This window comes from Oceanobacillus sp. B139/18 (assembly GCF_055524595.1).
Map to the genome: position 1 here is coordinate 173,014 of NZ_JBVFXI010000004.1, position 57,671 is coordinate 230,684.

Genomic DNA, 57,671 nt, shown 5'->3' on the forward strand with positions numbered 1-57,671 from the left:
GAAAGATATAAAAAAATATAATAAAAATTGGAATACATTATCAAAGTATTTTAGATGTTGCAATGAAAAGAGACGGGTGATATAAACTGTCTCTTTTTTTGGCATTTCACCAAGCAAGATAACTTAAAAATTCCGGCTTTTTTAAACAAATTTTAAACAAAGCACATACTTTATTTTAACCTTCCATCTTTAACCTTGAAAGTAGAGGTGATAATCATGGAATATATCGTAGAAACAAAGAACTTAACAAAATCATTTGGAAAAGAAAAAGCAGTGTCAAATTTGGAAATGAAGATACCAAAGGGAGAAATCTATGGCTTCCTTGGTCCTAACGGGGCTGGTAAAACGACAACAATTCGTATGCTGTTAGGGTTGATGCGGCCAACTTCCGGCTCTGTTCAATTATTTGGCAAAGATATGAAAAACAACCGGATAGACATTTTGAAAAATGTGGGTTCGCTGGTAGAAAACCCTTCGTATTATCCGCATTTAACTGCCAAAGAAAATTTAGAAGCAAGCAGAAAAATTCTTCATGCACCAAAGGAAAGAATAGATGAAGTACTTAGACTTGTTCGACTGCACGGCGTTGGGAATAAAAAAGTAAAAGGTTTTTCACTTGGAATGAAGCAGCGCCTCGGGATTGCTGCTGCCATGCTTCATCAGCCGGAGCTGCTCATTTTGGATGAGCCTACAAATGGACTGGATCCATCCGGTATTATTGAAATGCGTGAATTGATTCAAAGTTTGCCGAAAGAATATGGGATGACGGTATTAATATCCAGCCATTTATTATCCGAGATTGACCAAATGGCTACAAGAGTAGGTGTTGTATCGAAAGGGAAAATGATTTTTCAGGATTCTATCGAAAACATGCGTAAAATTGCACAAGCTTCGATTCAAATAAAGGTAAATGATAATGAAGCAGCTTGGCGTTCAATGCTTGCCAATGGACAAAAAGCCGATTTAGGAGAAGAACATATCAATCTGCAAGTGGAGGACGATGAACAGGTGGCTGCTTCCATTGACTACCTCGTCCAGCAAGGCTTCTCTATCTATCGGGTGCAAGAAGAAACACGGTCTTTGGAGAATATCTTCTTGGAGATGACAAAGGAGGAACATGCAGAATGATTTTTCCACTGATACAATCGGATTTTTTAAAGATAAAGCGTAAAGGTATGTGGCTGTTGTGTCTGATTGGCCCTTTGGGCGTGGTGGCATTGCAGATGGTCAATTATGGAGTGCGAAAAGATTATCTGTTTGAGCAGATGGATGATCGCTGGCTTTACTATCTTTTGAATATCAATACATTTACCCCGCTTGCGATTGTTTTGGGGATTGTGATTTTAACATCTTTTATGTCGAGTATTGAAGATGAAACCAATGCATGGAAGCAGTTAGTTGCTTTGCCTGTATCCAAACAGTCAGTATATCTATCTAAGTTTACGGTAATCAGCTGTATCTTATTTTTGTCTTCCGTCCTTTTATTCCTGTTTGTATTTGGTTACGGTCTGACATTGGGATTAGGAGAAGATATTCCGTATTTACGGTTAATGGAGTACAGTTTTTTACCTTTCTTTGCTGCGCTGCCGGTGTTAGGACTGCAGCTCTGGGTGGCTACGATAAGTAAAAATCAGGCTATCCCGGTAACTCTAGGCGTGATTGGTGTTATTTTTGCATATTCTGCTCCGCTTCTACCTGATTGGATGATGTGGAAATGGCCGGCTCTATCTAATGATTGGGGTCATACGTATATCAATGCCTTGTTAGGAATCGGCTTTGGAGTGTTGCTGTATTTGCTGGGAATGATTGATTTTAAAAGAAGGGACGTTAAATAAATGTTTTCCGTAATAAGTTCTGAATGGTATAAGCTGCGAAAGTCAAAAGTACTACTACTTCTATTAGTGGCACCGCTGATTGGATTATTTATTGGAATGTCCAGTCCGCTAGGCGATATAGGGGCACCCAATCCATGGTATGAAAAATTGATAATGATGAATTTTACCTACGCTGTTTTATTCCTGCCGTTAATTTCAGGGGTCTTAGCTAGTGTGATTTGCCGGTACGAGCATCAGGAAGGAGGTTGGAAGCAGCTGCTGGCGCTGCCAGTGACAAGGAGAAAAGTCTTTCTATCTAAATATCTATTGCTGCTGCTTCTGGTGTTTGCGATGCAATTATTGTATCTGGTCTCTATTTATCTGGTTGGAATGATAGAGGGGATCACTGATCCTTTTCCGATGGATATTGTCTGGAAAACGATTGTAGGAGGCTGGCTGGCCACTTTTCCATTAATTGCTTTACAGTTATGGGTTTCGATCGCATTTAAAAGTTTTGCCGCCCCATTCGCGATAAATGTTATTTTTACATTACCAACGATTTTAGTTATTAATTCGGAGCGTTTTGGCCCATATTATCCGTGGGGACAGCCATTTCTAATGATGAATATTGGCGGAAGTACAGGAGATGTCTTTTTTGTTCCCTGGAATCAAATATTAATGGTGATTGGCGGCAGTTTTCTATTGTTTTTCATTGGAGGCTATCTGTATTTCCAGAGAAAAGCGATTTAATAAGAAGAAACACAAAAGGAATGGCAGTCGTCTGCTGTTCCTTTTTCCATTATAATAGGGAGAAGGCAACGTTTTAAAAGAGAGGATATCTTTAAAGTGCGAAACAGATATATTTATTGTGATTCATTTGGTAATCCTAATGAAGTATTAAAAATAACAGACAAAGAAATCACTCCCCCTGAAGCAGGAGAAGTACTTGTACGCATGTTAGCCAGACCAATTAACCCATCAGACTTAATCCCGGTAAGAGGAAGCTATTCACACAGAATTCCTCTGCCCTATATTCCGGGCTACGAAGGCGTCGGAGTTGTAGCGGATGTTGGTGCTAATGTCAGCAAAGAGCTAATAGGCAAGCGTGTTTTACCATTACGGGGAGAGGGGACATGGCAGGATTTTGTCCGGGTGCCTGCTGCATTTGCTGTACCTGTACCGGAATCCATTGATAAGATACAGGCTGCACAACTATATATTAATCCTTTGACGGCGTGGGTTACGCTGACAGAGATATTGAAATTACAGTCAGGTAGTGTGCTGTTAGTTAACGCTTGTGGGTCGGCAATTGGACATTTATATGCGCAGCTTGCAAGAGTTTTAAATTTACGTTTGATTGCAGTTGTGAGAAATGATAAACATACACAGAAGCTTTTAGAACTTGGCGCTTCTGAAGTGGTAGATATCTCAAGCCAATCCCTTTTTGAAATGGTGATGGACAAAACAAATGGAAAAGGAGCCGATGCGGCGATTGACTCATTGGGAGGCAGTGCTGGTTCTGATTTAGCTGGCTGTTTGCGCAATCAGGGACGTTTTTTGAGTATCGGCTTGTTGTCTGGACAGCAGATGGATTGGGGAGGCTTTGCAGATAAAGTGAAAATGAATATTTTTCATTTAAGACATTGGAATAAGGGGGTAAGCCAGGGGAAATGGCAGGGGGCCTTCCAGCAAATTTTGAGGCTTGTGGAGAAGGAAGAGCTGCTGCTGGGTATTGAGAAAGCAAATTATGATTTGGCAGATATAAAGCAGGCATTGGATACACTTACCGATGGCAGAAAGGGTAAAGTAATCTTATCCGGCAGCTGACGATGTTTTTCCGATAAAACCCGTTTCTTTTTTGTCGAGTGATTTACCGAAGAAGTCTCTATACTTGAATCAATGGAAGGAGGGAAAGGAAATGCAAAGCAGCATGAACGAAGCATTACAATATATTGAAGAGAACTTGGATACAGAAATCGATGAGAAAGAAATTGAAAAAATTACTGGTACGTCGATTTATCATTTCCGGCGAATGTTTTCTTTCTTGGCCGGGATGACTCTCACAGCCTATATTCGCAATCGGAGGCTTTCCAATGCAATGTTTGATCTGCTGCGGGAGGATGTTAATGTGACAGATATGGCTTTTAAGTATGGTTATCATTCTGTTGATGGTTTCTCCCGCGCATTCCGGGAATGGGCAAGATGTAAACCTTCTGAAGTGAAGCATCAGCAAAAGCACAAACTTAAAGCTTTTCCGAAACTAACCTTCCAACTAACGATTCAAGGAGGAGCAGATATGAATTATCGAATTGTGGAAAAAGAAGCATTTAAAATAATTGGTGTCAGTAAAAAAGTGCCAATGCAGTTTGAAGGAGTTAATCCGGAAATTGAAAAGCTGGCGCAAAGTATTACGGAATCTCAAAAAGGCAAAATGCATGAACATGCTAATCTAGAGCCTAGACAAGTAATTAATGCTTCGTATCATTTTGATGAAGGCAGGATGAAAGAAGAAGGATATTTAGAGCATATGATTGGTGTATTGACAGACGAAGAAGGACCGTTTGGCGGGCTGGATGTGCTGGAGGTACCTGCCCATACTTGGGCTATTTTCTCTTCACAAGGACCGTTCCCTCAAACGATGCAGGAAATATGGGCAAAAATTGCTGCTGAATGGCTTCCTTCCTCCAGTTATGAATTAGTGGAAGCACCTGAAATCTCTTTTGTAGAAGATTATAGCAATCTGGATAATGTATATAGTGAGATTTGGATGGCTGTAAAGAGAAAGGATTAGAAGGGACACAAATGTGAAAAACGAGGTGCTGCTTTAGAGCGCCTCGTTTTTCATAATGATGATATTTGTTTTGGAGATTCATAAAGGATGCTTCCCTTACGATATGTTAACCCTCCAAATTATAATCAACCCACATCCCGTAATCCGGAAATGTAAGCAGGGATGGATTTGGAAAAAGCAGCTGAACATCCTCGACATCATCACTGACTATTTCATAATAGACGGTTCCTTCCAGCGTTTCACCTGGACCAATTTTTCCCTCAGGTCCTTCATATAAATCTTCGACAGGTTGTCCATCGATTACAAGGTGATTAGAACTGTTTGCTCCTTGACCATCTACCAGGCCTTCTACATGCGGCTGTGGAAATTTATGATATAAAGTTACATCTTCATCAAGTTGATTTTCAAATGTCATATCAACAGCAAGCACAGATTCCGTTTCATCTCTTAAATCAAGATTTTCATTCCCTTCATTGATTTCCACATTGCTGATATTCACCTTGAAAAATGTATCTTCTCCATAATCGTTTAAATACATGTCTTCTCCAATATCATAAGTGCCAATCTGATCTCTGCGCTCATCCTGAGGAGTGTGGAAAACAATTTCAGGTATATCCTGCATGAAATTCCACATGAGTGCACCGGCATAGAGTGATTTTTCATCTGCCGCAACAGCTCCGACCAAATCCATGGATTCGCCTTCGTCTAAACTTTCCTGGAAAGACGCCAGCTGGTCAGTGAATGTATCGTTTTCAGGGTAACTTAAATCAAGATCGAAACTTCCATTAAGAGCTGCATATTCCGGTATAACGTCCCCCATATTAATGGAACGATCCCCGATATTTTCTACGGTATAATCAACAAACGCAACAGCGTCATCCTCTGATGGGGAAGCGATACTTTCTTCAATAAATGCTTGATGATCATCTCCGTCCTCTATCCATATCTCATTAACGGTAATTTCTGCAGGGACACCAGAACTGTATCCCTCGATTTCAAATGTTTCTCCCATTTCATGATAGAGCTCAGAACCTTCTGATTCATCATTTGTATCTTCTTCCTCCGTACCGTTAGCCGCTGTATCTTCCGTCTCTTCATTTTGATCTGCTGCGGCGCTCGAGTCTTCATTGTTTTCATCGGAATTAGAGCTGCATCCAATCATCAAGACTGCGAAAGCAATGAATAAAAGGAGCGTTCGTAAAAAACCTGCTGTTCTTGCTGTTTTGTACATTGCCGTACTTCCTTTCTTAATAATTTTTAGAAATTTGAGCAAATAATCCTTTGTTCTTACCTTATCATTTAAAGACAATGGCATCAAATAATTCTAAAATATGTGAATAATATAATTATGTTATGGATATCCCAAAAGGGCAGTATGTGATAAAATTTTAGTATATAAAATGAACAGGAGCTGTTAGGCATGATTAAACATATCGTACAATGGAATCACCGTGAAAATTTTAGTGAAGCAGAGAAGAAGACCAATGCAGAGAAAATTAAGAACGAGTTAGAGAGTTTAAAAGAGAAGATAGATGGTGTTGTTTCTATCAAAGTCATTATTGATCCGCTGGCGACAAGTGACCGTGATATTATTCTGGATAGTGAATTTGAAACGGAAGAGGCGTTACAGCAATATCAAATACACCCGGAGCATGTCCGTGTATCCGAATTTGTAAAGGAATGCGTGCAGGATCGAGTTTGTGTCGATTATCAACTATAATCACGAATAGAAGCAGTGTAGAAAGGTTTTCTATGCTGTTTTTTCTGTGTGCAGCAAGGGTTACATAAAATGAATCTGAGAAAGGATGCAGTTGGATGAGTGACAAATGGCTAGAGTGGGCAAAGCAAATCCAGTCGTTAGCACAGGCAGGATTAACTTTCACAAATGATATGTATGATAAAGAGCGGTATGAACAGCTGCGTACCTTAAGCATCGAGATAATGAACGAATATACGGACCACAATTTTGAATCTATCCGTGATTTATTTGCTAATGAAACAGGATATCAGACTCCAAAAGTAGATGTGCGGGGCGTAGTTTTCAAGAATGACCGTATTTTAATGGTACGTGAAAAACATGATGATGCTTGGGCGTTACCAGGCGGTTTTTGCGATGTCGGTGAATCGCCAAAAGAAAATGTTACCAAAGAAATTCTGGAAGAAGCGGGGTTTCATGTTGAAGCCAAGAAGCTGCTCGCTGTTTTTGATACGAATAAGCATGCGCATCCGCCACAGCCTTACCAATATTATAAATTATGTATTCAGTGCGAGATTATCAGCGGGGAAGCCAGCTTAGGTATGGAGACTAAGGGGATTGATTTTTTTGCAGAGGATAACCTGCCTAATCTTTCATTAAACCGGAATACGGAAATACAAATCAAACGTTTATTTGAATTTTTAAGAGACCCGGAGAAACCGGCATTATTTGATTAATACCATACGGATGAAGCATTGCTTCTTGGGAAGAAGAGAATATTTCTGCTGTTCTAAATTTCTTGTAAAACACGTCCATGTCCTTTAGAATAGGGATGTTTTCTTATATGATGAGGCATGCACAGGAAGAAGAGAATTCCTGGCAATCCGAAAGTAAATGGAATAATCAAAAGTGGAAACATATTGATATAGAAGCAAAAAGGAGAGTAGACATGGACCGGACGAAATTAAGCTCGGAAAGTAATCGATTTATCGAAAAACTGCGGCTGTATTTATTTTCTCAAGGGATTGAGCAGTCGGATATTGAAGATGTTGCAGATAATCTGGCACAGCAGCTTTATGAGATGGAACAGAATAATGAGCCGATTGAACAAATTACCAATCAATCCCCACAGGAATATGTAGACAAGCTGAAAAAAGAAGTGGATGAAAAAAAGAATCCGTCGGTATCCTGGCTGATACCTTATATTCTGATCGGCGCGATTGTTTTTATGCTGTTTGGGGACGCCTTACGCGGGGTATTGTATGGAGAAATTGTAGCGTACAGTCTTTTTAGAATCCTGAGTACCGTTGTTATTGGGCTATTATTTATCATTGGTTCTGTATTTGCAGTGCGGTATACTTCTGGAAATCAGTTATCTGAATCTAAAAAATATGCCATGCTCGCTATTCCAGCAGTGATAGGCATGCTTTTATTTATAGCGGCTTATTTTATAGATGGTTATGTGGAAACGTCGCTTGTTACGATTCCATTCGCAGGTAGTATGATTTTATTAGGAGTTGTAACAGCAACGGCGATACTGCTCTCTGTTTGGGCGAAAACATGGATATTGCCCGTTATTTTAATAGCTTGGAATTTTCCGCCCTTGATTTTGGAAAATACACCGCTTGGAGTAGATATGCAAGCGTTTCTGGGTATTATTTTAACGGTGTTGATTGTAGGGGCTTATATTTATTTAGAGTTTCAAGAAGAAAAATAGCTGTAACCAGACATATTTTGTTAGAATGTAAGCAATGAAAGATAAGCAGGAATCAAAATAGATAAGAGGTGCTTGAAGTGAAGGGTTACTTGGCAAATGGGTTATTTTCAATGGGCGATCGTTATGTGAATGAACAGCTGGCAAAGGCGATTCGTGAAGCTGTTCCAGAGATAGATTTATATCTCCCGCAGGAAAATGCTGCAATTAATGATAAAACGGCTTATGCCAATAGTGAGATTATTGCAGAAGCGGATTTATCCAAATTGGAAAAGAGTGATATTTTAATCGCAGTACTGGACGGTGTAGAGATAGATTCTGGTGTAGCTGCTGAGATTGGTGCTTTTTCGATGTTGAAACGTCCGATTGTTGGTGTATTTACGGATACCCGCCAGCAGGGGAGAGATAATCAGAAAAAGATAGATGCGCTTGTGGAAGATGCTTTAGAAAATCAATTTGTTTATCGCAATTTATTTTTAGTAGGCTTAGTTAAGCGGAATGGTGTGATTACCTCTACGATAGAAGAGGCTGTGGAAGCTGTATTAGAGGTAAAGAATAGACAGCTATAATGCTTTTAGAGAAAATCAAAATTGTCCTTCATGCTGCTATGATGGGCGGGTTTGGTTTTCTCTTTTTTATTGATGTCCTCCATCCTATTTAATGAATAAACAGATAATGTTGAAGGAGAAGGGTTATGTCAAAAACGGAAAGAATCACCTTAAAGCTTTTATCCGAAGAATACATGGATCAGCTGTATCAATTTGAGCTTCCGGAAGAGCAGCATCAATTTACTGCGCTGCCGAAAGAGGTCGTTGATCTGGCTGAAGGTCAGTATGGCGTTATGATTATGAATCACGGGGAGCCGGTGGGTTTTTTCCTGCTGCATCAGACAGACCGTGTAAAAGAATACACCGATAACCCTCACGCTATCCTTTTGACTGCGCTATCTATTGATCAAGCTCATCAACGCAAGGGGTATGCCAGAAAAGGGATGCGGTTACTGGAGGATTTTGTGAAGGATACATTTCCTGAATGTGATGAGATCATTTTAGCAGTTAATCATAAAAACACAGCCGCACAAAAGCTTTATCAACAAGTTGCATTTGCAGATACGGGTATACGAAAAGAAGGTCCTAAAGGAGAGCAATATATTCTAGCTTTAAAGCTTAGGTAAATCGAGTAAAAAATATTCCTGTTTCTAGGTATTGTAAAAACACAGGACAATTGTATTGTTATTGAAAGAAAGTAAAAGAATAGAATGAAAAATCAGTTCTTTTTCCCTGTTGATTTCCAATCTCGCTATGCTATTTTTAAAAGGAAAAGACGGGAGGAAGAAAATGAAAAAAATACTTGGTTTGATGACAGCGGGAATAATGGCTTTATTTGTACTGGCTGCGTGTGGAAATGATGAAGGTAATGAGAATAATGCTTCTGACAATGAACAGGCAGAGGAAAGTGAGCAGGCTGAAAGTGGCGAATCTGCCGGTGATGGAGAAGAGAGTACAGAAGAAGAGCAAGAGCAGGAAGAAATCCAGCCGGGCGATGTAGAATCAGATATATTTTCTGTGCTTGTGGCAGGTTCGGAGACGTATTCTGTTCAGGAAAACGGCGTTGATATTTTAGAAGATGGTTCTGTACATAGCCGCTTAAAGGTAAATCTGGAGATTGATGATGATGACATTGATTTTGATTATATGAAACAAACCGCAGAGGATGATACGGAGATAATTGGAGAATTATTAGGGGAAGTGGAAGCCGTTGAAACAGCTGAACTGACGTGGTTATTTAATTACCATGGTCCGTTTTACACCTTTCAATTAGAGCGGGATGGCGATAAATTAATGGTTACGGAGGAAGATTTTAACGGAGGCCAATTAAATGATCATATAGAATCGTATGTCCCTGCGTCAGAAGTAGAATAAGATTTCGATTATCTGCAAATATAGAATTCATTGCTCCGACAGGCGGGAAGACACCTTTTTCAAGCGTGTGAAAGGTATAGACTAAGTGAGGGGGAAACGAATATGAGTAACGTATTTACTGCATACGAAAGTACGATAGCCGCTGTTTCCGAACTGAAAAAAGTAGAGGAACAGACATTGAACACTCCTATAAAAGAAGATGCCTGGTCGATAAGAGAAATTATTGGTCATATGTATTATTGGGATGACTACAATCTCCATAATATGGTTTCCCAAATGCAGCAGGGAGCGAACCTGCCGGCATTTCCAGACCACGATACGCAGAATGAAAAGGCGATTCAATCACTTGATGGAAAAACCGTTTATGAAATAATAGAGTTATTTATGGAACGGAGGAAGCAGCTGTTAGAGAAGATTAGAACGGTTGATAAAAATGATAGATTTACCATCGGCAGCGGAAAGCGGAAATTTTCAGCAGAGAGCTTTCTTAAAATTTTTACAAAACATGATGAGCATCATTTAAAACAGATAAAAGATTTTCTGGCTGCGGCTTAAGCGGCAAAAAGCGATCCGGCGGGCAGGTTGATTCATTGCTTGTTGGATCGCTTATTTTTAAACAGCCTATTATGGCAAAGGACGCTTATTGTATGAAGGGATTTATTTAAAGTTAGCATATACTTTCAGCTTCCCGATGGTTTCAAAGCCGAGCTTTCGATAAATACCCTCCGCTTCCGGAGAGGCTTGTAAGGTGCAATATTCAGCTCCTGCAGCGATAGCAGTCTCTATCAGATGATACATCAGCTTTGTACCCAATCCGCGTCCTCTTTCCCTTTCTAACACAGCAATATCATAAATTCCTGCTGCGTTTTCCGTAAACAATAATGAACCAATAGCAACCGGTTTGCCCTGGTAATAGCCAAGAAAATGCTGTGACTGTTTATGATCTGTAAAGCTATGCTGTGCAGCACGATGAAAATAATGATTGATTTGTATTTCTTCCTCGGTCTCTCCATATAGACTGGCCAGAATTTCACCGAACGTAATCAGTTGTTCTGGAGCGGTAACTTTTTTAAATTGAATCGTTGTGTTCTTATTAGAATCCCCGGAATTGAAAGTTGTCAAATCAGCAATCATTCCTAAATAATCCGTTTCGTATTCAACTAACCCCGCTTTTTTAAACATACTGATTATCTCTGGTTGGTCTTCCCATCCCCATACATTCATGGGGTATCCTTTATTTTCATACATAGCTATGATTTTTTGAACATGTTCCTCTTGCGGGAGCGGGGTATCTTCGGATAAGGTAACGACATTGAAATTATAGGATGGAAGCTGGGCATCGATATATGTAAAGCCATGTTCTTCGTAAAGCACTGCTTCCTTTGTTTTTCTTGCTGCTGCTTTTGATTTCTCGGTTAAGTTATGCATCATGATTTGCTTCTGCTTTTTCTTATCCATCACGCCACTCCCTTTCCTGATAAAGCTCGCTTTTATTCTATCAATGATAAGTTTGCGGTGTCCATTAATCGTGAAAAGAAATCCAATCATCTCTCTTGACAATACCTATAAGGGGTATGTTATGATAGATATAGAATGTAAGGGAGGTTAGAAAAATGGCTAACGAAACAATTCAAGTTCAAGGTATGTCTTGTCAGCACTGCGTGAGTTCTGTTGAAGGAGCGGCAGGCGGTCTGGATGGCGTAGATACAGTGAACGTTCATCTTCAGGAAGGTAAAGTGGATGTTGCCTTTGATGAAGGGAAAGTTAAGCTGGACGATATTACAGAAGCAATTGAAGATCAAGGTTATGATGTTGTTTAAATAGGAACACATCTTGTCTAGATATTTTAATAAAGGTCGTGCGAGAGATTCCGCACGATCTCCTTTTTAAAGGATTACATACCCTGTATAGGTATGGGAGGTGGTTTGGATGGAAGCTAAAAAAGAAGTCACATTGCCTATTGAAGGAATGACCTGTGCGGCTTGTGCTACCCGAATTGAAAAAGGCTTGAAGCGGGTAGATGGTGTAGAAGATGCTAATGTTAATTTTGCAATCGAAAAATCGACGATTCACTATAATCCAGAGCAGACATCGGTAGCGGATTTTGAGAAGAAAATCGAGCAGCTGGGCTATCATGTCCAGCATGAAAAGCAGACCTTTGATGTTGAGGGAATGACGTGTGCAGCATGTGCGAATCGGATTGAGAAACGTTTAAACAAAATGGATGGCGTGACAGAAGCCAATGTCAATTTCGCATTGGAAAATGTGGCGGTTGAATATAATGAAAATCAAGTAACATCCCAGGATATGATGGAGGTAGTGAAGAAACTAGGGTATGCTCTTAAACCCCAGGTATCTAAGGAAGAGACGTCAAACCGGAAAGAAGAGGAAATTCGTCATCAGACCGGAAAATTTATCTTCTCCGCTATTTTAACGCTCCCGTTATTATGGACGATGGTGACGCATTTTTCCTTTACCTCGTTTATTTATTCACCGGATATGCTGATGAATCCATGGGTACAATTAGCGCTGGCAACGCCCGTGCAGTTTATTGCAGGGAAGCAGTTTTATATAGGGGCTTATAAAGCACTAAGAAATAAAAGCGCGAATATGGATGTACTCGTTGCTCTAGGAACATCGGTAGCCTATCTCTATAGTATTTTTCTCGGAATAGAGTGGCAGATACAAGGCGCAGCCGGCATGCCTGAACTTTATTTCGAAGCTGCTGCGGTGATTATTACGTTAGTTCTGCTTGGGAAATTATTCGAGGTACGTGCGAAGGGACGCACTGGTCAGGCGATTAAAAAGCTGTTAGATATGCAGGCGAAAACAGCCCGTGTTATCCGTGACGGGGAAGAGTTGGAAATTGCCATAGAAGAAGTAGCTGTCGGCGATCAGGTTATCGTCCGTCCAGGAGAGAAAATACCGGTTGATGGCGCGATTGTCAAAGGCAAATCAGCTGTAGATGAGTCAATGATTACCGGTGAAAGTATTCCGATTGATAAAAATATCGGGGATACGGCGATTGGTTCCACCATCAATAAAAATGGCATGCTGACAATTGAAGCAACGAAAATTGGAAAGGATACCGCACTTGCGCAAATTGTAAAAGTTGTCGAGGAAGCGCAGGGAAGCAAGGCAGATATTCAGCGGGTAGCAGACCGTGTATCTGGAATCTTTGTTCCTGTGGTTGTCAGTATTGCGATTGTGACATTCCTTGTCTGGTACTTCTTGGTTGCTCCAGGAGATTTACGTGCAGCTTTAGTTCCTGCAATTACTGTCCTGGTTATTGCTTGTCCCTGTGCACTTGGGCTTGCAACGCCGACATCGGTTATGGCCGGCTCAGGCAGAGCTGCGGAATTAGGTGTTCTGTTTAAAGGCGGAGAGTATCTAGAAAATACACGTTTGATTGAAACAATTGTGCTGGATAAAACGGGAACCGTCACCAAAGGAGAGCCTGCTTTGACAGATGTTGTTCCTCAAGGAGATATTATCAAGGAAGAGCTGTTAAAAATGGCTGCTTCTGCTGAGAAGCATTCAGAGCATCCGCTCGCAGAAGCCATTGTTAAAGGCGCCGATGAACAGGATATTGATTTAATCGAAACGACCGACTTTGAATCGGTACCCGGAGCAGGTATTCAAGTAACCTGGGAGGGAGAACCTCTCCATATTGGTACAAGAAAATTGATGAAGCAGCAAAATATCGAAATTGATTCCATCGAAGAAAAAATGATAGAGCTTGAAGCTGCAGGAAAAACGGCAATGCTTATCGGTTATAGAGGTGCACTGGCAGGAATGGTTGCTGTTGCTGATACGGTGAAAGAAACATCAAAAGAAGCGATTGAACGTTTGCATGAACAAAACTTGGAAGTTATTCTGCTTACAGGAGATAACGAAAGAACAGCGCAGGCCATTGCCAAAGAGGTTGGTGTCGACCGTGTCATTGCAGAGGTCTTGCCAGATCAAAAAGCAGATGAAATTAAACGTCTGCAGCAGGAAGGCAAAAAAGTAGCGATGGTAGGCGACGGCATTAACGATGCCCCCGCTCTGGCAATTGCCGATATTGGAATGGCAATTGGTACAGGAACCGATGTCGCCATAGAAGCAGCAGATGTGACACTGATGCGCGGTGATTTACACAGTGTGGCTGACAGTATTGAGCTAAGCGCCAAAACAATGCGGAATATCAAGCAAAATCTATTTTTCGCCTTTGCCTATAATTCTGCATCTATTCCAGTTGCTGCGATTGGACTGTTAGCCCCATGGGTTGCTGGCGCAGCGATGGCGTGCAGCTCCGTATCCGTCGTGCTCAATGCACTCAGACTTCAGCGCTTGAAGCTGAAAAGGGAGGCGTAATCGATGTCGATTAAAAAATGGGTAAGTATCGGGATTATTTATGTATGTGCTGTAGTTATTGCATATGGTGTGATCACAGGGGATAATCCATTTGAAAGCAATGATTTAGAGCCTCATGATCATGCAGCAGCACAAGTTGTAGAAGTAAATTCAACTGATTTTATATAGAAATAGATAACAGCCTGTATTCTTTTATCGAGAATACAGGCTGTTTTTTTATTAGGAAGATGTCCAGCTTCCTCCGTTAATATGAATAGCTTGTCCAGTCATATAAGAAGCTTCCTTGGAGGCAAGCATCACATAAGGCCAAGCATGCTCTGATGGCTGACCGGGCCGTCCCATTAAAGAATCTTGTCCAAATTGTTCCACTTTCTTTTCGTCAAATGAAGATGGAATCAACGGTGTCCATACAGGTCCAGGAGCGACGGTATTCGCTCGAATTCCTTTTTTAGCAAGACTTTGTGCAATACTTCTAGTGAAAGCAGTAATCGCCCCTTTGGTTGCCGAATAGTCCATTAATGTAGCATTTCCTTTATAGGCATTGATGGAAGAGGTATTAATGATTGAATCTCCTTGTCCCATATGCGGAACAGCTGCTTTCGTCAGATAAAATTGCGAGAAGAAATTCACGCGGAATACTTCTTCAAACTGTTCAGAAGGAATATCTTCTACATTTTCCTGGTCAAATTGGATGGCAGCATTATTGACTAAAATATTGATGCCGCCAAATGCTTCTACTGTTTTTTGGACTAAATCAATACAATGAGCTTCTTCTTTGATATCTCCAGGAAGAAGGAGACATTGGACGCCCTCTGCTTCGACTAGCTTTTTCGTTTCCTCTGCATCTCCGTGCTCATCTAAATAAGAGATGGCAACATTTGCTCCCTCTTTCGCGTATAAAATAGCAACAGCACGGCCAATTCCGCTGTCACCGCCGGTGATCAGCGCATGTTTTCCTCTTAGTTTATCTGTACCTGTATAATCTGTTGGCTGATGCGGGAGCGGGTTCATTTTCGATTCAATTCCCGGCTGCTTATCTTGTGTTTGTCTTGGTGTACTGCCTTTTTGCATTTCTGTCGGTTTCATCATACGTTCCTCCCTTTTTTCAGTTTCCAAGTATGTATCAACATTTTTCCACTTACGAGCGTTTTATAAACCTTTTAATTTGAAAGGCATATCAAAGAGATGAATAGAAGCTGCAAGTTTTTAAAATTTTAATTGTATCAAATTAGAAGAGAGCTGATTCTAGAGAGCGCGGAGCAGGAGTATTCTTTTCTCTTTAACTCATATCATCTTTTATACAATCAAAGCTCTTCGTGATAGCACTATATGATGATGTAATACATTTCATAAATATAAAATATTAAATTCTATATTTATAGAATATGTGTTAAACTAAAATAAATAACATACGAGGAGTGATCAAGTGGATGTTCTGCAAACAACAAGCAGAGAAAGAGAAACGTATCAAGTCAAGCTCCATTATTCTATTTTGTGGGAATGTGCGTTAGGAATTGCGGCAATAACAAATACCCGGCTGCTGGATACATTAGATAAGCCTAAAGAATATTGGATGCAGATAAGAGAATCTATTTCCGCAGCGTTATCGGAGGAATTGGAATTTGTTGAAAAAAATAATACGTGGAAAGCATTGCTCCAAATACTTCATCAGCAGGAATTTTCAAGTCTAGAAACGTTCGAGCAATATGTACAAGGTTTAACAGATACAGAGCTGAAGTTTATCTGCCTGCCTTTTGTCGGAGGTCATTATCAGACCGACCGGGAGCAGGCTGCGCAAGGAGAGACAAAGGCAGTCAAAGAGCTGATGCGTGTTACAGAACATAACCCGTTCTTTCCAGCATATATCGAATTTATCAGTACCTGTGAAGCGGAATCTTTAAAAAAGCATCTGACAAAGGTAATGAACAGCTGGTATCAAGAAGTAGGGAAGGAGAAACAGCAGGAAACCGAAGCAATTTTAGAAAAGGATTATCAATCAAAAAAAGAGAGGCAGCAGAAAGTGTCTTCGGAGGAACTAGTGCAATGGGCGACCGGCGGGGTGACTTATATACCTGAACCCAGTGTCCACACCGTCTTATTGATTCCTCAATATATTTATCGTCCGTGGAATATTGAAGCAGATATCGAAGGAACCAAAGTATTTTATTATCCGGTTGCGAATGAAAGTGTGTCTCCAAGCGATCGGTATATGCCTGATTATTTTCTCGTTCAGAAATATAAAGCATTAGGTGACGAGGTACGCTTGAAAATGGTTAAATTATTATCTGAACATCCAAGGACGCTGCAGGATATGACAGAAAGACTGGATATCGGGAAATCGACGATTCACCATCATTTAAAAATATTAAGAGCAGCAAAAATCGTAGAAATACGCGATTCCAAATATTGCTTGAAAAAGAATGTATTTTCCCTTTTAGCGAAAGAATTTGACTGGTATCTGGAAAAATGAAGGGGATAAAGCAGAAGGAAATGTCCATTTTTAAGAATAGATCTTTTCTGTCCATATGGATTGGCAATGGAATTTCAGAGCTGGGCGGTGCTTTTGGAACCTTTTGTAACTCCATTTTGATTTATCAATTAACCGGCTCGACCCTCGCCCTTGGGAGTATGTGGCTGTTATATTTTATCCCTTCTTTGGTGCTCCAATTATTTATCGGTCCGTTTATTGACCGCTGGAGCCGCAAGTGGATATTGATATTCTCCCAGATGGCAAGAGGCTTTGTCTTTCTTGTGCCGCTGTTTGCTTTATGGACAGATTCGCTTTTGCCATGGCATGTCTATTTCGTGCAGATTATCATTGGCTTAATTACACCGCTGTATGTTCCGGCAAATCAGGCAATCACGCCTTCCATCGTGGCAAAGGGGCAATTGGAAACAGCGAACGCCTATCTGGAAGGAACAGCACGGCTCATGACCTTTACCGCTCCTTTTTTAGGGGGAGTCGTGATTGAATATCTGGGTGTCTTGCCTACGATGGTTCTAGTAAGTACATTGCTTTTGTTAAGCGGTTTCACGTTGCTTTTTATCCAAGAGACGAGAATCCAGCAAAAAACAAGAGCGCCGTGGATAAAGGAATTTACAGAGGGTATCACTTACTTTTTTAGAAAACGGGTGATTGTCTGGTTAGGAATATTTCTTGGCTTTGTCCAATTTGGTGTTGGGGTGACAATGGTTACGACGCTTCCTTATATAACAGAGGAGTTATCTGGAAGCTACGCAGCATACGGTTATTTTATGGCCGGTTTTCCTGTTGGTTTTATCTTAGGTTCTATTTTGGTTGGTAAGATAAAGTATAAAAGCCGGAGAAAACTCATGCTCGGCGCTTTGTTTATCGGCGGGCTGACCTTTGTATTTCTATTTTTTAATACAAGCATTCTATTGGGGATTCTGACAGAGGTAATTGGCGGAGTAGCTATGGCTGTTTTCGCGATACATAATACGACAATCTGCCAAAAAATCATCCCGCATCATTTAATGGGGAAAATGTTCTCTGTGAGGCTGTTAATTATTCGATGTATGATGCCATTAGGTGTCCTGGCCGGTGGTTACTTAAGTGACATGTGGGGCGTCCGGCCATTATATTTATTGATAGGGATGGTGATAAGCACCACTTCTTTATTGGGAATCTTGCTTCCATATTTTAAATTTATAGATGAAGATGCAGACAAAGAAAAAGAAGCTGTATGAAACGAGATTTTCATACAGCTTCCTTCCATTACTGTATGCTCTTCCTTCATTATTAGCTGGAATGCTTTACAGTTCGCGTATCGACTTATCCGCTAATTGCATCACCGTCATATCATCCATCGGCGGATTATGCAATCCGGCGCGGACATCACGGTAATAGCGTTCAAAATTATTTTTCAGCTTGAGGCTTTGCGCGCCGGCAACACGCATGGCAAGGTCTACACCTTGAACGGCTTTATTGGTGACAGACAGCTTGACTGCTCCTAATTCCGGGCCCATTGTATTTCTGGTTTCTTCATCGCCTTTATCCCACTTATCTGCAATGGCATGCAGGAAGTATTCAGATTCTAGTAAAAGAAGCTCTAAATCACCCAGTTTTTGTTTCACATTCGGCAGCTCGGAAATCGTCCCTTTGATACTGTTTGGTGAATAGCTTGTAGCAAAGGCGACAGCATCTTTTTGAGCAGCCTGTGCGATGCCGAGATAGCATGCCGGTATATGCAAGAGCCAGCCTGCTGGTTTTCTTTTCTGATTGGATATGATTTCAACGAGATCTTCTTTCTCTAAATGAACCTCTTCTAAAACGAGATCATGGCTGCCAGAACCGCGCATCGCAATCGAATCCCATGTTTCTTCTACGTTAACACCTTCCAAATCATGCTTTACCAGGAAGTTACCGACGTCATCTGTTCCATCAATAGAAGCACTAACGACAAAGTAAGTTAAGATTGGCGATAACGTCGTAAAGGTTTTTCGTCCGGTAATCACCCAGCCACCGTCTTTTTTGACAGCAGTTGTTTCCGGTTTGCCGCCGCGCGTCGGGCTTCCAGTTGCCGGTTCTGTTGCGGCATTGTTTAATAATGCACCATTTTCAACCACGTCCTTGATTACCTTCGTATACATCTGTTCGTCCCAGGGCTTGCTTTCCCCTAAATGTTTTATGATTCCCATATGCCAGCCGATAGATAATGCAGTGGAACCGTCTGCCCGGGCAATTATTTGCTGATAGGTAAGCAGTTCATCCAGCGGAATACCCGCTCCGCCATCTTCCTTAGGTACAGTGAGTGCCGGGTAACCGATTTCTTGCAAGTCTTTAAAGTTCTCATATGGAAAAGCGCCGTCGGGAAGCTCCCGAACACGTTCACCAAAGGGCTCCACTGTTTTGGATAAAAGCTGGACCCGCTCCTCTTTTGTTTTTAGGGCTGTTATAGAACTCATACCAGTATTCCTCCTTGAAAAAGACAAAGTATATTCATCAGATTTGTTTTATTTATATTATTTCATTGTTTGCAGAATAGTTCAATTATCTTGAATGGGCCGAAATATATTTTGCGCCGTAAGAGGCACGGTGGAGTTATTTAAAGGGGAATGCTTAACAATTAACTAAAATGGGGTAAACTTATAGAGGAGATATAAGAACGAGGAGTGTATACGATGAAACAAGATCCTAATCTAACCCCATTACCAGACGCATTTTATCAGTATCCGACCTTACAGTTAGCAGAAGAATTGCTTGGATGCATTTTAGTAAAGCAAACGGAGGCAGGAACAAGCGCTGGATATATTGTAGAAACGGAAGCATATCTGGGAAATGCTGACAGAGCAGCGCATGGATTTGGAAATCGGCGAACGAAACGGACAGAGATTCTCTATGCAGAGGCTGGAATGACCTATACGCATCTCATTCATAATCATTGCTTAATTAATGTGGTCAGTGCGGAGAAGGAAGTACCGGAAAGTGTATTAATTCGGGCAGTGGAGCCTTATACAGGAATCGATCTGATGATGGCCCGCCGTCCAGTGAAAAAATTTCAAAATCTAACAAGCGGGCCGGGCAAACTATCGCAGGCTTTAGATATTAATATGAGAGATTATGGACGGTCTCTCAAGGAGCCGCCGCTGTTTATTGCGGAAGGAAAAAAGCCGGAGAAAATAAATCGCGGTCCGCGGATTGGTATTGATAATTCTGGAGAGGCCAGAGATTATCCCTATCGCTTTTGGGTAGCCGGCAATAAATTTGTTTCTAAATAACCCTTAAAATTCCCGTTATCATTTGTACGATAACGGGAATTTTTATGTAGCGGTAGCTATTAATATTAAATTCAATTTATTATAGTAAGAAAATAAAAACAGATAACCCGATAGTCTAAACAAATCTGGGAATGGATGGTTTGAGGAAAATATATACTTACATTATAATAATACTAGGTTTTGAATAGGATATGGCAGCTTAAAATGGTAGGCTGGTCATGTTTATAATAGAGAATGTACACAGGGGAAGATTTGGTCTTAAAAATATGCAGAGGAGCATGCGGCATGAAACAGATAGACATTGCAGTAACCGGGATGGGCGCTGTCTCGCCATTTGGCATGGGAGTACCCGCGTTTTGGGATAATTTAATTGCGAATCATTCTGCGGTAAGGGAAATAACCGATGAAAATATACGAAAGTGGACAAAAGCAGGAGCTCGTGTACCTGATTTTGAAGTGTCTGATTTTCTATCTAAAAAGATTATCCGAAATACGGATTATTTCACCCAGCTGGCTTTGATAACAGCAGATGAAGCATTAAAGGATGCCGGATTGTTAAAAAATGATGGAGAATCCTTCATAGATGGGGTAGACCGAAATCGGGTCGGAACAGCGATTGGAACAGCTTTTGGCGGGATTCAGTCGTTGGAGCAGGCGTCTGAAAAATTAGCGACGGGTAAAGCAAAAAGAGTCGGACCGCGTATGATTTCTAAATCGATTCCGAATGCAGCGGCAAGTACGATATCGATTCAATACGGATTCCGCGGTCCGTCGAATACATATGTCACTGCATGTGCTGCTTCGGCTAATGCTATCGGAGAATCTGCTTACTGGTTTTTCCGTGATGATGTGGATTATATTCTTGCTGGAGGCGTGGATAGCTTATGGTCCAATGTCTTTTTATCCGGTTTAGGTGATGCGGGCGCATTGGCAGCAAAAGGTCTGGAAGATATTTCCACATGGTCCCGGCCGTTTGATGCAGCGAGGACAGGAATGGTTATGGGAGAAGGAGCAGGTTTATTTGTTCTGGAACCGCTGGAGCGTGCCAAAGCAAGAGGAGCGCATATATACGCAACGTTAAAAGGATATGGAGCTTCGAATGATGCGTATCATGACACCTCTCCTGACCCGGAAGGAACAAGCGCCGCTTTGGCAATCGAGCGGGCGCTCCGTTCCGCACAGTTAAAACCGGAGGAGGTTGACTATATTAATGCGCACGCAACGTCGACTCCGGCTGGAGATATTGCAGAGACGAAAGCATTAAAGATGATATTTGGAGAGAATTTGGATAACATGCCGGTCAGCTCCATTAAAGGCAGCGTCGGGCATTTATTAGGAGCGGCTGGAGCCATTGAAAGCATTGCATCGATTAAGGCAATAGAGACGGGAATATTGCCGGCAACCCTTCATTCAGAAAATAGGGACGAAGCGGCTCCGCTGGATATTGTTCCAAATGTAAGTCGCAAGCAGCAAATCCAGACAGCAATGAGCAATTCCTTTGGCTTTGGCGGACAAAATGGAATTGTGATTTGGCAGGCACCTCAAGGTTAATCGGGCAAAAGAGGAAACGAATAATGAAATGGAGAGATAAGAATGCTAGAAGAACGGCAAGGCCATGGAAGTGTAGTGGAGCGGCAGGCTGCACTGGAAAAGATGTATCCAAGCTGGGAGAAGCGGACGATTGCGACGCATTTTCATAAGCAGTGCCAGCAATATAGCGATAATCCTTTGATTATGATGCCGAATCAGGCTGTAACTTATGGGGAAACGTGGGAGCGGGCACGTGAATATACAAAGGCAATGCTGCATTTAGGCGTTAAGCCGGGGGACCATATCGCAGTTTTAATGGAAAATGAACCGGAATACGTCGCATTATTTGTAGCTTCCTCGATGGCAGGAGCAGTGATGGTCCCGCTGAATACGCAGCTGCAAAAGGAAGAATTGACCTATATGCTGCGTCAATCCGATACCAATTGGCTGATTACGCATCAATACGCTGGAAAACAGCATCATGCCGAAGGGTTAAAGAATATTGTTTCTGAACTCCAAGCGGATGCAGAGAGCCCTTTTACTAAAGCAGTTTGTATTCCCAACAAAGAAGCAGATGTACCGGAAATCTATATGACATGGGAAGTATTTTTACAAGGTGCACGAGCAGTGGAAGAGACGGCGTTAAACAAACGCTGGAAGGAAACAGATAATCCAGACACAACTGCAGCTATTATTTATACCTCCGGCTCTACAGGCTTGCCGAAGGGCGTGATGCTGACGGATGATATGCTGCTCCGTTCTGGTTTTGCAACGTGCTTAACCAGAGGATATGAGGTAGGAAGACGTATTTATGCTCCGCTGCCGATGTACCATGTTTACTTTCTGCAGGAAGGCTTGTTTGCCGCTTCCTTTGTAGGAGGAGGGATGGTGACCTGTCATGCGTTTCAGCCGCTTCAGTCACTGGAGCTGATGGAGAAATACCAGGTTCATGATTTTCTGGCTGTTCCATCGATGCTTGTTGCCTTATTAAATCGTCCGGAAGTAAAGCATACCAATCTAAAGTCTCTTTATGCGCTATTATGCTGTGCCGCTCCTTCGCCGGTCCCGTTATGGAAAAGAGCAGTAGATGAATTAGAAGTGACCGAAATTGGTACAGGCTGTGGCGCGACAGAAGCGGGCTCTACTACGATGCTGACTGAAATTGGAGCCCCGTTGGAGATTATCTCTACCACAGTCGGGAAAGTAAAAACAGCAGGATCTGCTGCTCATCCGGAGTTTGGAGATAAAAGTGTCACGTACAAAGTGATTGATCCCGATACAAGAGAAACACTGCCAAGCGGTTCTGCCGGCGAGTTAGCGGTGCGGGGAAATGTGGTAACAGAAGGGTATTATAAAAAGCCGGAAGAGACAGCTTTTGCCAAGGATGAGGACGGATATATCCGCAGCGGAGACCTGGGGACGATTGATGAACAAGGTTATATTCGGCTGTTAGGAAGAGGTAAGGATCTGTATAAAGTATCTGGAGAAACCGTAGCTCCCAAAGAGGTAGAGGATGTGATTTCCATGCACCCGGCAGTAAATCAAGTTTATATCGTCGGCGTGCCGGATCAATTAACAACAGAAACCGGTGCCGCGTTTGTGGAATTAAAACAAGGCGAAACCTGCACGAAGCAGGAAATCCGAAAGCTGTGCCGGGAGCATGTAGCACGATTTAAAGTCCCGCGTTATATCTGGTTTGTAGAAGCGGCGGATTGGCCGCTGACGGGAACAGGTAAGATACAGAAATTTAAACTGCAGGATATAGCGCAGAAAAAGTTGAAGAAATAATGTGAACTAAACCGCAATAAAAAAACCTGCTGCAAAGCTTTTTTACGAGCTTTGCAGCAGGTTTTTTTGATATGCAGAAAGGTTTAAATTCCTGTACCTAGAATATAAAATTGGGATTGATTGTAGTTGTAAGTGAGCTTAGAATAATCGAAGGCTGTTCCATTTGTCAGATAGAAGATACTTTCTATTGTCAGCTTAGGCTCTCCGTTTTTCAGCTTCAAATAGCTTGCTTCCTGATCAGTTAATTTTCCTATTTGCATGTACATATCAGAAAACCCGACCTTTAGTCCGAGCCCGTCTTCAATATATTGAAAAATCGAATCTGTAACAATTTCTTTATTTAAGTAAGGGACAACGGCTTTATTATAATAGGATTCTTCTAAGCAAAGTGTTTCTTCTTCTATATATCGGACACGCTTTACATAATAAACATCCTGATTCATGTCGATATGTAAATTCTGGGCGACCGCTTCGGTCGGCTTACGGATTTCCAGCTCTAATACCTCCGAACTGAGATGAAATTTCTCTAAATCTTTTTGAAAGCCTTGATTGGACAGCAGATTAATATAGTTTTTTCTTTTTTTCCTTCTTACGAAAATGCCGCTCCCTCGCACCTGGAAAATTAATCCTTTTTTCTCCAGCAGGTCTAATGCTTTAATAATCGTACTTTTACTCGTATTAAATTCTTTGATCAAGGTTTCTAACACAGGAAGCTTTTCTCCCTGCTGCATTTGGTGCTTTTCAATATATAATTCGATTTCACCTGCAATCTGCTGATACTTCAACATATGCACACCTCATTTCGACTGTAGATTTTCATTTATATTAAAGATGCTAAAGATACAGATATGTTTTTCTTTAAGAATAAGAAAGTATAAATAGTTGTAGCTAGCCGCTCCAACGGGTTTCATGGGGTAAGTAATCTTAGGCCAAGAAAATGACCTTTTGCAAAGAATAACTATGTATATTAAGTTGGGTTATTTAATTCACCGTTTAACCAAGTATATCATACTATAATGGCAATATTAACAAAATATACGCATAAAATAATTGTTATCTACTTGAAAAATTATAACCGTACAACTATAATATGCATATCAAATTAAAAAATAAGGAGAAATAGTATGGCTGAAAAAGTGAGGGATTATGATAAATTAGCTGGGGATATTCTAGAAGAAATTGGCGGAAAAGAAAACGTTGTCAGTGCTACACGTTGTGCCACCAGACTTCGTATTGTATTAAGACATTCGAAGCCCAAAGCAAAAGAAACAGTCGGCGCAATGCCGGGCGTTATTACAGTGGTGGAGAATAATGGTCAATTTCAAGTAGTTATCGGACAGCACGTTGGGGAAGTATATGAAGCTTTTGCAGATTTGGTTGGAGAAAGCGTTACAGAGGATGGCGATGATAACCAAAACAAAGGAACAATATTAAACCGGGTAATTGCCACGATGTCGGCAGTATTTGCTCCGTTTGTATATATATTAGCTGCAGCAGGTATCCTGCAAGGTACATTGATTTTAATTAACCTGCTATTTCCTGCATTCGAAAACACAGGAACATATGAAGTGCTGAGTATGATGTCGTGGGCGCCATTTACATTCTTGCCTATATTTATTGCAATAACAGCAGCAAAGCACTTTAAAGTAAATACGTATATCGCAATTGCTGCCACAGCAGCATTAGTAACACCGGAATGGGCAGATATAGCCGGCCGGGTTGCCAGCGGGGAAACAGTAACATTTTTAGGTATTGCTTTATCACAGACAACCTATACATCCTCTGTTTTACCGCCGCTATTTTTAGTTTGGATATTATCCTATGTGGAAAAATTCTTGAACAAGAAAATTCCAGAAGTCATTCGTCCCTTGTTTGTACCGTTCTTTAGTATTTTGATTATGGTACCGCTCATTCTTCTAGTGATCGGACCAATAACAACAGGCGGTGCAAATGCGATTGCGAACGGATATAATTATCTGGTTGATGTATTCCCTGCACTTGCAGCTGCCATCATTGGCGGGTTTTGGCAGATTATTGTTATTTTCGGAGTGCATTGGGGCGTTACGCCAATGGTACTTTCCAACTTTGAACAATATGGAATGGATTCTTTCCAGGCCTATCAAACGATCGCCGTTGTAGCGCAGGTCGGAGCTGTTATTGGTGTGCTGCTTAAAACGAAAAACAGCGAAACCAAAAAGGTGAGTACCTCAGCAGGAATCACCGGTATATTCGGGATTACGGAACCAGCCATTTACGGGGTGACGTTGCGCTTTAAGAGACCATTTATTTACGGATGTATTTCCGGAGCGATTGGCGCGATTGTAGCGAGCTTCTTCAGACCAAGCTATTTCGCTTATGCAGGTCTGCCGAGCCCGATAACAATGGTAAACGCAATTAACAGCGAATATCCAATGTCTATCTGGGGGATTTTGATTGGGGCTGCGATTGCTATTGTTCTGCCAATTGTGTTGACGCAGATTCTGGGTTATGGTGAAGATACAGCAAAACAAGCAGATGAAGCACTTGCCTCTGATCAAGGAGAGTCTGAAAAGAAAGATGGATCAGAAAACACTGTTCCAAATGAAGAAGAAATTGCGGCTCCGTTAAGTGGAAAGCTAATGGCGTTATCCGAGGTTCCAGATGACGTATTCAGCTCTGGTGCTATGGGACAAGGGGTCGCTGTAGAACCATCCAGCAATGAAGTGGTCTCTCCGGCTGACGGCAAGATTGTTTTCATTGCCCCTTCCAAGCATGCGGTTGGAGTGCGTACGAACAGCGGTGTGGAATTATTGATTCACGTCGGTTTGGAGACAGTGGAATTAAACGGGGAGCCTTTTACAGTTCATGTGGAAGATGGGCAAAATGTCCAGCAAGGCGATAAGTTAATAACATTTAATCAAGACATGATCCGTGAAAAAGGACTGCCGACGATAACTCCTGTTATTATTACGAATATAGGAGAATATGAGGAAGCGATTGTAGAAGGTATAGCAGAAATAAATACAGGCGAAAGACTAATTAGTGTTGTTAAATAAAACGAAGGAGGAAGAACAATGAGTGAATTATCAAAGGATTTCTTATGGGGTGGTGCATTTGCTGCCCATCAATTTGAAGGCGGCTGGAATGAAGGCGGAAAAGGACCAAGCGTAGTGGATGTACTGACTGCTGGTGCCAATGGTGTGCCAAGAAGAATTACGGATAAGGTAGAGCCGGACGAATTTTATCCAAATCATGAAGCGGTGGATTTTTACCATCACTACAAAGAGGACATTGCGTTATTTGCAGAAATGGGTCTGAAATGCTTGCGTACATCGATTGGCTGGTCCCGCATTTTTCCAAAAGGGGACGAGGCGGAGCCAAACGAAGAAGGACTGCAATTTTATGACGATGTGTTTGACGAGCTTCTGAAATACGGTATTGAGCCGGTAATCACCTTATCTCACTTTGAGATGCCATTGCACTTAGCGCGCGAATACGGCGGTTTTCGCAGCAGAAAAGTGGTCGATTGTTTTGTGAAGTTTGCGGAGGTTGTGTTTGAACGTTATAAAAACAAGGTGAAATATTGGATGACCTTTAATGAAATCAATAATAAAATGGATGTCCGTAACCCGCTGTTCCTCTGGACAAATTCAGGTGTCCTGTTAAAAGAAGGGGAAAATGCAAAGGAAGTGATGTATCAGACTGCGCACCATGAGCTGGTAGCAAGTGCATTGGCTGTTGCAAAAGGAAAGGAAATCAACCCGGCGTTTGAAATTGGAGCGATGGTTTCTCACGTGCCAATCTATCCATCTACTTCGAATCCAGAGGATATCATGCTTGCCGAAGAATATATGCGCGACCGCTATTTCTTCCCGGATGTACAGGTGCGCGGATATTATCCAAGCTATGCATTAAAAGAATTCGAACGTAAAGGCTACAATATTGTCATGGAAGAAGGAGACGATGAGATTCTCTTAAACGGAAAAGTCGACTACCTAGGCTTCAGCTATTACATGTCTACAACCGTAAGCAGTGAGGTGGAACCGGACGAGTCTGCAGAAAAAACGGATGGCGGCCTGCCACATGGGGTTGATAATCCATATATTCAATCCAGCGACTGGGGCTGGGCAATTGATCCGACAGGCTTGCGTTACACGCTGAATCGCTTTTATGACCGCTATCAGCTGCCGATGTTTATTGTGGAAAATGGATTTGGAGCGGTTGATACAGTCGAAGAAGATGGATCCATTCATGACGAAGCAAGAATCAATTATCTTGGCGCTCATATCGAAGCTTTAAAAGCGGCTGTGAATGAGGATGGCGTAGACTTAATCGGCTATACTCCTTGGGGAATTATGGACATTGTATCCTTTACAACCGGGGAAATGAAGAAACGCTACGGCATGATTTATGTAGACCGGGATAACGAAGGTAATGGAACCATGAAACGCTCGAAGAAAGATTCATTTGATTGGTATAAGAAAGTAATTCAATCAAATGGGGAAGACTTACATTACGAAAGATAAAATGATATAGTGACGAAAAAAGGGGCTTACTTAACTTGATGGGTTAGGAAAGTCCTTTTTTCTGTTGTAATGGCTATCTTTCACAGCCCGAAACGATTGACCTCTTAAATTTAAATGAAAAAAATATAATAAAAGCGTTTACAAGATGGAAATTACATGTTAGGATACTTGTATACAAGTATTCGAACTAACAAATTATATGTTTTGTAAGCCCTTTATTTCAGTGATATAAAAAGGGTGAATGGATTAAATAAATGGCAGAGGGATATGTCATAACAATACACAGTTTCTAATAAAAGATAGTGAGGGATGAATGTGAATCAACATAAATTTATGCTCGGAGTCGACATTGGCACAACAAGTACAAAAGGCGTTCTTTACCGGGAAACAGGTGAAATTATCGCGCAGAGTAATCAGGGATATGATTTGCATACGCCGGATGTACGTACAGCTGAGCAAAATCCGGACGATATTTATCAGGCGGTGCTTCATGTTATCCGAGAAACAGTAAAGGAATCAGAGATAGATAAAAAAGACCTTTCCTTTATTTCTTTCAGCAGCGCAATGCACAGTCTAATTGCAATGGATGAAGATAATAAAGCCATTACACCATGCATTACTTGGGCAGATAACCGCAGCTCGCATTGGGCAACGAAAATTAAAAATGAATGGAACGGCCATGATGTTTACCTGCGAACGGGAACCCCCATCCACCCAATGTCTCCGCTTAGCAAAATTACATGGCTGGAGCAGGAGCAGCCAGAAACAGCTGAAAAAACAAAGAAATACATCGGCATCAAAGAATATGTTTTCTATCAATTCTTCGGCGACTATGTGATGGATTATTCTCTTGGTTCCGCTACGGGGATGATGAATTTGGAGGAGCTTGCTTGGGATAAAGGAGCTCTTGAAATGGCTGGTATTTCAGCGGATAAACTCCCAAGACTTGTTCCTACAACAGAAAGCTTTACAAACTGTCATTCGGAGATTGCGGAGGATTTAGGCATTGCACCAGAAACGAAATTTATTATTGGAGCAAGTGATGGGGTGCTGTCCAATATTGGCGTAAATGCGATAAAAGAAGGAGATGTGGCGATTACCATCGGCACGAGCGGGGCTATCCGCACCGTTATTCCTAAACCGCGCACCGATCAAAAAGGCCGAATTTTTTGCTATGCATTAACGGAGGATCATTGGGTCATCGGCGGGCCGGTAAATAATGGCGGCATGGTGTTGCGCTGGATTCGTGATGAGCTTGCTGCAAGTGAAGTCGAAACAGCAAAACGATTAAACATTGATGCGTATGAAGTATTAACTGCTATCGCAAAGCAGGTGGAGCCCGGATCAAATGGATTGTTATTCCACCCGTTTTTGGCTGGAGAGCGTGCACCGCTTTGGAATGCGAATGTCCGCGGTTCCTTTATCGGTTTAACATTGAATCATAAAAAAGAGCATATGGTACGTGCTGCGTTAGAAGGCGTTATTTTTAACTTATACTCTGTTTTTCTGGCATTAGTGGAAGTAATGGATGTGCCGGTGAAATCGATTAAAGCAACGGGCGGTTTTTCAAAATCAGAATTGTGGCGGCAAATGATGGCTGATATCTTTGACCAGAATGTCATCGTTCCGAAAAGCTATGAGTCCTCCTGCTTGGGAGCTTGCTTACTGGGATTGTATGCAGAAGGGAAAATTGATTCCTTCGATGTAGTAGAAGAGTTGATTGGTTTTACACATGAGCATGAACCGAACCCGGATTATGTTTCAACGTATCAGGAATTAATGCCGATTTTTATCAATATTTCCCGTTCGCTTGAACAGGAATACGAACAAATTGCGGCTTATCAGGAAAAGAAATCACTGGAAAATAAACAGAATGAAGAATAGGAGCTGAGAATAATGGAAAATATTTATCCGCTTATTATTGTTGCGCTGGCAGTAGTGACACTATTGCTGCTAATCATGAAGTGGAACTTAAATACGTTTATTGCATTGATTGTTGTTTCTTTACTAACGGCATTGGCACTGGGCATGTCTCCAGGTGAAATTGTTGAAACGGTCCAAGGAGGACTTGGAGGCACACTTGGCGACATTGCGCTTATCTTTGTTTTCGGTGCAATGCTAGGGAAGTTACTGGCTGATGCCGGCGGTGCCCATCGTATCGCTTTAACATTAATTAATGTATTTGGTAAAAAACGAATTCAATGGGCTGTTGTTGTTGCTTCTTTTATCATTGGTATCTCATTGTTCTTTGAAGTAGGACTTGTTTTATTAATTCCGATTGTGTATCAGATTGCTAAAGAAGTTAAATTGCCTTTATTATATCTGGGTGTGCCGATGACGGCTGCATTATCCGTCACACATGGATTCCTGCCTCCTCACCCGGGCCCGACAGTAATTGCACAGCAATATGAAGCAAATATCGGCATGGTGCTGCTTATCGGTATTGTGATTGCTATTCCGACGGTGATTATCGCCGGACCGTTATTTACGAAAGTAGCTCAGAAATTGGTGCCGGATGCTTTTTCACGAATCGGCAATATTGGATCACTTGGAACGACAAAAACATTTGAAGAAGAAGAAACACCTGGATTTGGTATTAGTGCCTTGACTGCACTTTCTCCAGTCATATTGATGGCGGTTACAACGATTGTACAGCTGGTTCAGGAAATTGCCGGACTTGCAGATAATTTGTTTTTTGAAATCGCACGCGTCATTGGAGACCCGACAATGGCTCTCCTTCTCTCCCTGTTATTTGCGATTTACACGATGGGGATTGCACGTAAGATTCCGATGAAAACATTGATGAGTTCAGCAGAGGAATCCGTTCGCGGAATTAGTATTGTTCTTTTAGTTACTGCAGGCGGCGGTGCGTTAAAACAAGTATTGATTGACGGCGGTGTCGGTGATGCTGTAGCAAATATCTTCTCTGGTTCAAATATGTCGCCAATTCTGCTTGCGTGGCTGATTGCTGCTATTTTAAGGGTTTCCTTAGGTTCGGCAACCGTGGCAGCTTTAACAACTGCTGGAATGGTGATTCCGTTGATTGAAGGAACCGATGTGAATCTGGCGCTGATGGTGTTAGCTACAGGCGCAGGAAGTTTGATTGCTTCCCATGTAAACGATACCGGATTTTGGATTTTTAAGGAATACTTCAATTTATCGATGAAAGAAACATTTGCAACTTGGACGTTACTGGAAACGATTATCTCTGTATCCGGACTTGTATTTACGCTTTTAATAAGCTTAGTTATTTAAAACTTGGGCAAGCTGACAGTACAGGAATTCTGTCTTAAGCTTCGACTGAAATATTTGTATGAAAGGTGTTCGGGCTCTCTTGATTTTATAAAGCGCTTGAACACCTGGCGAAAGGAATGGAATGAAAAAATGAATTCAATTGGCGTTTTTGGACTGGGAGTCATGGGAGCGAATCTTGCTTTGAATATGGCGAATAAGGGTGAAAAGGTCGCAGTCTATAATTATACACCTGATTTGACGGAAGCATTTCAAGAAAAGCATCCGCATGAGAATACAACAGCGTATTATGAGCTGACGCAGTTTATCCATTCGCTGGAAAAACCAAGAAAAATCTTTTTGATGGTAACAGCTGGAGCTGTTGTAGACTCCGTCATCAATAGTCTTCTGCCTTTGCTGGAACATGGCGATATTATTATGGACGGAGGAAACTCTAATTTCCAGGACTCTAACCGCAGATACGGTTACTTAAAGGAAAAAGGTTTTCATTTTATTGGTGTGGGCGTATCCGGCGGTGAAGAAGGCGCATTAAACGGTCCTTCATTAATGCCAAGCGGAGATAAAGAAGCCTATCAGCACGTTGCTCCTATTCTGGAAAAAATTGCGGCACAGGTGGATGGCAAGCCGTGCTGTTCGTATCTTGGCAAAGAAGGATCCGGCCATTACGTCAAAATGGTGCATAACGGTATCGAGTATGCTGATATGCAGCTGATTACGGAAGCCTATCAATTCCTGCGGGAAAGGTTAGGGCTCAATGTCGATGACATTGCCGCTATTTTTGCAGAGTGGAACAAAGGCGAGTTGGAAAGCTATCTGATGGAAATCACAGCTGATATTTTGACACACGTGGATGAAGAAACCAAAAAGCCGCTGGTTGATGTTATTTTAGATCAATCAGGACAAAAAGGAACCGGCAAATGGACAAGTCAAAATGCGCTGGATACGGGAGTACCTTTATCTATTATTACGGAATCTGTATTTATGCGTTTCCTGTCCAATGTGAAGGAAGAGCGCATGATGGCAGAGCAGGAATTAGCAGGGCCAAACCAATTAGCAGATGCAGCTGACAAGGGTCAATGGGTCGAGCTGGTCCGGCAAGCACTGTTTATGGGGAAAATCATTACCTATGCGCAAGGATTCTATCAATATAAGCAGGCATCAGAGCAGTATAACTGGGATTTGCAGCTGGATGAAATTGCGCTGATTTTCCGCGGCGGCTGCATTATCCGTGCCGGTATTTTAAATGAAATCAGTAAAGCATTTAAGGAAGACAAAGAATTATCCAACCTTCTCCTGTCTCCATATTTCAAAACAATTTTGAATAACTATCAGGCATCGATGCGAAAAGTGGTTATCAAAGGAATGGAAACTGGATTAGCATTACCGTGCTTTAATGCTTCGCTGGTATATTATGATGGCTACCGTTCTGCCAAAAGCGGCGCCAACCTGATTCAGGCACAACGCGATTATTTTGGAGCGCATACGTATCAGCGTGTGGATAAAGAAGGTCATTTTCATACGGAGTGGTAAGCTAGGCTTTAGGCAGAAGCGTTTCGTTTTATTCTAAGCGTTCCTGACCAACTTCTTTTTCTCTAATGTATTTTTAAATTCTGAAGCAGACACGGTAAAAAATCTCTGTATCGATATTCCTTTTATTGAACAGCAGTCTGCATTTTTGTTCCGTACTGCGATTCATCCGCGGGGGCGGGAGCAGTATATGACAAACTATTAAAAGAGAGACATTCTAATAAAGTATTGCAGCGTAATCGAAATGCGCTGCAATACTTTTTTGCGTATCCGTGAAAATCGGTGCTTTTCAGGTACAGCAAAAAGGAATCATGAACGGAAGAGAAAGTCAGATTGCTAATTAAGCTGCAATTATTTGAATATAGATGACCCATAGAAAGGTATGATATAATAAACTTGTTACTATAGTCACAAACTCTATTGGCAGCCGTTATATACAGAAATTTTAGGATGACAGATTCAATATTGTGCTAACTAGGAAGTGATTACGTGAATACACGATTACAAAAGATACTTGAGGCGCTGCGATTAGCACAGGAACCTTTAACCAGTTCGGATATAGCGTCCTTATTACAGGTCAGTTCTAAAACGATACGTAATGATATCAAAGTATTAAATGAACTTTTAAAGCCGTACGGGACACATATCGTATCTTTAAAAGGGAAAGGCTATCAGCTTACCATTCGGAATGAACGCTTATTCTATGAATTCATTCAGGAGCAAACAAATTACAAAAAAGATGATGTTCCCTCAAATCATCCAGATCGTGTCAAATATCTGATGGAGAAACTGCTGATGACCTCCGATTATATTAAAATAGATGACTTAGCAGAGCAGTTGTTTATAAGCCGCTCTACCCTGCAGCATGATTTAAAATATATCCGTGCTATACTGAGAGAGTATAAGCTGGCTTTGGAGCATAAGCCGTATCATGGGATTAAAATTATAGGCGATGAAACGCAGATCAGATACTGCATCTCTGAGTATTTGTTTAATCAACAATCTGTCTTAAAAGACAATATGGCTGACTGGTTAGGTATTTTACCTGAAGAAGAGTTAGAGATGATTAAAAACAGTGTATTGTTTAATCTGAGAAAGCATCATATTATTATTTCAGATATTAGCCTGCAAAATCTAATCACACATATTGCAATTGCTTGTAAGCGGATTCGTGAGAGTCATTCTGTTCAAATGATTCATCCTCATTTTCAAGAAATAGAGACATCAAAGGTTTTTTTAGTTGCTCAAGAAATTGCAAATGCTATTCAGGAAAAACTGTATATTTCCTTTACTGAACACGAGATTGCATACCTGGCGATTCATTTGCAAGGAACAAAGATTACCGATTCTTCGATTCATCATACAGAGGTTATTTCTGTTATTGATGATGAGATTCAAGAAATGGTCAAAGAAATGCTGAAACGGATTGATGCAGAATTTGGATTTCATTTAGCTGATGACAAAGAACTGCTGTTGGCGATGAGTCTGCACTTAAAACCAGCAATAAGCCGATATAAATTCAAGATGAATATTCGAAATCCAATGCTGGAAGAAATCAAATCGAAGTACCGATTATCTTTTGATGCAGCATTAATTGGAGCGCAAGCCGTACAAGAAAGAATGGGCATTGCAATAGATGAGAATGAAGTTGGTTACCTGGCGCTTCATATTGAGGTAGCGCAGGAAAGAAAAAAGAAGAATAAAGAAGACGTACCGGGCTGCTTAATTGTCTGTGCATCTGGCCTGGGCAGTGCTCAGCTTTTAATGTATAAACTGCAAAATGAGTTTGGGAATCAGTTAAATATTATGGGTACAACCGAATACTATAATTTATCCCAGCATTCGTTTGATAACATTGATTTTATTATCAGCACGATTCCGATTGAGAAAAAGATGCCAGTCCCTGTTATTCATATAAGCACGATTTTAGGAGAAACAGATTTAAATAAAATCAATCATTTTGTAATTCAGGGAGATGTTATTTCCAATACGTATCTGCGGGAAAAATATACGTATCTACAAAAGGGCTTTGCTGAGAAAGAAGAGGTTTTACGCTTTATCTGTGAAGCACTGGAATCTGATGGAGAAGTGGATGCGCACTATTTGGAATCGGTGCTTCAACGGGAGAGCTTTTCTCCAACGAGTTTTGGCAATATGGTTGCCATTCCTCATCCGATTGAACCGCAGACGGAGGATACATTCTGGTCAATTGTTACACTTCAAAAACCGATTCAATGGGGAGATAAGTATGTGCAATTAATTGTCCAATTAAATATCAGCAAAGATATAAAAAATGATTTAAAACAAATGTATGAGGGATTAATGGAACTGTTGGACGATAAAAATATGGTGAGAGAAATAGTGCAATGTAAGACGTATGAACAATTAATTGAGATAATCAAATAGAGTAGCACTAGAACACCCCGGGGTAAACACTGTCCGGGGTGTTTTCGTGCTATTCAAAACTTGGTGTTAGTTATTTCCTGTACCAGCGGAAAAAGAGTCTCTGTAATTGAATGCGCTTACATATTATAATTTAAGTAAGAAATTTATAAAGGTAAAAGCTAGATGAAAGGCATGAGATTGCTGTTTAAGTCCTTTATGAATTTCCTGACGATAGAAATAGAGCAAGGTGCTAAAAAATAGAATTTCATGGAGGAATGTAAAATGAAAAAAGCGTTAATTATTTGTGCAGGTGGTATGTCATCTTCTTTATTAGCAAAAAAAGCAACAGAATATCTAAAAGGAAAAGAGCATGATATTGAAGTGGATGCTGTTTCAGCGACAGAGGGCGGGAAGAAAATAGAGAATAGTGATTTTGATTTATTCTTAGTGAGTCCACAAACAAAAATGTATTATCAAAATCTGAAAAAGGCTGGCGATCGCGTTGGTAAACCAGTGGTAAATATTCCGCCTCAAGCGTATGTTCCGATTCCAATGGGGATAGAAAAATTAGGTAATTTAATTTTGCAGGAGCTGCCGGAATAATCATTCGTTATTAATAAATATTTATATTGCTTTATATCAACTATAAAGGGGGATATTCAATGAATCAGGAACAAATACAGAGCGTAGCCTTTGAAATCATTTTGCACAGCGGGTCATCGAGAACCATGATACATGAAGCCTTTGCAATGATGCGAAATAACGAATTTAAAAATGCTGCAGACAAGCTGGATGAAGCAAATGAAGAAGTATTATTAGCGCACCAGTCCCAAACGGCGTTATTGCAGCAGTATTCATCCGGAGAAACAATCAATATGGAAATTATTATGGTTCATGCACAGGATCATTTAATGACTACGATGACATTAAGAGAAGTTGCGTTAGAAATGTTATATCTATATGAAAAACTCGACAAAGATAAATGAGGGGTTTGAATATGAAAAACGATGCGAGGGCACAAATCGAACTAAATAGGAAAAAGCTAAGTATTAAATCGATGTACTTTAATCGGTATTTATTAGTTAGATATGTTTCCGCATTATTCTTTTTTACTAATTTATACTGGTTCATGTCATTGTTGATGAGTGATTCATCACTGTATTTTATCCCGTTGATATTAATGGTTGTATTGGTTATCAGTACCATCGAGCAAGTGAAAATATATGGTCATCATTCTAATATTGTCAAATATACAAAGTATTGCTTTACCATTTTACTTGTTACAAATGTGCTTTTAATTGTACCGGCATGCTTTACTTCATCATTCAATCAATTATTCCCCTTTCTTGTAGCGGAAGAGAAATCTAAAATATTGGTTTTAAGTATTTTGATTGCCGGTGTATTACTGAGTGCGTTGATCCTCTATCGTTTAAATCAGATTAAACATAATGAAGACAAGCATTATGAACGAATTAAAAGTTTTGAAAGGGCTGTCAATTAATAAAAAGAAATGAGGGAGTACGATGGCTTCAGAAAACGGAGAAAATAAAGTATTTGCTTTTTTGGAAAAATATTTGATGGGTCCCATGGGGAAAGTTGCATCTTTTCGTATTGTACGTGCCATTATGGCTGCCGGGATGGCTTCGATTCCGTTTGTAATTGTAGGTTCGATGTTTTTAGTGTTAAACGTATTGCCGCAGACACTTACATTTTTACAAGGCTTTTTCGATAATACATTTTTTAGAATCAGTGATTTATATATGTTAGCGAATAAAGCAACGATGGGAATATTAGCAATCTATTTCGGTCTTGTTATCGGTTACGAATATACAAAAATTTATGCCGAAGAGGAAGAGCTTAATCTAAGTCCTTTAAACGGAGCTTTACTATCTATGTTTGCCTTTTTCATCACTATTCCGGAAATCGTATTAGAAAATGGCATGATGTCTCTCGTGCATCAGATTGATGAAAATAATACAACAGTTCATGGATGGCAAATGGTTGAAGACGGTGTCAGTCGTCTAGGGGCGACAGGAATATTCACAGCAATTCTGATGTCTGTCTTAGCTGTGCAAATATACCGGCTCTGTGTGAAGAAAAATTGGGTTATCAAAATGCCTGAAGCGGTACCAGAGGGTGTATCCAGATCGTTCACTGCATTGATTCCGGCGTTTTTAGTTGCCTTTGCTGTATTGGTGGTCAATGGTATTTTAATTGCATTAGGCACGGATATATTTAAATTAGTAGCAATTCCGTTTGGATTTGTAGTGAATATTACAAACAGCTGGTTAGGTATACTGGTTATTTACTTTGTTGTGCATGCGCTTTGGATTGTAGGTATCCATGGAGCAACCATTGTATTTGGATTCTTGACACCAATCTTTCTTTCCAATATTCAATCTAATATCGATGGTGCGAACATTCCGCTGGCAGGGGAATTTAATAATGCGTTTGTAACGATTGGCGGATCTGGAGCAACATTAGGTTTATGTATATTTATTGCATTTATGGCAAAATCGAAGCAATTGAGTGTTTTAGGTAAAGCGGCACTTGCACCGGGGATTTTTAATATCAACGAACCATTAATATTTGGATTACCGATAGTTTATAATCCATTCTTAGCTATTCCGTTCTTCTTAGCTCCAATGGTATCAGCTTCCATCGGTTATTGGGCAATTAAATTAGGGTTTGTTGAATCGATTATCGCTATGATGCCTTGGCCTACTCCAGTTGGTATCAGCGGATTTATTAGTACAGGCGGAAGTTATATGGCGGCAATTGTTTCCGTGCTTTGTGCTTTTGTAGCATTTCTGATCTGGCTTCCATTCATTAAAATGTATGATAAGAAATTAGTTGATCAGGAAAAAGGGGAAGATGCGTTGATTTAATTTAGCACAAGAAATAATTTAACAAGAAATATTGTGAAGGCGTTGTCGTTATCGACTACGCCTTTCAAGTTTATCCTGCATTAGCCATTCAGCTTATATGTCTCATGTGCCATTGATTCCAAAATATAAAGCACAGGTACCTGTGTGGTAATATTTGCGTTCTCAAACCACTCTTCCGTTACATAGTAAGGGATATTGATATCTGATATTTTAGCAACCGTGGAGTGTTTGTTGTTGGTAATACTAATAATTTTACTTCCTTCTTGTTTCATTTGATTAAGATGCGTAACTGCAAAATTTGTTTCTCCAGAGACAGATAGAGCAATGACAGTGCTATTATATCGCAGACTGGAATGGACCGGGAAAAGCGGGTCTTTAATATACATCGAAAATTTACCTAAGCTTGAAAAATACCTTGACCCATATTCGGCCAGGATCCCTGAGGTGCCTATTCCAATGAAAATAACACTATCTGCTTTACTTACCAGCTTAGCAGCTTCTTTAATGTCTTCTTCGATATCGCCCTTCAGTGTCCGATCAAAAAATTCTGTTACAGCATGCTGTGTATCCTTTAAAATTGTCTTTTTATTTTCTTCCAGATACATTTTCAGCTTTACTTTAAATTCGGAAAAACCTTCACAATTTATTTTTCTGCAAAAGCGCAGGATAGTAGCTGTGGATACATGGGTTTCATCAGCAAGCTCGCGAATGCGCATATAAGCAACCTTTTCACTATTTTTACTGATATAGTTATACAAAGAAGTCTCTAACTCATTGAATGAAGCAATCATCTCGTGTGTAAACATGATGCACACTTCTCCTTTTAATAAGAAATTAACTCTATAAACAAGTATAACACAGGTTGTTACATCCTTGTAACAAATGACTTCTCTTGTTATTAAAAACGAAATGCTTCCTTTCTATTTATATCTGATTAAATATTGGTACAATTAATATATAAGTTCAGTTTCTTCTTTAATAGAGTTAAATAGATTGAAATGTTTTTTAAAATTTTTGGAGGTGTAAAGGATGGCAAAAGGTATAAAAATTGCAACAATTGGTGGCGGATCAAGTTATACTCCGGAATTAGTAGAAGGATTTATTAAACGGTATGATGAATTTCCATTAAGTGAACTGTGGTTGGTTGATGTGGAAACAGGAAAAGAAAAGCTGGAGATTGTCGGAAACCTTGCAAAACGAATGATCAAAGAGGCTGGTCTTCCAATCGATGTACATTTAACATTGGACCGCAGAGAGGCTCTCAAGGATGCTGATTTTGTAACAACTCAATTTCGTGTCGGCGGTTTAGATGCACGTGCTAAGGATGAGCGCATTCCAGTGAAGTATGGTGTACTTGGTCAGGAAACAAATGGAGCTGGCGGACTGTTTAAAGGGTTACGTACAATTCCAGTGATTTTGGGAATCACAAAAGATATGGAAGAGCTTTGCCCGAATGCATGGCTGATCAACTTTACGAACCCGGCCGGCATGGTTACCGAAGCTGTATTACGCTACTCCAATATTGATAGAGTAGTCGGTCTATGTAATGTGCCAATTGGTATGGAGATGGGGGTCGCTAAATTATTAGATGTCGATCATTCACGAATTCGGATTGATTTTGCAGGACTGAATCATATGGTATATGGGTTAGAAGTTTATCTGGATGGAGTGAGTGTGAAGAAAGAGGTAATTGAAAAATTATCTGATCCGGAAAACTCCAGCTTTGTTAAAAATATTGATGGCATGGGCTGGGAGCCTGAATTTATTCAAGCGTTAGATGCCTTAACATGCCCATATCATATGTATTATTATAAATCGAAAGAAATGTTAGATAAAGCGATCGAAAGCTCTAAGACAGAGGGGACACGTGCTGAGGTTGTTCAGGCATTGGAAAAAGATTTATTTGAACTTTATAAAGATGAAAACCTTAGTATCAAACCACCTCAATTAGAAGAGCGAGGCGGAGCATATTATTCGGATGCAGCAGTTCGGTTGATTACATCTATCTACAATGACAAACGTGATATTCAACCAGTAAACACAATGAACCGTGGTGCCATTGCGAGTATCCCTGCTGAATCAGCGGTTGAAGTCAGCTGTGTGATTACAAAAGACGGTCCTGTTCCATTGGTAGTTGGAGATCTTCCTGTTGCTGCCCGCGGACTTGTACAGCAAATTAAGTCCTTTGAGCGTATTTCAGCAGAGGCAGCTGTGACAGGGGATTATAATAAAGCGGTACTTGCTTTAACAATTAATCCGTTAACGCCAAGTGATAAGATTGCGAAAGAAATTATTGATGAGATGATGGAGGCGCATAAAGCACATCTTCCTCAATTTTTCCAAGAAGAAGTAAGCGTGAATTAATACAGGTGCCAGGATTTGAAAGGTGAGAAAAAGTGCAGAGCAAAATGCTGCACTTTTTCTTGCATGAATGGATAAAAACAAATCTCCGCCACGTTGTAATAGTTGCGTAAAGTAAGGGGATATTCACATGATTAAATTAGTACTGACGGATATGGATGGAACGTTCTTAAATAACCGCGGTGATTTTAATAGAAATTTGTACAATGATGTAAAAAAGATAATGCGTGAAAAAGACGTTTTTTTGCTCCTGTTACGGGCAAACAATGCGAGCGTGTCGAGGAACTGTTTGGTGATGATGTAAATGATTTATGGATTTTAGGAGATAGTGCCACACGAATTAAGCACAATGATGAATTTGTTTATGAATCATTGCTGGGCAATAAATTAGGGTTGGAAATTATCAAGCTGCTTGAGGAAATAAGTCTGGAGCATACGATTATTGCATGCACAAAAGAGGCAGCAGTCGTTAAACAGGACATTTCACAGGAAGAAGCAGCAATTGTCAGAGGGTCCTATGCGCAGGTCAGGCAGGTTGCTGATTTTAAGGAAATAACGGATGATTTTGTTAAGATAACGATTCATGACCCTTCCTTGAATTGTTTTGAAACAAGAGAAAAATTAGCACCTTTTTTTGAATCAGCTTATATTGTGGCTTCCGAAGCAGCCTGGATTGATATTGCAGATGCAAATGTTCATAAAGGAACGACTGTCGAACAGCTGCAGCGGATGTTAAATGTTTCTCCGGAAGAAACGCTTGCCTTCGGTGATGGTTATAATGATATAGAATTGATGAACAGGGCAGTATATAGTTTCGCCGTCCAAAATGCAGTACAAGAATTAAAAGATACTGCCAATTTTATCACGCGTTCTAATGAAGAAGATGCCGTGATGAGAACAATTATTCAATTATTAGCTTTGCAGGAAAGTACAAAGGTTACAGAGTAGAGGACATTTAAAGGCTGGGTTAGGCTGGACTACAATTATATAAATAGATGAGAAGGGAAAAGGGGCTGCTGTACGATCAGGTAACCGATTGTGCAACAGCCTCTTTGATTTATTTAAAATAATAGACCTTCTTTAAAGCAACGCAAATTGGGATAGCTATCAGAATGCCCAGGACACTTTGGACGATATCCCCAGGTATAGAAGCCAGTGGTGTAATCCAGTTTCCGTATAGAATGGACTCACCAATGTAATAAATAGCAATCATAAATGGAACAGAAACAATTGTCGCTGTCATGTTTAAAGCGATGCTATTTCCTTTGCGGCCTTGAAACCAGGCAATTTTACCAACGATGTAACCTTGCAGCCCGCGCGCTATAATTGTTATAGGAGTCCACAATAGCCAGCCCCCGATCATATCAAATAATCCCATTCCGATTGCTCCGGCCAAGGCACCTTTTTTTGGTCCGAATAAAATAGAGGCAATAAAAAGCATAGCTGTACCCATATGTACTAGCCCTCCATTTGCAGCAATCGGCAGTCTGAAATTTAGGAATGCGGTAGAAATAAAAATGAGTGCGATTAGCATAGAAGTAATGATTAAGTCTTGTGTTTTTTTACGTGTCATTAAATAAGCTGGTGTATTCTCCATATTTAAACCTTCCTTACTTGAATTATTTTTATTACTTTAGCAGAATATTGACCTATCTTTAAGTGTCAATTCATGAAAAAATAACAGGGTCAGTTAAACGATGAGCTGAAAACGATCATGTAATCTGAAATAAACGATCCGTTCCCGTCAATATCGCCTATTACCTTTAATGACAAGCCAATCTTCAAATGATAAAATAGAAAAAGTTTCAGTTCGTTCAAGGAGGTTCATATGAAAAAAGTTGCTGTGCTTCAAGATTTATCATCCTTTGGGAAATGCTCTTTAACTGCTGCAATCCCTGTTCTTTCCGTCATGGGTGTTCAAGCCTGCCCTTTGCCAACAGCAGTTTTATCTGCACAAACAGCTTATCCGAGTTATTTTTGGGAAGATTTCACTTCTAGAATGAACTATTTTACAGAGGAATGGGACAAGCTCGGGGAAACATTTGATGGGATATTTACTGGATTTGTAACTGGCGGAGAGCAAATTAAAAATATTTTTCATTTTTTAGATACGTTTTATACGAAAGAAACAAGGTTGCTGGTAGATCCGGTCATGGGGGATGATGGAGAAGTCTATAAGATTTTTACCGGGGGATTATTGGAGGAAATGAAAGAATTAGTGAGACATGCAGATGTGATTACACCAAATGTGACAGAATGCTGTTTATTGTCTGGATTATCTTATGAGAAGTTACATAGCTATTCAAATGGCAAGGATTATATACAAGCGTTGAAGGAAGCAGGAAATAACCTGCAGCAAGCAACGGGTGCTGAAGTCATTATTACTGGCGTGAATCCTCCGTCAATTGATTCAAAAGAGCAGTTTATCGGTAACTTGTATTTAGATAAGAATAAAACGTTTTACCATGAGATGGAGTATAACGGGAAAAGCTATTCAGGTACTGGCGATTTATTTGCTTCCGTCATGATGGGGAGCATCATGCGTGAAGATAGCCTGGAAAATGCTGTACAGCTTGCTGTCGCATTCCTCAAAGAAGCTATTCAGGATTCATCGAAAGAAAAGGTTCCTGAAATAGAAGGGATCAATTTTGAAAAATATTTGGGGATGTTGATTGAAAAAAATACGTAAGGTATTTCTTCTTCATTTGCCTACTTTATTTAAAAAAGCGGCAGGATCACTGGTGATGCTGTCTGTGATAAATTCAGGCAAAGATAACGATTCCTTTTTCAGCTTTACCTGCAAAATAAGAAATTCAAGCGCAAAAAACCCCCGAAATCCATTCGGGGGTTTTATCGTTATTACAGCTCTTCGCCATTGGTCGCAATGACATTTTTATACCAGTCAAAGCTTTTCTTTTTCTTACGGCTTAATGTGCCGTTTCCTTCGTTATCACGGTCTACATAAATATAACCGTAGCGTTTTTTCATTTCACCAGTGGACGCACTGACAATATCAATGGGGCCCCAGCTGGTATAACCGATGATGTCCACGCCATCCTCGATTGCTTCTCCCATTTCGTTAAGATGTTTTTTCAAATAATCGATGCGATAGTCGTCGGTGACAGTGCCATCTGCATTTATTTCATCCTTCGCGCCAAGGCCATTTTCTACAACAAACAATGGTTTTTGATAGCGGTCGTAAAGCTGGTTAGCTGTAATGCGGAAGCCTTTTGGATCAATGGTCCAGCCCCATTCGGATTTAGAAACATATGGATTCGAAACGGAACCAAAGACATTGCCGCTTGTAGCATTTTTAAGAACCTCTGGGTCGGTACTGGTTGTCCGGCTGGAATAATAGCTAAATCCAATATAATCTACAGTGTTGTCTTTTAAGATTTGCTCATCTTCCGGCTCCATTTTGATATTCAGATTATGATCTTTAAAGAAACGTTTCGCATAGCCCGGGTATTCTCCTCGTGACTGCACATCAATGAAGAAGAAGGATTCACGGTCTTTTTCCATTGCTTTGAAAACATCATCCGGATTGCTTGTATATGGATAGAACATACCCGCAGCAAGCATACAGCCGATTTGTGCATCTGGAATAATCTCATGACATGCTTTTACCGCTTTGGCGCTTGCTACAAGCTGGTGATGGGCAGCCTGATAAAGTACTTGATCGCGGTTAGCTCCTTCTTTAAGGACGATGCCTGCTCCCATGAATGGAAGGTGCAGCAGCATATTGATTTCATTAAATGTCATCCAGTATTTTACTTTATCTTTGTATCTCTCGAAAATCGTAATCGAATATTTTTCAAATAAATCAACGAGTTTTCTGCTTTCCCAGCTGTTATACCGTTCAATCAGGGATACAGGTACATCAAAGTGTGCGATGGTTACAACGGGTTCAATATTGTGTTTACGTAACTCATCAAACAAATCATCATAAAATTGAAGACCAGCTTCATTAGGAGCTGCGTCATCTCCATTCGGGAAAATACGTGCCCATGAGATAGAGAGTCTAAATGATTTGAAGCCCATCTCTGCGAACAATGCGATATCTTCTTTATAGTTGTGATAAAAATCAATCGCTTCGTGACTAGGGTAGAAATCTTCTGGATTCGGCTTGAGATCGGTAATATGGCCTTCCATTATCCCTCTTCTTTTCTCTCCGGTAGGGAGTAAGTCAACGTTTGTCAGTCCTTTTCCATCTTCAAGATAAGCTCCTTCTACTTGGTTAGCAGCAATAGCGCCGCCCCATAGAAAACCTTCTGGAAATCGTTTGTTATTTGTCATGAAAATTCCTCCTTGCATTTTTATAAATATTCTTTTTACACTTTTGTAATAATTAATACATCTTCTTTCATTATTGTATCACCCGACACAATTTCAAGCTCATTATAAGCCTTTGTATTCGTGATGACGATAGGGGTGACGACAGAATATCCAGCCTGTTTGATTTGATTGATATCAAATTCAACCAGCAAATCTCCTGCTTTTACTGTATCCCCTTGCTTCATACGTGCTTCAAAGAATTTTCCATCTAATTCTACGGTATCCATTCCAATATGAATCAGAATTTCTGCGCCATTGTCTGTGGTCATACCGATAGCGTGATTCGTTTTAAAGAGTGTGGTAATGACCCCATTTGCCGGAGCATACATCCTGCCTTCACTTGGTTGGACCGCAACGCCTTTACCCATTGCTTCGGAAGCGAATACGTCATCAGGAACGGACGTTAATGGAATGATATCTCCATTTGCAGGGCTTAAAATATTTTCGTTTTGGACGGTAATCTCTTGATTGGTCTGCTTCACATCATCTTCAACCAATGCTTGGTCTTGAACTTCTTCTTGCATTTTTTCATCGCCGACGACCGCTTCGGTATTTTCTTTTTGATTAATACGTCCGAAGAAGTATGTTAATACGAAGGCAACGATAAATGCTACAATGATGGATACCAGCATACCCCAGAAACCGCCGTCAATCCCGTTTTCCGGATGGATAAATGTCGGGATTTTAAATACACCCAAAGGTCCTGCACTGTAAAGCGCTGCACCTGTCATAGCAATAATCGCACCACCAGCGGCAGATCCGATACAGCTCATAACAAATGGTGTTTTCAATGGCAGGGTAATCCCGTAAATCGCAGGCTCTGTTACACCAAAGAACCCGGAGATAAAGGCAGGGAAGCTGAGCCTTTTTAGTTTTTTATTCTTTGTTTTTATCCAGACAGCAAGTACTGCACCGATTTGTGCGAAGGAAGCAGCAAATGTCATCGCGATGAGCATATCAAACCCTTGCACAGCTAAGTTATTATAATAAATTGGAATAATACCCCAATGAATACCGAAAATAACTAATACTTGCCAGAACCCGCCGACAACGATACCGGCAATGACCGGGACGGCTTCATAGCCTGTTTGGATGGCATATCCAATGGATTGTGCCAGCCATGTTGCGATAGGACCAATAACAATAAATGTTAATGGAACAATGATAAGCAATGTTAAGAATGGCACGATAAACGACTTCACCACTTGCGGAATAATCGACGCAAACCAGCGTTCTATTTTCGCCGCAAAGTAAGTGGATAAAATAATCGGTACCACGGAAGCGGTATAGCTCATTAAGATAATTGGAATTCCTAAAAAGGATACTTGTACGGGTGATTCTAAAATCGTCCCGCTGAATAATGTCATGAATGGTTCGCTTTCTCCGATTCCTGCGAGGTTCGGGTGAACAAGCGCAGCAGCAATGGCCATACCAAGGAAAGGTGTGCCGCCAAATTTTTTCATGGCTGTGTAACCTAAGAATATAGGTAAGAATGTGAAGAAGCCATCACCAATCACATTCAGTATTTGCGACGTACCACTGGTATCTTCTAACCAGCCCAGCGCGATGAACATTGAGTTAAATCCTTTGATAATACCTGTTGCCATCAGTAAAGGAAGAACTGGGATGAAGATATTCGAAATAATATCGATGAAGCTGGAGAATAACCCTTTTTTCTCGTCATCCTTAGCTTCATTGTCATCTTCTTGTTTCTCATTTTCGAACCCGCCTACAGCAACGACTGCTTTGTAAACATCCGGAACATGGTTGCCGATGACGACTTGATATTGTCCGGAACTTTCCCGGACAGTGACGACATCCTCATGATTCTCTAATGCCTTTCGATCCGCTTTTTGGGAGTCCCTTAATCGGAAACGGAGTCTTGTCACACAGTGTGTTACGCTATTTACGTTCTCTGTGCCGCCGACTAATTCAATAATCTCTTCAGCTAACTGCTCGTACTTCATCTTTTTCCCCGCTTTCTAATTTTATTTGAATGACTGATTGCAAATAAAAAACCTGAACGAATTAGAATAGACGCAAAGAGATTGCATCCTTCCATTCCGTTCAGGTTATGCCCAAAATAGGTAACATTCCTAAATTTGTATATATAATTGTTTTGTTAATTAACACCTATAATTTATCACGGGTGCTATAGGAAGTCAATAAATTTTTTAATCGTTTTCATAAACTCTGGCAAGTAAAAGATTTTTGCCTAATCAGAAGCTGATAAATCATCATCCATCTCAGGTACTTTCTGTATAGATTGCTATAGCTAAATGTGTACCATTGCAAACATGAAAGATAGATCACCGTAAATTTATTCGGAATTTCTCTTATCTATGTTTTGTTTGCAATGATACACCTTTAAAGGTTTGCATTTTAGCTTTCTCTCTGCCCCATTTAGAGTACTTCACCATTTGACGCAATTACATCTTTAAACCAATAAAACGAATCCTTGCGATATCTTTTCTTTGTTCCATTGCCTAAATCGTCTTGATCCACGTAAATAAAACCATAGCGTTTTTTCATTTCCGAGGTGCCTGATGAGATAATATCGATTGGCCCCCACATCGTGTAACCGAAAAGGTCGACTCCGTCGTTGATGGCTTCCCGCATCTGTTTAAAGTGTTCCGCGAGATATGCAATCCGGTATTCGTCATGGACCGTACCATCCTCATTTAATTTATCAAGTGCTCCAATTCCGTTTTCAAGAATAAACAATGGTTTTTCATAACGATCATATAGATGATTTAATGTGTATCGTAAGCCTTTAGGATCGATTTGCCAGCCCCAGTCACTTGCTTCTAAATGAGGGTTTTTAAGCACATTGGTCACATTGGCAGCTGTTAATTCAAGATTTTCCGCATTGGCACTGGACACCATGGACATATAATAAGAGAAACCAATAAAGTCAGCGGTATATGTTTTTAATAGCTCTAAATCATTTTCTTCCATCTTTAATTTAATATGATTATCTCGCATATATTTTTTAGCGAAAAGAGAATAATATCCTTTTGCCTGAATATCTAAATATATCAGATTTCGAAGCTGGTCATCCTCCTGCATAGCCAGAACATCTTCAGGTGCGCACGTATGGGCATACGTTGTAAAGTACGCTACCATACAGCCGATTTGATTATCGGGATTAATCTCATGCGCTATTTTTGTAGACAGGGCCGCTGCTACATACTGATGATGTAACCCCTGGAACAGCATTTCTTCATAATTCGCTTGTCCTTCATTGAGTATTCCTAATGTTTTTGGTCCTGCTTTAATACTCATATTGATTTCATTAAACGTAATCCAATATTTTACTTTTCCTTTATACCGTTTGAATAGAACCTCCGCATAATTTACATAGAGATCAACTAATTTCCTGTTATACCAGCCGCCAAATTTATCAATCAATACGATTGGCATGTCGAAATGAGAGATGGTAACTAAAGGCTCTATTCCATATTTTAAGCATTCTTCAATGACTTGGTCATAATATTGTAATGCTTCTTCATTCGGCTCAGCGTCGTCTCCATTAGGGAAAACTCTGGCCCATGAGATCGAAAGCCGAAAAACACTAAAACCCATCTCATGAAATAATGCGATATCTTCTTTATACGTGCGGTAAAAATCAATCCCTCGTCTTTTCGGATAATAGGTAGGATCTTCGTCATTTCTAGCAGCTTCAATGGTTTCTCTGTTGATTATTTTTTGTTTTGTAGGTTTGGATCTATCGATTACTTCATATTTCATGATGTCTGGAATGGTTAATGATTTTCCTCCCTCATTCCATGCACCTTCTGCTTGGCAGGCAGCGATTGCTCCGCCCCATAAAAAATCTTCTGGAAATGTATTCGTCATATCAAAAAACTCCTTTTAAATATTGTTAGAAGGGGAGAAGAATAATCACTTTCCTCTCCTCGGTAAACCTTTAATTTTCTACAGTAATCAAATGATCTTTTCTTTGAATATTTTTTTCTTCCGTCGATAAGACGCGAGCATAATTTTCGGTATTTGTTATGATAATAGGTGTTGTCAGCGGATAGCCGGCTTCTTTGATTTGTTCGATATCAAATTCAATTAATAATTGGCCTTGTTCCACTTTAGCACCTTGTTCAATGTGACCGGTAAAATATTTTCCGTCTAATTGTACCGTATCCATGCCGATATGAATCAAAATTTCTACGCCCTGATCAGAGGTAATTCCTACCGCGTGATTGGTTGGAAATATTGCTGAAATTGTACCAGACACAGGAGCAATCAGTTTTCCTTCAGTTGGTTCGATAGCTACCCCTTTACCGAGCGCTCCAGATGAAAAGGCAGTGTCTTCAATTTGTTCTAATGCTTTTACTTCTCCAGTTAATGGACTTGCAATCATTTGTTTTTTTAATTCCATGCCAGGCTCGGGTAATTTGTCCTCTGGCTGATCTAGATCTACAGCATCTGTTACAGGAGTTTTTTCTTCGTTGGCACGTACGCCCCCAAACAGGTAGGTTAAAACAAAGCCTAATACAAAGGCTACAATAGTAGCAATAACAGCTCCCCAGAATCCAAAATCGATGCCTTCCGGATTAATGCGGTTGATATAACCAAACACTCCTAGGCCGCCCATCATATAAATCTTTGTACCGGCAAGTCCAAGAATGGCTCCGCCAATACCAGAAGCAATACAGCTCATAATAAATGGCTTTTTCAATGGAAGGGTAATACCATAAATAGCTGGTTCTGTTATCCCAAATATACCTGAAATAAACGCTGGGAAACTAAGCGTTTTTAACGATTGTTTTCTTGTTTTAATCCATACTCCCAATACAGCCCCGATTTGAGCAAAGGAAGCTGCGAATGTTATTCCGAGAAGCGGATCTTGTCCGGCAACTGCCAGATTATTGATTCCAACTGCAACAATTCCCCAATGTAATCCAAATACAACGAACACTTGCCAAAATCCTGCAAGAAGAAGTCCGGCAACAAGAGGTGTTAAATCATAAACCCAAGTAATACCTGCACCTAATGCTTGGCCTGCCCAGGTAGCGATTGGACCGATTACGAGAAAAGTAATAGGTACGACAATTAAGATAGTGAAAAATGGAACTAAGAATGCTTTGACAACACTTGGCATAACCTTTTTTAAACCTTTTTCTACTTTAGAGCCAAAAAAAGTTGCGATAATAATTGGTATAACGGATGATGCATAACTCATTAAAATAACTGGTATCCCCAAAAAGGTGATATGAACAGGGGATTCAAAGATGGTCCCCGTAAAAAGTGTATAAAGCGGTTCTCCCTCTGTTAATCCTGACAATGCTGGATAAACAAGGGATGCACCAATTGCCATTCCTATAAAAGGAGTTAAACCAAACTTTTTACTGGCTGAATAACCTAGGAAAATAGGCAGGAAGTAAAATAATGAATCGCCTGCTGCGTTTAGTAGCTGGTAAGTACCTGAAGTATCCTCCAGCCAGCCTGCAGAAAGAAACAGGGCGTTAAATCCTTTTATCATTCCTGTTGCAACTAAAACACCAAGTATTGGAGTGAATATTCCAGAAATTAAATCAATAAAACGGTTTAATAAGCTTTGTTTCTCTTGATTGCCATCATCTGGATCAACTTCTCCCCGTGCTTCGAAGCCGCCAACCTGCACTACTGCCTGATACACATCAGGCACATGATTCCCAATAACGACCTGATATTGTCCGCCGCTTTTCATAACGGTTACAACATCATCCATGTTCTTCAAAACTTCTGTTTGTGCTTTACTTTCATCTTTCAGCTTGAAACGTAACCGGGTAATACAATGCACAACACTGTAAACGTTTTCTTTTCCGCCGACATTTTCAATAATATCTTTAGCTAATTGTTCGTACTTCATGTCTCTCCCTGCTTTCTGGTTTATAGTGAAATTTTCCAAATAAAAAACCTGAACCAATTGATGTAGACACAGAGATAGTGCGTCTTCAATCCGGTTCAGGTTATGCCCAAAATAGGTAACATTCCTAAATTTGTATATACAATTGTATTGTTAATTAACAACTATAACTTACCATGGCTTTTATAGGAAGTCAACAATTTTTTAAGCGTTTTCAATAATTGGTTACTTTTAGTATTATCTTGGAAGTTTGACGGTTGAAGAATGGAAAAAATGCTCTAAAGCTTTGATAAATGAGAAAGATATTCAGCCGAAAATACGCCAATATAGATTCCTTCAAAAGGAGTTATTCTCTTATCCGGAGTTTTTCACCATTTGTCGCGATTATATCTTTAATACTTATAAAATGAATTTTAAACTTCTTTTAATCTAGCGGCAGAGAAGGAGGGATGATTGAATATAAAAGCCGCGGTCCCTGAATGAAAGGAACCGCGACTTTTATATAACCTATTCTGATTTTCTAATCGTATAAGAATCAAATTCTTCCATTGTATCAGTGCGGTAAGATGTGATCGCAAATGTGTCTTCAGTAAAGCTGATATGAGAGAAGGTTGGTACATAAAATTGCTCTCTGAAAGCCAAGTAGTCGTATTCTTCTACTAAATCATAATACTTACTGCCGCTGGCAGAGCTGCTTGTTATATACAATGTTCCTTCTGGATTCACAGCAGCTGTCTGATTCTCATCTTCAAATTCAACATCTTCAACCGGTTCAAAGTTATGCATTTGATGGGTTCTGGCATAAGCATGATCATGCCCCATTAATACAACATCAATGCCTGACTCATCAATAGCAGGGACTAAAACATCACGTCGAATAGGCACGTCCTCACTCTCCGATTGTTTGCCGGCTGCGTAAATAGATTGGTGGAACATCAACACTTTCCAGTCAAATTCTTGATCGGCTGTCTCTTCCATTGTTTCTTCCAAGAATTGGACATGTTCTTCGTTATTCATATTATTGGCATTCAACACCAAGTATAAAACATTACCATAAGTGAAGTAGTAATCACTGCCTGCCTCATCTTCACCATATGACGTTAAATTGGGCTCATTAAAGTGATTTTTATAGTTTGGAGCAACATCATGATTTCCTACGGCGGATGCAGTTGGATAAGAAGCTAGAATCTCTGGCTCAAAATATGCATCATATTCACTTTCTTTATCTGGTGCATCTACAAAGTCACCTGCGTTTAGAATCATACTAGCATCTGGCGCAGTTTCAAACGCATGCGCTAATGTTTCTTCCCATCCAAAAACATCGGTTGGAATCGTGCCGGTACCAATCTGAGCATCTGCTAAGAAAATTGCCTCGTAACCATCCGCGATATCTTGTGTACGCAGTGGAAAGACTTGCGAGTAGCCGTCTTCGTTACCGACACGATAGAGGTAATCGGTATCACGTTCCACTTCGACAGTTGCTTTGTTAGTGTAATAATCTGTCTCTGTAAATTTCGTATAAGCTAGTTCTGTGGAATCTGCTTCATAAACAGTGGCATCTTCTATAGAAAATGCTTCAGGATCTGTTCCTTCAACAACTTCTACATATCCTGTTTCAGAGGATAAAGCATTCCAAGTGAAATTAATGCTGTCTTCGTCTGCCCCTGTATTGACAGAAACATTCTTCACAGCTTCACTGTCTGCTGCCAGCTCGGTCTCATCCGGATTAAGGATGACGTCCACTAATTCAAAACTGGCTTCGTTATCATCTGGGTCATACGCATGTAATTCAACAGCGATAGTAATGTTCATAAAGGTGTTGCCATCATCATCTGTTGTTGCTTCACTTAATTCATGCGTTATCATATCATTCTCTTCATCGTAAACTTCTTCATACTCACCGGGTACATAACCATTGGTAATACTTGAAACGTCATCTACAATAAAGGTTTCTTCAATAAATTCCCCATCAGCAACTTCTTCTTGTGCCCCGTATTCCATATTTTCAGAATAATTATCAGTTGGGATATTGTGGAACCCCCCTACAGGACTTCCGTTGATATACATTGTCATTGCATCATTGTAACGAGCGGTAATTTCAAGTGCATAAATACTCTCCGCTTGTTCTTGGGTTAGTGTGAACGTATGGCGTAAGAAGTAAGTACTTTTTGCTTTACTATCCTCCGTTGTCGCTAACACTTGTCCATCTGTTTCGGGGCTGGTACTAAATACAGTTCCTTCATAGGTTGGCCAATCTTCTTCTGTAAACTCCATTGGAATGGTGCCCCAGTCTAACCAGCCTTCAGGATATGCCCAGCCATTACGCTTATTCCAACCTTCATACCAAGTTCCGGCATTTGGGTCCTTGTCATCATCGTAATAGCGCCATTCCATATCTTCATCCACCACGTTAACAGTTTCCAAGCTTGTAATATCAGTATCAAATAATGACTCTAGCGAAGTGGCACTCTTATTCGTGGTCTCCGTTTTCTCTGCTGCTTCCGTTTCTTCTGGACTGTCAGTCTCTGCATCATCAGAAGATGGATTGGTGCAAGCTCCTAATACTGCTGCTATTGCCAATAAACCAATTAAAAAAAGAATTAACTTTTTATTCTTCATAGCTACCATCCTTTTTTATATTTTATATAATGAATATCTCTTTTGCTCAGAATAGCTTCACAAACGAAGGCTTGGCATTCAAAATGAATCTTACCTCCTTTCACAAGTAATTTTCTGCGCATGAATCTAGTCATCATCCTTTTTTGGATTTAAATGGAAACGCTTTCCTATTTTTAGGAAGCGAACATAATGTTTTTTTTGAGACAAAAAACATGTAAGCTTTATCTGTTTGAATATAAGAAATGCCGTTCCTGACCAACCGTTACAGCAGTCGAGAAAACACGCATAAATCTTACAACATGGGTTTTAACTATTTAATCAAGGCTTATTTAGAGATACAACAGATGAAAGTGAAGAGGCGAATAATTCAGCCGTTTAATGTCTTTATGCACAACTTCCAAGATGATTCCTTATTCTGAGCTAATGAGATGATCATTTTTACAAATAAAAAACCTGAACGAATAAGAATAGACGCAAAGGGATTGCATCCTTCTATTTCGCTCAGGTTATGCCCAAATAGGTAACATTCCTAAAATTATATAAATTATTTTTAATTAACACATATAATCTATCACGACTACATCATGAAGTCAACAGAGATTCAAGCGTTTTCATGAGTTGGTCACTTTTATCGCTGTCTTTAGTTAATTTACTCAGTGGATGTGACAGAGTTAAACATTCTAGCCGCCATTATTTTTAATAACCCTTATTGCTATTTAGACAAATTCATCCAATCCAATTCAGGCATCCACTGCGTCATATGGGCTTGCATTTCAGAATAAACGTCATCAAGATTCTCTATCTGCTCCTTCGCTGTTTGTTCTAATGGAACAACTTGTATATCTTTCATGGTACCACCATCTTCTTCAAACTCCACAAAGGTCGGCAGGAAGCGGGGAGCCTCGACGTGTACTTCATCTGCCTTCTTCACCAAATCAAATTCAAAAATTCCGCCAATACGATTGTAAAACTGATATTGACCGGAAAGGAAGTTTCCTAAAGAATAAGCTACCAATGTCTGGTTTCCTTCTTTTCCTTCCAGCCATTCTATCGGCTGAAGAACATGCGGATGATGACCAATCACGACATCCACGCCAAGATCCGCAGTATACTGTGCTAAATCCTTTTGTTCCTGATTAGGCATTCGCGCTTCCTCTTCGCCAAAATGCAGACTGATAATTGTTGCATCTGCCAGCTCGTTTGCTTTTTCAACTTCTTGTTTGATCTGCTCCCGTTGGATCAAATTAACGAGATAAGGTTTTCCCTCTGGGATAGGCATGCCGTTCGTTCCATATGTATAACTTAGAAAAGCAACTGAAATGTTCTGATCTGTTTCTATTACTCTGATTTCAGACTGATCCTTTTTACTTTGGAAGCTTCCCGTGTAAAGCATTCCTATTTCTTGATAATAGGCAATGGCGTTTTGTATCGCTTCTTCGCCGCTGTCTAATGTATGATTATTGGCCATGGTGACGATATCGACGCCAGCATCCTGTAAAGCATCTCCAATTTCGACTGGACTATTGAAATTAGGATACCCTGATAAGCCGATAGATTCCCCGCCCATAATGGTTTCTTGATTGGCAACAGTGATTTCCGGTTCTCTTAAATAATCGGCAGTTTCAGCAAGCATCGGTTTAAAATTATATTTTTTCCCATCCCAGGCATCGTCGTATACACGGTCATGGATTAAAATATCTCCAATAGCGGAAACTGTAATTTGTGAATGAATCCAATCCGTTTCCTTCTCGCTCAGTGAGATGTTTCTATGAGAGTGGGGGCTGCTTATATTCGAATCAGTAGCGGGTGTACATGCTGTTAAAAGAAAAAGGGCGATGAAAAAGTAGGTTAGTTTATGCATAGAAGTCTCCGCCTTTAGCTGTTAATTAGATACATTCTACCACATAATTATTTTGAAACAAATAATGCTTTCATTTATAGAAAAGATTATAATGAAAGAACTTCCTTCTTCTTAGATAGTAGAAAGGTCAATGAGAACAGATGGAAAGAGGTGCGTGTATTTGATATATTTTATTGCTTCCATACCGCTATTATTTTTAATTCTATTTCTAATCAGTTATCTTCGGGACCCGCGTAAGTTGATTAACGGGCTTTTGTTTAATGGGTTTTTAATCACTTTCTTTTTCTTTTGCGCATTCTTTTATATTTACATCGATGGGCCTTATCAGTATATCGTGCTGGTTTTTCCTGCTTTACTTTTGATTTTGATGATTCCGTTTGGCGTGCTCGCATTAATCGCCGGGTTATTTTACAATGCCAAAGTGTTAATGGAGAAGGAGGGGAAACGATTCAGGAACTCCTTAACATTGATCATGGCCATAGGCATACTTACATTGATTATTTTCAATATGGTCAATCCGACACAGTTTTTCCCGGAGTATTTGCATCCGTTATTTGGAGGAGCCAGCTTGGTTGTTATCTATGTTTTCTTGCATATGTTTAACTTTTTAACAGCTTATGGACTGAATCAATGGAGCCGTCCAAAACGAAACCAAGATTTTATCATTGTGTTAGGAAGCGGCTTGATTAATGACCGGGTGTCTCCATTGTTGGCCAGCAGAATTGATAAAGCGATTGAATTTTATCATCAGCAGAAAAAAGTTACGGTTCCGCCGAAAATTATCTTTTCCGGGGGACAGGGCCCGGATGAAGGACTTCCAGAAGCCGAAGCCATGCAAAACTATGCTGTAGAAAAAGGAATACCAGTGGAAGATACGATTCAAGAAGACAAATCAGTCAGCACGTATGAAAATATGAGGTTTTCCAAAAGAATCATGGATAACTTGAGTGGAGAAGGAACGTACCAGAGTATTTTCGCAACGAATAATTTTCATTTATTCCGTGCTGGGATTTATGCACGAAAAGCTGGATTGGACAGCCAGGGGATTGGTTCAAAAACAGCATTTTATTATTGGCCAAATGCCATGGTCAGGGAATATATTGCTGTTGTTGTCATGGGACGCCGCCGTCATTTTATGGCAGTCAGCTGTATTATGGGCTTTGCGTTGCTTTTATCCATTATCAGCTATTTTTTTACCTGAGAACATACTTCATAAAAAAAGAAATCCAAACGTTATCAACATTCTTTCTACAGAATTTGAGATGTTTGGATTTCTTTTTTTATCAAAGAGAATTGGCCGTGAAACCCCTCATGAATGGGGGGACGCTTTATTTTTTCTCTGCCCAATCAGGAACTTTTATCCTGCTGAGAATTTCTATTTCCTTCTCGCGGTCATCCGTGTACGAGCTGACTTTCCTTAAATCGTCATCCACTTGCCCGGGATGGGTCATTACTTCAATTGATGTTCCATTTTCTTCGTGAAGAACATCAAATAAATCATCAGTGATTCCTTCTTTATAAAAACCAGTCCACAGCGTATCTGTCCAGCATATTTCCGGATGATCCGCTATGGAATCAACATAACGCACAGGAACATCGTATTCTTTGGCAAGCTGGATGACTAGATTTTTTAAAGGAGGCCAGCCATGAACGTGATGATGGCTGTCGATATGATCAAGTGGCAAACCTGTTGTTAAATAAGCATCCAGCTGTGCGCGCCATTCCAATTCGACTTCTGAAATATTCGGAGCTTCCATATCGCGATAGCCGCTGGTGAATCGAAAGGTGCCATCGGATTTAACGAGGTTTGGCACAGATGAATGAAGCGGTTTTCCCCAAGTTAATACAAGATGAATGCCAACCTTTAAATCGGGATTTTCCAGCGCCTTTTCGACAGCGTAATCGGTTGCAAGTCCATTCATCATTAAGGTTGTTGATGTTACGCAGCCGTCTTGATGCGCCTGGATGATTCCATCTGTCACTCCTTTTGTCAATCCGAAATCGTCTGCATTGATTTCTATTCGCATGAAAACCACTCCTGATAGATTTTTTAATTACTTCGAATAAGTACGTTCAATCGAGAAGTTTGTTTTATCTCCCCGAAAAAAAGATCTGGAAAACTCAACTTTATTTCCGTCTTTATCTTCCGCCAGTGTTTCAATGTAAAAGCAGGGCAGACCTTGCTCACACTCCAAAAATTTGCAAATTTGCTCATCTGCAAAAGCTATTTCGATATTTTCTGAGGTTTTCGCAATCCACACATCAAAAAATTCATTTAATGATTTATATAGAGAATGGCCGGCATGTTCTGCAGTAATCCCCGGAGCAACAGACCAGGGGACATAAGCTACTTCATACTGTGTAGGCTCTCCATTCGCTTTACGGACACGCTCAATACGTTGAATAGGATCCTGGAGATTCACATTTAGCTGATCAGATAATAATTCATTTGCAGCAACGACAGAAATATCTGATACTTCAATTTCCGGATGTTTCCCCTGGTCGGCTAATTGGTCACTATATCTTCTGACTGTCTGGGATAAAGCCTGTTTTACTTTCTTATCTGCAACAAACGTGCCCCGTCCTTGCTGACGAACTAAATATCCTTCTAATGTAAGCTGATTTAAAGCGGTACGAACCGTGGTACGACTGACATTAAAGCTCTTACATAATTCCAGTTCGGGAGGGATTTTCTCGCCGGGCTGATATTGATTTGTCTTAATAC

49 protein-coding genes and 1 pseudogene (2 of these 50 only partly in view) are annotated in these 57,671 nt (G+C 40.3%); 35 read left to right on the forward strand and 15 right to left on the reverse strand.

Annotated features, from left to right (window positions below):
* The 6 genes from ACZSMY_RS13555 to ACZSMY_RS13580 form a co-directional block, all read left to right on the forward strand.
* On the forward strand, positions 1-85 hold the 3' portion of the coding sequence (locus ACZSMY_RS13555; RefSeq protein WP_465147883.1) for an NUDIX hydrolase. It extends 413 nt beyond the left edge of the window; the window shows 85 of its 498 coding nt (coding positions 414-498); the start codon falls outside the window, past its left edge; the stop codon is at positions 83-85.
* Between the two features lie 131 nt (positions 86-216).
* Entirely contained in the window at positions 217-1,128 is a 912-nt protein-coding gene (locus ACZSMY_RS13560; protein ID WP_332093923.1) for an ABC transporter ATP-binding protein, read from the forward strand.
* Positions 1,125-1,835: an ABC transporter permease gene (locus ACZSMY_RS13565; protein WP_465147884.1), complete on the forward strand. Its 711-nt coding sequence runs from the start codon at positions 1,125-1,127 to the stop codon at positions 1,833-1,835. The genes ACZSMY_RS13560 and ACZSMY_RS13565 overlap by 4 nt, the downstream gene beginning before the upstream one ends.
* Positions 1,836-2,564, forward strand: coding sequence for an ABC transporter permease (locus ACZSMY_RS13570; protein ID WP_193062711.1), 729 nt, complete (start codon positions 1,836-1,838; stop codon positions 2,562-2,564).
* A gap of 96 nt (positions 2,565-2,660) precedes the next feature.
* Positions 2,661-3,641, forward strand: a complete 981-nt coding sequence (locus ACZSMY_RS13575; RefSeq protein ID WP_193062713.1) for a zinc-dependent alcohol dehydrogenase family protein — start codon at positions 2,661-2,663, stop codon at positions 3,639-3,641.
* A 91-nt stretch (positions 3,642-3,732) separates the two neighbouring features.
* On the forward strand, positions 3,733-4,605 hold the full coding sequence (locus tag ACZSMY_RS13580) for an AraC family transcriptional regulator (RefSeq protein WP_193062714.1): 873 nt from the start codon (positions 3,733-3,735) through the stop codon (positions 4,603-4,605).
* Positions 4,606-4,711: 106 nt separating this feature from the next.
* Here the strand turns inward: ACZSMY_RS13580 and ACZSMY_RS13585 are convergent, their stop codons facing one another.
* Entirely contained in the window at positions 4,712-5,836 is a 1,125-nt protein-coding gene (locus ACZSMY_RS13585) for a DUF4352 domain-containing protein (protein WP_465147885.1), read from the reverse strand.
* Positions 5,837-6,025: 189 nt separating this feature from the next.
* Here ACZSMY_RS13585 and ACZSMY_RS13590 point away from each other — a divergent pair, with 189 nt between their 5' ends.
* From ACZSMY_RS13590 to ACZSMY_RS13620, 7 genes are all read left to right on the forward strand, one after another.
* The gene (locus ACZSMY_RS13590) at positions 6,026-6,325 is read left to right on the forward strand and encodes a Dabb family protein (RefSeq protein WP_193062717.1); all 300 of its coding nucleotides are present in this window, start codon (positions 6,026-6,028) and stop codon (positions 6,323-6,325) included.
* 95 nt (positions 6,326-6,420) lie between these two features.
* Complete coding sequence (locus ACZSMY_RS13595) at positions 6,421-7,038, forward strand: NUDIX hydrolase (RefSeq protein WP_193062719.1); 618 nt, start codon at positions 6,421-6,423, stop codon at positions 7,036-7,038.
* A gap of 107 nt (positions 7,039-7,145) precedes the next feature.
* Positions 7,146-8,018 (forward strand): HAAS domain-containing protein, encoded by an 873-nt coding sequence (locus ACZSMY_RS13600; protein WP_193062721.1) that lies wholly within the window; start codon positions 7,146-7,148, stop codon positions 8,016-8,018.
* Positions 8,019-8,095: 77 nt separating this feature from the next.
* The gene (locus tag ACZSMY_RS13605) at positions 8,096-8,584 is read left to right on the forward strand and encodes a nucleoside 2-deoxyribosyltransferase (protein ID WP_042531475.1); all 489 of its coding nucleotides are present in this window, start codon (positions 8,096-8,098) and stop codon (positions 8,582-8,584) included.
* 125 nt (positions 8,585-8,709) lie between these two features.
* Positions 8,710-9,189, forward strand: a complete 480-nt coding sequence (locus ACZSMY_RS13610; RefSeq protein WP_042531478.1) for a GNAT family N-acetyltransferase — start codon at positions 8,710-8,712, stop codon at positions 9,187-9,189.
* A gap of 163 nt (positions 9,190-9,352) precedes the next feature.
* A complete protein-coding gene (locus tag ACZSMY_RS13615) occupies positions 9,353-9,937 on the forward strand; it encodes a hypothetical protein (protein ID WP_465147886.1) in 585 nt (194 codons plus the stop codon).
* A gap of 102 nt (positions 9,938-10,039) precedes the next feature.
* Positions 10,040-10,492 (forward strand): DinB family protein, encoded by a 453-nt coding sequence (locus ACZSMY_RS13620; RefSeq protein ID WP_465147887.1) that lies wholly within the window; start codon positions 10,040-10,042, stop codon positions 10,490-10,492.
* A 102-nt stretch (positions 10,493-10,594) separates the two neighbouring features.
* Here the strand turns inward: ACZSMY_RS13620 and ACZSMY_RS13625 are convergent, their stop codons facing one another.
* Complete coding sequence (locus tag ACZSMY_RS13625; RefSeq protein ID WP_465147888.1) at positions 10,595-11,395, reverse strand: GNAT family N-acetyltransferase; 801 nt, start codon at positions 11,393-11,395, stop codon at positions 10,595-10,597.
* A gap of 155 nt (positions 11,396-11,550) precedes the next feature.
* On the opposite strand from ACZSMY_RS13625, the gene copZ reads away from it, so the two are divergent.
* The 3 genes from copZ to ACZSMY_RS13640 all read left to right on the forward strand — a co-directional run bounded on the left by copZ (position 11,551) and on the right by ACZSMY_RS13640 (position 14,461).
* Positions 11,551-11,757, forward strand: a complete 207-nt coding sequence (copZ, locus tag ACZSMY_RS13630; protein ID WP_465147889.1) for a copper chaperone CopZ — start codon at positions 11,551-11,553, stop codon at positions 11,755-11,757.
* Between the two features lie 109 nt (positions 11,758-11,866).
* Positions 11,867-14,293, forward strand: coding sequence for a heavy metal translocating P-type ATPase (locus ACZSMY_RS13635; protein ID WP_042531489.1), 2,427 nt, complete (start codon positions 11,867-11,869; stop codon positions 14,291-14,293).
* A 3-nt stretch (positions 14,294-14,296) separates the two neighbouring features.
* Positions 14,297-14,461, forward strand: coding sequence for a hypothetical protein (locus tag ACZSMY_RS13640; protein WP_193062728.1), 165 nt, complete (start codon positions 14,297-14,299; stop codon positions 14,459-14,461).
* Between the two features lie 51 nt (positions 14,462-14,512).
* On the opposite strand, the gene ACZSMY_RS13645 is transcribed toward ACZSMY_RS13640, so the two are convergent.
* Positions 14,513-15,379, reverse strand: coding sequence for an SDR family oxidoreductase (locus ACZSMY_RS13645; RefSeq protein WP_341173462.1), 867 nt, complete (start codon positions 15,377-15,379; stop codon positions 14,513-14,515).
* 340 nt (positions 15,380-15,719) lie between these two features.
* Here ACZSMY_RS13645 and ACZSMY_RS13650 point away from each other — a divergent pair, with 340 nt between their 5' ends.
* Both ACZSMY_RS13650 and ACZSMY_RS13655 read left to right on the forward strand, forming a co-directional pair.
* Positions 15,720-16,763, forward strand: coding sequence for an ArsR/SmtB family transcription factor (locus ACZSMY_RS13650; RefSeq protein WP_042531493.1), 1,044 nt, complete (start codon positions 15,720-15,722; stop codon positions 16,761-16,763).
* 20 nt (positions 16,764-16,783) lie between these two features.
* Entirely contained in the window at positions 16,784-18,001 is a 1,218-nt protein-coding gene (locus tag ACZSMY_RS13655) for an MFS transporter (RefSeq protein ID WP_465147890.1), read from the forward strand.
* A 66-nt stretch (positions 18,002-18,067) separates the two neighbouring features.
* Here the strand turns inward: ACZSMY_RS13655 and ACZSMY_RS13660 are convergent, their stop codons facing one another.
* The gene (locus tag ACZSMY_RS13660) at positions 18,068-19,219 is read right to left on the reverse strand and encodes an acyl-CoA dehydrogenase family protein (protein WP_042531495.1); all 1,152 of its coding nucleotides are present in this window, start codon (positions 19,217-19,219) and stop codon (positions 18,068-18,070) included.
* 216 nt (positions 19,220-19,435) lie between these two features.
* Here ACZSMY_RS13660 and ACZSMY_RS13665 point away from each other — a divergent pair, with 216 nt between their 5' ends.
* From ACZSMY_RS13665 to ACZSMY_RS13675, 3 genes are all read left to right on the forward strand, one after another.
* On the forward strand, positions 19,436-20,032 hold the full coding sequence (locus tag ACZSMY_RS13665) for a DNA-3-methyladenine glycosylase (RefSeq protein ID WP_455725317.1): 597 nt from the start codon (positions 19,436-19,438) through the stop codon (positions 20,030-20,032).
* 285 nt (positions 20,033-20,317) lie between these two features.
* On the forward strand, positions 20,318-21,583 hold the full coding sequence (locus ACZSMY_RS13670) for a beta-ketoacyl-[acyl-carrier-protein] synthase family protein (RefSeq protein ID WP_465147891.1): 1,266 nt from the start codon (positions 20,318-20,320) through the stop codon (positions 21,581-21,583).
* A gap of 42 nt (positions 21,584-21,625) precedes the next feature.
* Complete coding sequence (locus ACZSMY_RS13675) at positions 21,626-23,350, forward strand: class I adenylate-forming enzyme family protein (protein WP_465147892.1); 1,725 nt, start codon at positions 21,626-21,628, stop codon at positions 23,348-23,350.
* A gap of 83 nt (positions 23,351-23,433) precedes the next feature.
* Here the strand turns inward: ACZSMY_RS13675 and ACZSMY_RS13680 are convergent, their stop codons facing one another.
* Positions 23,434-24,138 carry a GntR family transcriptional regulator gene (locus tag ACZSMY_RS13680; RefSeq protein WP_368901149.1) on the reverse strand — a complete coding sequence of 235 codons (705 nt, stop codon included), beginning with the start codon at positions 24,136-24,138 and terminating at the stop codon, positions 23,434-23,436.
* 336 nt (positions 24,139-24,474) lie between these two features.
* Between ACZSMY_RS13680 and ACZSMY_RS13685 the strand changes: the two genes are divergently transcribed.
* The 10 genes from ACZSMY_RS13685 to celB all read left to right on the forward strand — a co-directional run bounded on the left by ACZSMY_RS13685 (position 24,475) and on the right by celB (position 37,907).
* The gene (locus ACZSMY_RS13685; RefSeq protein ID WP_455725314.1) at positions 24,475-26,385 is read left to right on the forward strand and encodes a beta-glucoside-specific PTS transporter subunit IIABC; all 1,911 of its coding nucleotides are present in this window, start codon (positions 24,475-24,477) and stop codon (positions 26,383-26,385) included.
* Between the two features lie 18 nt (positions 26,386-26,403).
* Positions 26,404-27,855 carry a 6-phospho-beta-glucosidase BglA gene (gene bglA / locus ACZSMY_RS13690; RefSeq protein WP_465147893.1) on the forward strand — a complete coding sequence of 484 codons (1,452 nt, stop codon included), beginning with the start codon at positions 26,404-26,406 and terminating at the stop codon, positions 27,853-27,855.
* A gap of 333 nt (positions 27,856-28,188) precedes the next feature.
* Positions 28,189-29,739, forward strand: coding sequence for a gluconokinase (gene gntK, locus ACZSMY_RS13695; RefSeq protein WP_465147935.1), 1,551 nt, complete (start codon positions 28,189-28,191; stop codon positions 29,737-29,739).
* A 12-nt stretch (positions 29,740-29,751) separates the two neighbouring features.
* Entirely contained in the window at positions 29,752-31,110 is a 1,359-nt protein-coding gene (locus ACZSMY_RS13700) for a gluconate:H+ symporter (protein WP_465147894.1), read from the forward strand.
* A gap of 129 nt (positions 31,111-31,239) precedes the next feature.
* Positions 31,240-32,637 carry a decarboxylating NADP(+)-dependent phosphogluconate dehydrogenase gene (gene gnd, locus ACZSMY_RS13705; RefSeq protein WP_465147895.1) on the forward strand — a complete coding sequence of 466 codons (1,398 nt, stop codon included), beginning with the start codon at positions 31,240-31,242 and terminating at the stop codon, positions 32,635-32,637.
* Positions 32,638-33,123: 486 nt separating this feature from the next.
* Positions 33,124-35,040 (forward strand): BglG family transcription antiterminator, encoded by a 1,917-nt coding sequence (locus ACZSMY_RS13710; protein WP_465147896.1) that lies wholly within the window; start codon positions 33,124-33,126, stop codon positions 35,038-35,040.
* A gap of 261 nt (positions 35,041-35,301) precedes the next feature.
* Positions 35,302-35,622, forward strand: a complete 321-nt coding sequence (locus tag ACZSMY_RS13715; protein WP_042531517.1) for a PTS cellobiose transporter subunit IIB — start codon at positions 35,302-35,304, stop codon at positions 35,620-35,622.
* Positions 35,623-35,681: 59 nt separating this feature from the next.
* Entirely contained in the window at positions 35,682-36,005 is a 324-nt protein-coding gene (locus ACZSMY_RS13720; RefSeq protein ID WP_042531519.1) for a PTS cellobiose transporter subunit IIA, read from the forward strand.
* 11 nt (positions 36,006-36,016) lie between these two features.
* Positions 36,017-36,520 carry a hypothetical protein gene (locus ACZSMY_RS13725; RefSeq protein ID WP_256705601.1) on the forward strand — a complete coding sequence of 168 codons (504 nt, stop codon included), beginning with the start codon at positions 36,017-36,019 and terminating at the stop codon, positions 36,518-36,520.
* Between the two features lie 22 nt (positions 36,521-36,542).
* Positions 36,543-37,907 (forward strand): PTS cellobiose transporter subunit IIC, encoded by a 1,365-nt coding sequence (gene celB, locus ACZSMY_RS13730; protein WP_193062748.1) that lies wholly within the window; start codon positions 36,543-36,545, stop codon positions 37,905-37,907.
* A gap of 80 nt (positions 37,908-37,987) precedes the next feature.
* On the opposite strand, the gene ACZSMY_RS13735 is transcribed toward celB, so the two are convergent.
* A complete protein-coding gene (locus ACZSMY_RS13735) occupies positions 37,988-38,713 on the reverse strand; it encodes a MurR/RpiR family transcriptional regulator (protein WP_042531525.1) in 726 nt (241 codons plus the stop codon).
* Between the two features lie 223 nt (positions 38,714-38,936).
* Here ACZSMY_RS13735 and ACZSMY_RS13740 point away from each other — a divergent pair, with 223 nt between their 5' ends.
* Together ACZSMY_RS13740 and ACZSMY_RS13745 are read left to right on the forward strand one after the other, a co-directional pair.
* Complete coding sequence (locus ACZSMY_RS13740; protein WP_256705602.1) at positions 38,937-40,271, forward strand: 6-phospho-beta-glucosidase; 1,335 nt, start codon at positions 38,937-38,939, stop codon at positions 40,269-40,271.
* Between the two features lie 127 nt (positions 40,272-40,398).
* Positions 40,399-41,216: pseudogene (locus ACZSMY_RS13745) on the forward strand (HAD family hydrolase).
* Between the two features lie 109 nt (positions 41,217-41,325).
* Here the strand turns inward: ACZSMY_RS13745 and ACZSMY_RS13750 are convergent.
* A complete protein-coding gene (locus ACZSMY_RS13750) occupies positions 41,326-41,865 on the reverse strand; it encodes an ECF transporter S component (RefSeq protein WP_193062754.1) in 540 nt (179 codons plus the stop codon).
* A 231-nt stretch (positions 41,866-42,096) separates the two neighbouring features.
* Here ACZSMY_RS13750 and ACZSMY_RS13755 point away from each other — a divergent pair, with 231 nt between their 5' ends.
* Positions 42,097-42,957, forward strand: a complete 861-nt coding sequence (locus ACZSMY_RS13755; protein ID WP_256705603.1) for a pyridoxamine kinase — start codon at positions 42,097-42,099, stop codon at positions 42,955-42,957.
* 170 nt (positions 42,958-43,127) lie between these two features.
* On the opposite strand, the gene ACZSMY_RS13760 is transcribed toward ACZSMY_RS13755, so the two are convergent.
* The 6 genes from ACZSMY_RS13760 to ACZSMY_RS13785 form a co-directional block, all read right to left on the reverse strand.
* Positions 43,128-44,564, reverse strand: coding sequence for a 6-phospho-beta-glucosidase (locus ACZSMY_RS13760; protein ID WP_465147897.1), 1,437 nt, complete (start codon positions 44,562-44,564; stop codon positions 43,128-43,130).
* A gap of 35 nt (positions 44,565-44,599) precedes the next feature.
* Positions 44,600-46,570, reverse strand: coding sequence for a beta-glucoside-specific PTS transporter subunit IIABC (locus ACZSMY_RS13765; protein ID WP_368901156.1), 1,971 nt, complete (start codon positions 46,568-46,570; stop codon positions 44,600-44,602).
* A 436-nt stretch (positions 46,571-47,006) separates the two neighbouring features.
* Positions 47,007-48,461: a glycoside hydrolase family 1 protein gene (locus ACZSMY_RS13770; RefSeq protein WP_341172461.1), complete on the reverse strand. Its 1,455-nt coding sequence runs from the start codon at positions 48,459-48,461 to the stop codon at positions 47,007-47,009.
* A gap of 70 nt (positions 48,462-48,531) precedes the next feature.
* Entirely contained in the window at positions 48,532-50,469 is a 1,938-nt protein-coding gene (locus ACZSMY_RS13775) for a beta-glucoside-specific PTS transporter subunit IIABC (RefSeq protein WP_341172462.1), read from the reverse strand.
* 504 nt (positions 50,470-50,973) lie between these two features.
* Positions 50,974-53,085 carry a purple acid phosphatase family protein gene (locus ACZSMY_RS13780; protein WP_042531545.1) on the reverse strand — a complete coding sequence of 704 codons (2,112 nt, stop codon included), beginning with the start codon at positions 53,083-53,085 and terminating at the stop codon, positions 50,974-50,976.
* A 712-nt stretch (positions 53,086-53,797) separates the two neighbouring features.
* Positions 53,798-54,946: a CapA family protein gene (locus ACZSMY_RS13785; RefSeq protein WP_289584731.1), complete on the reverse strand. Its 1,149-nt coding sequence runs from the start codon at positions 54,944-54,946 to the stop codon at positions 53,798-53,800.
* 160 nt (positions 54,947-55,106) lie between these two features.
* On the opposite strand from ACZSMY_RS13785, the gene ACZSMY_RS13790 reads away from it, so the two are divergent.
* Positions 55,107-56,147: a YdcF family protein gene (locus ACZSMY_RS13790; RefSeq protein WP_465147898.1), complete on the forward strand. Its 1,041-nt coding sequence runs from the start codon at positions 55,107-55,109 to the stop codon at positions 56,145-56,147.
* Positions 56,148-56,274: 127 nt separating this feature from the next.
* Here ACZSMY_RS13790 and chbG read toward each other — a convergent pair whose 3' ends face one another.
* The gene (gene chbG, locus ACZSMY_RS13795; protein WP_042531551.1) at positions 56,275-56,973 is read right to left on the reverse strand and encodes a chitin disaccharide deacetylase; all 699 of its coding nucleotides are present in this window, start codon (positions 56,971-56,973) and stop codon (positions 56,275-56,277) included.
* Between the two features lie 27 nt (positions 56,974-57,000).
* A protein-coding gene (locus tag ACZSMY_RS13800) for a GntR family transcriptional regulator (RefSeq protein WP_042531552.1) crosses the window boundary here: on the reverse strand, positions 57,001-57,671 show its 3' portion. It continues 52 nt past the right edge of the window; 671 of the gene's 723 nt are visible here — the last part of the coding sequence; its start codon lies beyond the right edge, outside the window; the stop codon is at positions 57,001-57,003.

What these genes read in the sequence shown, in the direction of transcription:
- ACZSMY_RS13775 (WP_341172462.1), bottom strand. Translation starts at nt 50,469, where the DNA reads ATGAAGTACGAACAATTAGCTAAAGATATTATTGAAAATGTCGGCGGA.
- ACZSMY_RS13750 (WP_193062754.1), bottom strand. Translation starts at nt 41,865, where the DNA reads ATGGAGAATACACCAGCTTATTTAATGACACGTAAAAAAACACAAGAC.
- celB (WP_193062748.1), top strand. Translation starts at nt 36,543, where the DNA reads ATGGCTTCAGAAAACGGAGAAAATAAAGTATTTGCTTTTTTGGAAAAA.
- ACZSMY_RS13740 (WP_256705602.1), top strand. Translation starts at nt 38,937, where the DNA reads ATGGCAAAAGGTATAAAAATTGCAACAATTGGTGGCGGATCAAGTTAT.
- ACZSMY_RS13640 (WP_193062728.1), top strand. Translation starts at nt 14,297, where the DNA reads ATGTCGATTAAAAAATGGGTAAGTATCGGGATTATTTATGTATGTGCT.
- copZ (WP_465147889.1), top strand. Translation starts at nt 11,551, where the DNA reads ATGGCTAACGAAACAATTCAAGTTCAAGGTATGTCTTGTCAGCACTGC.
- ACZSMY_RS13620 (WP_465147887.1), top strand. Translation starts at nt 10,040, where the DNA reads ATGAGTAACGTATTTACTGCATACGAAAGTACGATAGCCGCTGTTTCC.
- ACZSMY_RS13615 (WP_465147886.1), top strand. Translation starts at nt 9,353, where the DNA reads ATGAAAAAAATACTTGGTTTGATGACAGCGGGAATAATGGCTTTATTT.
- gnd (WP_465147895.1), top strand. Translation starts at nt 31,240, where the DNA reads ATGAATTCAATTGGCGTTTTTGGACTGGGAGTCATGGGAGCGAATCTT.
- ACZSMY_RS13755 (WP_256705603.1), top strand. Translation starts at nt 42,097, where the DNA reads ATGAAAAAAGTTGCTGTGCTTCAAGATTTATCATCCTTTGGGAAATGC.
- ACZSMY_RS13635 (WP_042531489.1), top strand. Translation starts at nt 11,867, where the DNA reads ATGGAAGCTAAAAAAGAAGTCACATTGCCTATTGAAGGAATGACCTGT.
- ACZSMY_RS13735 (WP_042531525.1), bottom strand. Translation starts at nt 38,713, where the DNA reads ATGTTTACACACGAGATGATTGCTTCATTCAATGAGTTAGAGACTTCT.
- chbG (WP_042531551.1), bottom strand. Translation starts at nt 56,973, where the DNA reads ATGCGAATAGAAATCAATGCAGACGATTTCGGATTGACAAAAGGAGTG.
- ACZSMY_RS13670 (WP_465147891.1), top strand. Translation starts at nt 20,318, where the DNA reads ATGAAACAGATAGACATTGCAGTAACCGGGATGGGCGCTGTCTCGCCA.
- ACZSMY_RS13580 (WP_193062714.1), top strand. Translation starts at nt 3,733, where the DNA reads ATGCAAAGCAGCATGAACGAAGCATTACAATATATTGAAGAGAACTTG.
- ACZSMY_RS13725 (WP_256705601.1), top strand. Translation starts at nt 36,017, where the DNA reads ATGAAAAACGATGCGAGGGCACAAATCGAACTAAATAGGAAAAAGCTA.
- ACZSMY_RS13610 (WP_042531478.1), top strand. Translation starts at nt 8,710, where the DNA reads ATGTCAAAAACGGAAAGAATCACCTTAAAGCTTTTATCCGAAGAATAC.
- ACZSMY_RS13715 (WP_042531517.1), top strand. Translation starts at nt 35,302, where the DNA reads ATGAAAAAAGCGTTAATTATTTGTGCAGGTGGTATGTCATCTTCTTTA.
- ACZSMY_RS13760 (WP_465147897.1), bottom strand. Translation starts at nt 44,564, where the DNA reads ATGACAAATAACAAACGATTTCCAGAAGGTTTTCTATGGGGCGGCGCT.
- ACZSMY_RS13585 (WP_465147885.1), bottom strand. Translation starts at nt 5,836, where the DNA reads ATGTACAAAACAGCAAGAACAGCAGGTTTTTTACGAACGCTCCTTTTA.
- ACZSMY_RS13595 (WP_193062719.1), top strand. Translation starts at nt 6,421, where the DNA reads ATGAGTGACAAATGGCTAGAGTGGGCAAAGCAAATCCAGTCGTTAGCA.
- ACZSMY_RS13655 (WP_465147890.1), top strand. Translation starts at nt 16,784, where the DNA reads ATGTCCATTTTTAAGAATAGATCTTTTCTGTCCATATGGATTGGCAAT.
- ACZSMY_RS13685 (WP_455725314.1), top strand. Translation starts at nt 24,475, where the DNA reads ATGGCTGAAAAAGTGAGGGATTATGATAAATTAGCTGGGGATATTCTA.
- ACZSMY_RS13765 (WP_368901156.1), bottom strand. Translation starts at nt 46,570, where the DNA reads ATGAAGTACGAGCAGTTAGCTGAAGAGATTATTGAATTAGTCGGCGGC.
- ACZSMY_RS13590 (WP_193062717.1), top strand. Translation starts at nt 6,026, where the DNA reads ATGATTAAACATATCGTACAATGGAATCACCGTGAAAATTTTAGTGAA.
- gntK (WP_465147935.1), top strand. Translation starts at nt 28,189, where the DNA reads ATGCTCGGAGTCGACATTGGCACAACAAGTACAAAAGGCGTTCTTTAC.
- ACZSMY_RS13560 (WP_332093923.1), top strand. Translation starts at nt 217, where the DNA reads ATGGAATATATCGTAGAAACAAAGAACTTAACAAAATCATTTGGAAAA.
- ACZSMY_RS13720 (WP_042531519.1), top strand. Translation starts at nt 35,682, where the DNA reads ATGAATCAGGAACAAATACAGAGCGTAGCCTTTGAAATCATTTTGCAC.
- ACZSMY_RS13565 (WP_465147884.1), top strand. Translation starts at nt 1,125, where the DNA reads ATGATTTTTCCACTGATACAATCGGATTTTTTAAAGATAAAGCGTAAA.
- ACZSMY_RS13770 (WP_341172461.1), bottom strand. Translation starts at nt 48,461, where the DNA reads ATGACGAATACATTTCCAGAAGATTTTTTATGGGGCGGAGCAATCGCT.
- ACZSMY_RS13570 (WP_193062711.1), top strand. Translation starts at nt 1,836, where the DNA reads ATGTTTTCCGTAATAAGTTCTGAATGGTATAAGCTGCGAAAGTCAAAA.
- ACZSMY_RS13785 (WP_289584731.1), bottom strand. Translation starts at nt 54,946, where the DNA reads ATGCATAAACTAACCTACTTTTTCATCGCCCTTTTTCTTTTAACAGCA.
- ACZSMY_RS13780 (WP_042531545.1), bottom strand. Translation starts at nt 53,085, where the DNA reads ATGAAGAATAAAAAGTTAATTCTTTTTTTAATTGGTTTATTGGCAATA.
- ACZSMY_RS13600 (WP_193062721.1), top strand. Translation starts at nt 7,146, where the DNA reads ATGATGAGGCATGCACAGGAAGAAGAGAATTCCTGGCAATCCGAAAGT.
- bglA (WP_465147893.1), top strand. Translation starts at nt 26,404, where the DNA reads ATGAGTGAATTATCAAAGGATTTCTTATGGGGTGGTGCATTTGCTGCC.
- ACZSMY_RS13660 (WP_042531495.1), bottom strand. Translation starts at nt 19,219, where the DNA reads ATGAGTTCTATAACAGCCCTAAAAACAAAAGAGGAGCGGGTCCAGCTT.
- ACZSMY_RS13625 (WP_465147888.1), bottom strand. Translation starts at nt 11,395, where the DNA reads ATGGATAAGAAAAAGCAGAAGCAAATCATGATGCATAACTTAACCGAG.
- ACZSMY_RS13675 (WP_465147892.1), top strand. Translation starts at nt 21,626, where the DNA reads ATGCTAGAAGAACGGCAAGGCCATGGAAGTGTAGTGGAGCGGCAGGCT.
- ACZSMY_RS13700 (WP_465147894.1), top strand. Translation starts at nt 29,752, where the DNA reads ATGGAAAATATTTATCCGCTTATTATTGTTGCGCTGGCAGTAGTGACA.
- ACZSMY_RS13645 (WP_341173462.1), bottom strand. Translation starts at nt 15,379, where the DNA reads ATGAAACCGACAGAAATGCAAAAAGGCAGTACACCAAGACAAACACAA.
- ACZSMY_RS13665 (WP_455725317.1), top strand. Translation starts at nt 19,436, where the DNA reads ATGAAACAAGATCCTAATCTAACCCCATTACCAGACGCATTTTATCAG.
- ACZSMY_RS13680 (WP_368901149.1), bottom strand. Translation starts at nt 24,138, where the DNA reads ATGTTGAAGTATCAGCAGATTGCAGGTGAAATCGAATTATATATTGAA.